The 55356-nt window shown below is 66.7% G+C and carries 58 protein-coding genes and 1 tRNA gene (1 of these 59 only partly in view); 20 read left to right on the forward strand and 39 right to left on the reverse strand.

The features are described 5' to 3' along the window. Positions 1–58: 58 nt before the first annotated feature. Positions 59–135: transfer RNA gene (locus tag VGV58_RS11635), tRNA-Met, on the forward strand. 131 nt (positions 136–266) lie between these two features. Here the strand turns inward: VGV58_RS11635 and VGV58_RS11640 are convergent. Further along, positions 267–674, reverse strand: a complete 408-nt coding sequence (locus tag VGV58_RS11640) for a helix-turn-helix domain-containing protein (protein ID WP_326874179.1) — start codon at positions 672–674, stop codon at positions 267–269. Between the two features lie 205 nt (positions 675–879). On the opposite strand from VGV58_RS11640, the gene VGV58_RS11645 reads away from it, so the two are divergent. Next, positions 880–1683, forward strand: a complete 804-nt coding sequence (locus VGV58_RS11645; RefSeq protein WP_326874180.1) for a DUF72 domain-containing protein — start codon at positions 880–882, stop codon at positions 1681–1683. Positions 1684–1686: 3 nt separating this feature from the next. Here VGV58_RS11645 and VGV58_RS11650 read toward each other — a convergent pair whose 3' ends face one another. The 7 genes from VGV58_RS11650 to htpX form a co-directional block, all read right to left on the reverse strand. Next, positions 1687–2169, reverse strand: coding sequence for a YbaK/EbsC family protein (locus VGV58_RS11650; RefSeq protein WP_326874181.1), 483 nt, complete (start codon positions 2167–2169; stop codon positions 1687–1689). Beyond that, positions 2166–2444, reverse strand: coding sequence for a hypothetical protein (locus tag VGV58_RS11655; RefSeq protein WP_326874182.1), 279 nt, complete (start codon positions 2442–2444; stop codon positions 2166–2168). Before VGV58_RS11655 ends, VGV58_RS11650 begins: the two co-directional genes overlap by 4 nt. A 1-nt stretch (position 2445) precedes the next feature. After that, entirely contained in the window at positions 2446–3624 is a 1179-nt protein-coding gene (locus VGV58_RS11660) for a low temperature requirement protein A (RefSeq protein ID WP_326874183.1), read from the reverse strand. Between the two features lie 75 nt (positions 3625–3699). Further along, positions 3700–5292 (reverse strand): bifunctional phosphoribosylaminoimidazolecarboxamide formyltransferase/IMP cyclohydrolase, encoded by a 1593-nt coding sequence (gene purH, locus VGV58_RS11665; protein ID WP_326874184.1) that lies wholly within the window; start codon positions 5290–5292, stop codon positions 3700–3702. A 114-nt stretch (positions 5293–5406) separates the two neighbouring features. Beyond that, entirely contained in the window at positions 5407–7149 is a 1743-nt protein-coding gene (locus tag VGV58_RS11670) for a heparinase II/III family protein (RefSeq protein ID WP_326874185.1), read from the reverse strand. Positions 7150–7207: 58 nt separating this feature from the next. Beyond that, positions 7208–8542 (reverse strand): RsmB/NOP family class I SAM-dependent RNA methyltransferase, encoded by a 1335-nt coding sequence (locus tag VGV58_RS11675; RefSeq protein ID WP_326874186.1) that lies wholly within the window; start codon positions 8540–8542, stop codon positions 7208–7210. 1 nt (position 8543) lies between these two features. Continuing rightward, complete coding sequence (gene htpX / locus VGV58_RS11680) at positions 8544–9467, reverse strand: zinc metalloprotease HtpX (RefSeq protein ID WP_326874187.1); 924 nt, start codon at positions 9465–9467, stop codon at positions 8544–8546. A gap of 109 nt (positions 9468–9576) precedes the next feature. Here htpX and VGV58_RS11685 point away from each other — a divergent pair, with 109 nt between their 5' ends. After that, positions 9577–9798: a DUF1674 domain-containing protein gene (locus VGV58_RS11685; protein ID WP_326874188.1), complete on the forward strand. Its 222-nt coding sequence runs from the start codon at positions 9577–9579 to the stop codon at positions 9796–9798. Positions 9799–9845: 47 nt separating this feature from the next. On the opposite strand, the gene VGV58_RS11690 is transcribed toward VGV58_RS11685, so the two are convergent. Further along, entirely contained in the window at positions 9846–11360 is a 1515-nt protein-coding gene (locus VGV58_RS11690) for a methyl-accepting chemotaxis protein (RefSeq protein WP_326874189.1), read from the reverse strand. A gap of 242 nt (positions 11361–11602) precedes the next feature. Here VGV58_RS11690 and VGV58_RS11695 point away from each other — a divergent pair, with 242 nt between their 5' ends. Beyond that, on the forward strand, positions 11603–12904 hold the full coding sequence (locus VGV58_RS11695) for a class I SAM-dependent methyltransferase (protein WP_326874190.1): 1302 nt from the start codon (positions 11603–11605) through the stop codon (positions 12902–12904). Between the two features lie 6 nt (positions 12905–12910). On the opposite strand, the gene VGV58_RS11700 is transcribed toward VGV58_RS11695, so the two are convergent. The 7 genes from VGV58_RS11700 to VGV58_RS11730 all read right to left on the reverse strand — a co-directional run bounded on the left by VGV58_RS11700 (position 12911) and on the right by VGV58_RS11730 (position 16765). After that, a complete protein-coding gene (locus VGV58_RS11700) occupies positions 12911–13114 on the reverse strand; it encodes a hypothetical protein (protein ID WP_326874191.1) in 204 nt (67 codons plus the stop codon). Positions 13115–13121: 7 nt separating this feature from the next. Then, complete coding sequence (locus VGV58_RS11705) at positions 13122–13253, reverse strand: hypothetical protein (RefSeq protein WP_326874192.1); 132 nt, start codon at positions 13251–13253, stop codon at positions 13122–13124. A gap of 128 nt (positions 13254–13381) precedes the next feature. Further along, entirely contained in the window at positions 13382–13699 is a 318-nt protein-coding gene (locus tag VGV58_RS11710; RefSeq protein ID WP_152015020.1) for a DUF2853 family protein, read from the reverse strand. Between the two features lie 173 nt (positions 13700–13872). Beyond that, positions 13873–14397, reverse strand: coding sequence for a L,D-transpeptidase (locus tag VGV58_RS11715; protein WP_326874193.1), 525 nt, complete (start codon positions 14395–14397; stop codon positions 13873–13875). Positions 14398–14770: 373 nt separating this feature from the next. Then, a complete protein-coding gene (locus tag VGV58_RS11720) occupies positions 14771–15217 on the reverse strand; it encodes an NfeD family protein (RefSeq protein ID WP_326874194.1) in 447 nt (148 codons plus the stop codon). Positions 15218–15219: 2 nt separating this feature from the next. Next, positions 15220–16197, reverse strand: a complete 978-nt coding sequence (locus tag VGV58_RS11725; RefSeq protein WP_326874195.1) for an SPFH domain-containing protein — start codon at positions 16195–16197, stop codon at positions 15220–15222. Position 16198: 1 nt separating this feature from the next. Beyond that, positions 16199–16765: a MarR family winged helix-turn-helix transcriptional regulator gene (locus tag VGV58_RS11730; RefSeq protein ID WP_414643949.1), complete on the reverse strand. Its 567-nt coding sequence runs from the start codon at positions 16763–16765 to the stop codon at positions 16199–16201. 45 nt (positions 16766–16810) lie between these two features. On the opposite strand from VGV58_RS11730, the gene VGV58_RS11735 reads away from it, so the two are divergent. Then, a complete protein-coding gene (locus tag VGV58_RS11735) occupies positions 16811–17710 on the forward strand; it encodes an alpha/beta fold hydrolase (RefSeq protein WP_326874197.1) in 900 nt (299 codons plus the stop codon). A 164-nt stretch (positions 17711–17874) separates the two neighbouring features. Here VGV58_RS11735 and hemH read toward each other — a convergent pair whose 3' ends face one another. Continuing rightward, entirely contained in the window at positions 17875–18912 is a 1038-nt protein-coding gene (gene hemH / locus VGV58_RS11740; RefSeq protein WP_326874198.1) for a ferrochelatase, read from the reverse strand. 153 nt (positions 18913–19065) lie between these two features. On the opposite strand from hemH, the gene VGV58_RS11745 reads away from it, so the two are divergent. Next, on the forward strand, positions 19066–20586 hold the full coding sequence (locus tag VGV58_RS11745) for a bifunctional metallophosphatase/5'-nucleotidase (protein ID WP_326874199.1): 1521 nt from the start codon (positions 19066–19068) through the stop codon (positions 20584–20586). Between the two features lie 78 nt (positions 20587–20664). Here the strand turns inward: VGV58_RS11745 and VGV58_RS11750 are convergent, their stop codons facing one another. Together VGV58_RS11750 and VGV58_RS11755 are read right to left on the reverse strand one after the other, a co-directional pair. Further along, the gene (locus VGV58_RS11750) at positions 20665–21471 is read right to left on the reverse strand and encodes a YggS family pyridoxal phosphate-dependent enzyme (RefSeq protein ID WP_326874200.1); all 807 of its coding nucleotides are present in this window, start codon (positions 21469–21471) and stop codon (positions 20665–20667) included. A 145-nt stretch (positions 21472–21616) separates the two neighbouring features. Continuing rightward, positions 21617–21874, reverse strand: coding sequence for an ABC transporter substrate-binding protein (locus VGV58_RS11755; RefSeq protein ID WP_326874906.1), 258 nt, complete (start codon positions 21872–21874; stop codon positions 21617–21619). Positions 21875–22090: 216 nt separating this feature from the next. On the opposite strand from VGV58_RS11755, the gene VGV58_RS11760 reads away from it, so the two are divergent. From VGV58_RS11760 to VGV58_RS11770, 3 genes are read left to right on the forward strand one after another with little or no spacing between them, the layout of a single operon-like run. Next, positions 22091–22597 carry a hypothetical protein gene (locus VGV58_RS11760; RefSeq protein ID WP_326874201.1) on the forward strand — a complete coding sequence of 169 codons (507 nt, stop codon included), beginning with the start codon at positions 22091–22093 and terminating at the stop codon, positions 22595–22597. 14 nt (positions 22598–22611) lie between these two features. Beyond that, on the forward strand, positions 22612–23250 hold the full coding sequence (locus VGV58_RS11765; protein WP_326874202.1) for a L,D-transpeptidase: 639 nt from the start codon (positions 22612–22614) through the stop codon (positions 23248–23250). 44 nt (positions 23251–23294) lie between these two features. Beyond that, positions 23295–24320, forward strand: a complete 1026-nt coding sequence (locus VGV58_RS11770) for an amino acid ABC transporter substrate-binding protein (RefSeq protein ID WP_326874203.1) — start codon at positions 23295–23297, stop codon at positions 24318–24320. 32 nt (positions 24321–24352) lie between these two features. On the opposite strand, the gene VGV58_RS11775 is transcribed toward VGV58_RS11770, so the two are convergent. From VGV58_RS11775 to VGV58_RS11785, 3 genes are read right to left on the reverse strand one after another with little or no spacing between them, the layout of a single operon-like run. After that, positions 24353–25048, reverse strand: coding sequence for an urease accessory protein UreF (locus tag VGV58_RS11775; RefSeq protein ID WP_326874204.1), 696 nt, complete (start codon positions 25046–25048; stop codon positions 24353–24355). Positions 25049–25051: 3 nt separating this feature from the next. After that, complete coding sequence (gene ureG / locus VGV58_RS11780; protein WP_326874205.1) at positions 25052–25702, reverse strand: urease accessory protein UreG; 651 nt, start codon at positions 25700–25702, stop codon at positions 25052–25054. A gap of 59 nt (positions 25703–25761) precedes the next feature. Then, complete coding sequence (locus VGV58_RS11785; protein ID WP_326874206.1) at positions 25762–26340, reverse strand: urease accessory protein UreE; 579 nt, start codon at positions 26338–26340, stop codon at positions 25762–25764. Between the two features lie 267 nt (positions 26341–26607). Here VGV58_RS11785 and VGV58_RS11790 point away from each other — a divergent pair, with 267 nt between their 5' ends. The 5 genes from VGV58_RS11790 (at position 26608) to VGV58_RS11810 (ending at position 30750) form a co-directional block, all read left to right on the forward strand. After that, entirely contained in the window at positions 26608–27513 is a 906-nt protein-coding gene (locus VGV58_RS11790) for an urease accessory protein UreD (RefSeq protein WP_326874207.1), read from the forward strand. A 30-nt stretch (positions 27514–27543) separates the two neighbouring features. Next, positions 27544–27846, forward strand: a complete 303-nt coding sequence (gene ureA, locus VGV58_RS11795; RefSeq protein WP_326874208.1) for an urease subunit gamma — start codon at positions 27544–27546, stop codon at positions 27844–27846. A 9-nt stretch (positions 27847–27855) separates the two neighbouring features. Continuing rightward, a complete protein-coding gene (locus VGV58_RS11800; protein ID WP_326874209.1) occupies positions 27856–28167 on the forward strand; it encodes an urease subunit beta in 312 nt (103 codons plus the stop codon). Position 28168: 1 nt separating this feature from the next. Further along, positions 28169–29872, forward strand: coding sequence for an urease subunit alpha (gene ureC, locus VGV58_RS11805; RefSeq protein WP_326874210.1), 1704 nt, complete (start codon positions 28169–28171; stop codon positions 29870–29872). Positions 29873–30168: 296 nt separating this feature from the next. Next, positions 30169–30750 (forward strand): TetR/AcrR family transcriptional regulator, encoded by a 582-nt coding sequence (locus tag VGV58_RS11810; protein WP_326874211.1) that lies wholly within the window; start codon positions 30169–30171, stop codon positions 30748–30750. Positions 30751–30798: 48 nt separating this feature from the next. Here the strand turns inward: VGV58_RS11810 and VGV58_RS11815 are convergent, their stop codons facing one another. The 3 genes from VGV58_RS11815 to VGV58_RS11825 all read right to left on the reverse strand — a co-directional run bounded on the left by VGV58_RS11815 (position 30799) and on the right by VGV58_RS11825 (position 33948). Continuing rightward, complete coding sequence (locus VGV58_RS11815; RefSeq protein WP_326874212.1) at positions 30799–31950, reverse strand: MFS transporter; 1152 nt, start codon at positions 31948–31950, stop codon at positions 30799–30801. Positions 31951–32107: 157 nt separating this feature from the next. After that, the gene (locus VGV58_RS11820; protein ID WP_326874214.1) at positions 32108–33136 is read right to left on the reverse strand and encodes a Gfo/Idh/MocA family protein; all 1029 of its coding nucleotides are present in this window, start codon (positions 33134–33136) and stop codon (positions 32108–32110) included. A gap of 5 nt (positions 33137–33141) precedes the next feature. After that, a complete protein-coding gene (locus VGV58_RS11825) occupies positions 33142–33948 on the reverse strand; it encodes an HpcH/HpaI aldolase family protein (RefSeq protein WP_326874215.1) in 807 nt (268 codons plus the stop codon). A gap of 110 nt (positions 33949–34058) precedes the next feature. Here VGV58_RS11825 and VGV58_RS11830 point away from each other — a divergent pair, with 110 nt between their 5' ends. Continuing rightward, positions 34059–35192 carry a mandelate racemase/muconate lactonizing enzyme family protein gene (locus tag VGV58_RS11830; protein WP_326874216.1) on the forward strand — a complete coding sequence of 378 codons (1134 nt, stop codon included), beginning with the start codon at positions 34059–34061 and terminating at the stop codon, positions 35190–35192. Positions 35193–35206: 14 nt separating this feature from the next. Here the strand turns inward: VGV58_RS11830 and VGV58_RS11835 are convergent, their stop codons facing one another. Next, positions 35207–36268 (reverse strand): LacI family DNA-binding transcriptional regulator, encoded by a 1062-nt coding sequence (locus VGV58_RS11835; RefSeq protein ID WP_326874217.1) that lies wholly within the window; start codon positions 36266–36268, stop codon positions 35207–35209. After that, on the reverse strand, positions 36268–37992 hold the full coding sequence (gene araD, locus VGV58_RS11840) for an L-arabinonate dehydratase (RefSeq protein WP_326874218.1): 1725 nt from the start codon (positions 37990–37992) through the stop codon (positions 36268–36270). Before araD ends, VGV58_RS11835 begins: the two co-directional genes overlap by 1 nt. A gap of 205 nt (positions 37993–38197) precedes the next feature. On the opposite strand from araD, the gene VGV58_RS11845 reads away from it, so the two are divergent. From VGV58_RS11845 to VGV58_RS11860, 4 genes are read left to right on the forward strand one after another with little or no spacing between them, the layout of a single operon-like run. Continuing rightward, positions 38198–39448 (forward strand): ABC transporter substrate-binding protein, encoded by a 1251-nt coding sequence (locus tag VGV58_RS11845; RefSeq protein WP_326874219.1) that lies wholly within the window; start codon positions 38198–38200, stop codon positions 39446–39448. Between the two features lie 25 nt (positions 39449–39473). Beyond that, on the forward strand, positions 39474–40406 hold the full coding sequence (locus VGV58_RS11850) for a carbohydrate ABC transporter permease (RefSeq protein WP_326874220.1): 933 nt from the start codon (positions 39474–39476) through the stop codon (positions 40404–40406). Then, the gene (locus VGV58_RS11855) at positions 40403–41218 is read left to right on the forward strand and encodes a carbohydrate ABC transporter permease (protein WP_326874221.1); all 816 of its coding nucleotides are present in this window, start codon (positions 40403–40405) and stop codon (positions 41216–41218) included. The genes VGV58_RS11850 and VGV58_RS11855 overlap by 4 nt, the downstream gene beginning before the upstream one ends. A gap of 3 nt (positions 41219–41221) precedes the next feature. Continuing rightward, the gene (locus VGV58_RS11860) at positions 41222–41629 is read left to right on the forward strand and encodes a carboxypeptidase-like regulatory domain-containing protein (RefSeq protein ID WP_326874222.1); all 408 of its coding nucleotides are present in this window, start codon (positions 41222–41224) and stop codon (positions 41627–41629) included. A gap of 1 nt (position 41630) precedes the next feature. On the opposite strand, the gene VGV58_RS11865 is transcribed toward VGV58_RS11860, so the two are convergent. The 8 genes from VGV58_RS11865 to VGV58_RS11900 all read right to left on the reverse strand — a co-directional run bounded on the left by VGV58_RS11865 (position 41631) and on the right by VGV58_RS11900 (position 50514). Beyond that, positions 41631–42506 (reverse strand): SMP-30/gluconolactonase/LRE family protein, encoded by an 876-nt coding sequence (locus VGV58_RS11865; protein ID WP_326874223.1) that lies wholly within the window; start codon positions 42504–42506, stop codon positions 41631–41633. A gap of 4 nt (positions 42507–42510) precedes the next feature. Further along, a complete protein-coding gene (locus tag VGV58_RS11870; protein WP_326874224.1) occupies positions 42511–43182 on the reverse strand; it encodes an SDR family oxidoreductase in 672 nt (223 codons plus the stop codon). A gap of 9 nt (positions 43183–43191) precedes the next feature. Then, on the reverse strand, positions 43192–44382 hold the full coding sequence (locus VGV58_RS11875) for a Gfo/Idh/MocA family protein (protein ID WP_326874225.1): 1191 nt from the start codon (positions 44380–44382) through the stop codon (positions 43192–43194). Continuing rightward, positions 44379–45434: a sugar phosphate isomerase/epimerase family protein gene (locus VGV58_RS11880; protein WP_326874226.1), complete on the reverse strand. Its 1056-nt coding sequence runs from the start codon at positions 45432–45434 to the stop codon at positions 44379–44381. Before VGV58_RS11880 ends, VGV58_RS11875 begins: the two co-directional genes overlap by 4 nt. A 263-nt stretch (positions 45435–45697) precedes the next feature. Next, positions 45698–47317 (reverse strand): GMC family oxidoreductase, encoded by a 1620-nt coding sequence (locus tag VGV58_RS11885; protein ID WP_465247884.1) that lies wholly within the window; start codon positions 47315–47317, stop codon positions 45698–45700. A 240-nt stretch (positions 47318–47557) separates the two neighbouring features. Further along, the gene (hpaD, locus tag VGV58_RS11890; RefSeq protein WP_326874228.1) at positions 47558–48538 is read right to left on the reverse strand and encodes a 3,4-dihydroxyphenylacetate 2,3-dioxygenase; all 981 of its coding nucleotides are present in this window, start codon (positions 48536–48538) and stop codon (positions 47558–47560) included. Positions 48539–48583: 45 nt separating this feature from the next. Beyond that, entirely contained in the window at positions 48584–50122 is a 1539-nt protein-coding gene (gene hpaE / locus VGV58_RS11895; RefSeq protein WP_326874229.1) for a 5-carboxymethyl-2-hydroxymuconate semialdehyde dehydrogenase, read from the reverse strand. Next, positions 50119–50514 carry a 5-carboxymethyl-2-hydroxymuconate isomerase gene (locus VGV58_RS11900; RefSeq protein WP_326874230.1) on the reverse strand — a complete coding sequence of 132 codons (396 nt, stop codon included), beginning with the start codon at positions 50512–50514 and terminating at the stop codon, positions 50119–50121. The genes hpaE and VGV58_RS11900 overlap by 4 nt, the downstream gene beginning before the upstream one ends. A gap of 124 nt (positions 50515–50638) precedes the next feature. Between VGV58_RS11900 and hpaR the strand changes: the two genes are divergently transcribed. Continuing rightward, positions 50639–51151 carry a homoprotocatechuate degradation operon regulator HpaR gene (gene hpaR, locus VGV58_RS11905; protein ID WP_414643950.1) on the forward strand — a complete coding sequence of 171 codons (513 nt, stop codon included), beginning with the start codon at positions 50639–50641 and terminating at the stop codon, positions 51149–51151. 628 nt (positions 51152–51779) lie between these two features. Here hpaR and VGV58_RS11910 read toward each other — a convergent pair. The 4 genes in view from VGV58_RS11910 to VGV58_RS11925 are tightly spaced (at most 2 nt apart) and all read right to left on the reverse strand, a layout consistent with a single transcriptional unit that may run on beyond the window. Next, a complete protein-coding gene (locus tag VGV58_RS11910) occupies positions 51780–53480 on the reverse strand; it encodes an ABC transporter ATP-binding protein (RefSeq protein ID WP_326874231.1) in 1701 nt (566 codons plus the stop codon). After that, on the reverse strand, positions 53477–54322 hold the full coding sequence (locus VGV58_RS11915) for an ABC transporter permease (protein WP_326874232.1): 846 nt from the start codon (positions 54320–54322) through the stop codon (positions 53477–53479). The genes VGV58_RS11910 and VGV58_RS11915 overlap by 4 nt, the downstream gene beginning before the upstream one ends. Beyond that, positions 54319–55350 carry an ABC transporter permease gene (locus tag VGV58_RS11920; RefSeq protein ID WP_326874233.1) on the reverse strand — a complete coding sequence of 344 codons (1032 nt, stop codon included), beginning with the start codon at positions 55348–55350 and terminating at the stop codon, positions 54319–54321. The genes VGV58_RS11915 and VGV58_RS11920 overlap by 4 nt, the downstream gene beginning before the upstream one ends. A gap of 2 nt (positions 55351–55352) precedes the next feature. Further along, positions 55353–55356, reverse strand: partial view of an ABC transporter substrate-binding protein gene (locus VGV58_RS11925; protein WP_326874234.1) — the 3' end only. 1622 nt of this gene lie beyond the right edge of the window; only the last 4 of its 1626 coding nucleotides appear in the window; its start codon lies beyond the right edge, outside the window — the gene reads right to left on this strand; its stop codon occupies positions 55353–55355.

Genomic DNA, 55356 nt, shown 5'->3' on the forward strand with positions numbered 1-55356 from the left:
CGCGCGGCGCCAGGTGCCCAAAAGCACCCAGCGCCGCGTTGCCGTTTAAAAATCTTACCGCGGGGTGGAGCAGCCCGGTAGCTCGTCAGGCTCATAACCTGAAGGTCGTCAGTTCAAATCTGGCCCCCGCAACCAAAATACTTCAAAATACAAAAACCCCGCAGAGAGCAATCTCCGCGGGGTTTTTTGACGCTCGACCCGAGCTCAGACGCCGAAAGCCTCGGCTGGCTCTTGCGGTCCAAGGAGAGTGTAACTCTCCAGGCGATCTACGTTTCCCGATCGTCGAGTTCCGCAAAAAACTCGGTGAGACAGGCTAGAGCACTCAGCGTGCCCTGATCCCTGATCTTCTCCGTCGCCTTGTTCACTCTCGATCGCGAAGCCGCTGCCGGCTCGATTCGATAGAGCTTCTGCTCGACATCTGCGAGGCCAGCCGACGTCACCAATGCAGCCATTCCCTTACCAAGCTCCCGCGGCGAGGTGCCGAGGAAGCTCGAGAACTGCATCAGGAACTGCGAACTGGCGTGGCTCAAGCCGCGCTCGTAGCTGAGATATTGCTCCTCGCTGACATGGAGGGCGCGCGCCACCTCGGCCCGCTTCAACCGTGACACAAGCCGGAGACGCCGCATTCGATCGCCAACGATACGCTTGAATTCGGCCCGCCAGTCGCGATCCATCGACGCCCCTCGATCCTGCTCCTTCAGCGTGCATCTCCGTATGTTGTGCAGTCAATAGCTGCAGTCTCCCGGCCACGACGAGCGCGCGCAGGGTTGGCATTGAACTTACGTTCTCAGGGCAAGCATCATGCTGCCGCCTATCGACAGTGGCTGCAGCGTACTACTCTGCCAGCCAGTTTGATTGATAGGGTAGAGGGTAGGAACCATGGCCACCAGAACAGCCGGACAGATCCATATCGGCATTGGCGGCTGGGTGTTCGAGCCCTGGCGTGGGACCTTCTACCCGGACAAGCTCTCGCAGAAGCGCGAACTCGAATATGCCTCAAGCAAGCTGACCTCGATCGAGATCAACGGCACCTATTACGGCTCGCAGAAGCCGGAGAGCTTTGCCAAATGGCGGGCGGAGACGCCCGATGGCTTCGTTTTTGCGTTAAAAGGCTCGCGGTTCTGCACCAATCGCCGCGTGCTGGCTGAAGCGGGCCCCTCGGTAGAGAAGTTCGTGACCTCCGGCCTCAGCGAGCTCAAGGAGAAGCTCGGCCCGATCAACTGGCAGTTCATGGCGACCAAGGCCTTCGACCCCGTCGATTTCGAGGCGTTCTTGAAGCTGCTGCCGAAGGAGGTCGACGGCATCAGGCTGCGTCATGCCGTGGAGGTGCGTCATCCCAGCTTCCGCTCGCCCGATTTTGTCGCGCTGCTGCGCGAATATGGTGTCGCGGCGATCACCTCGGGCGATTCCGACTTCCCGCAGATCGCCGACGTCACCGCGCCCTTCGTCTACGCCCGGATCATGGGGACCAAGGAAGCGGAGGGGCAGGGCTATCCGGCGAAACAGCTCGACACCTGGGCCGGGCGCGCCAAGGACTGGGCCAAGGGCGGTGCGCCTGAGGATCTGGAGCTGGTCGCGCCCGCCGCGGAGACGGCGCCGCGCGACGTCTTCCTCTATGTCATCAGCGGCGACAAGGTCCGCAATCCCGCCGCGGCGATGGCGCTGATCGAGCGGGTCGGCTGAGGTCTACTGCGCGGCCTGCGTCGCCGGCTCCTGGCAGACATCGACCCATTGCGCACCGGTCAACGCCGCCATCCGCTCCGGGCTGATGCGCACGGCAGTCTGGGTCGAGCCGGCGGCCGGTACGACCTCGTCGAAGACCTTCAGCGAGATGTCGCAATAGACCGGCAGCGGGCTTGGCAACCCGAACGGGCAGACGCCGCCGACCGGGTGGCCGGTGATGGCGACGACTTCGTCAAGATCGAGCATACGGGGCTTGGCGCCGAAGGCGGCTTTGGTCTTCCTGTTGTCGAGGCGGGCATCACCGCGCGTCACCAGCAGCACGACGCGTTCGCCGAGGCGGAACGACAGGGTCTTGGCGATGCGCGCCGGCTCGACGCCGAAGGCTTCCGCGGCAAGCGTCACCGTAGCGCTGCTGCCCTCGGTTTCGAGGATGGCGATATCGGGGGCGTGCTGCGCGAAGAAGGCGCGGACGGATTCAAGGCTCACGAGGCAGTCCTTCCAAAGCGCCACCAGATCAGCGAAGCCACCAAGGCCGGCACGCCGAAGACGACGAGCAGGATCGGGGCCTCCTGCAGGAAGCTGTAGCCGGCCCTGGTGATGCCGACGATCAGATTGATCACTGAGGCAACGAACCAGAGCGGGATGAACAGCTTCATCGCATAGACGATCGGGTGGCGCCCGCCCGTGTTCAGGCGCGGCGCGATCAGCAGCAGGATGCCGAGCAGGGCAAAGCCCGCGGCGATGACCTTGACGGTGTGCATGTCACGGTTCCTTGGGACGCAGGGACAAGGTTTCCCAGGCCGCGACGATGATCAGGATCGCGGTTGCGCTCATGCTGAAGCCGAGCGGCGGCAAGCTGCCGGCCAGCGGTATGAGCAAGGCGAGCAGGCCGAGCCCGGCCAGGTGAGACAGCGGATACCAGCCGGCGGTGACCTTCTTGAAGCACAGGTTGCCGAGGAGGTAGAGCGCCGGCCCGGCGATGATCGCGATCGCCGCTTTCGTCTCGGTATGCCCGCTGGGATGGGCGAGCACGAACTCGTCTCCGACCGCGACCAGGATGATGCCGGCGACGAGGAGCAGATGGATATAGGTATAGGCGATGCGGGCGAGCCGGCCGGGATCGTCGGATCTCGCGATCTGCTCGCTGGCGCGCTCGGCGCCGATGTTGAAATAGATCCACCACATCGCCACCGAGCTCAGGAAGCTGTTGGCGAAGGCGAGCACGATGACCGGAGTCATCGCCAGCTTGGCGAAAGTCGCGCCGGTGACGAGCACGGACTCGCCGAGCGCGATGATGACGAACAGGGCGCAGCGCTCGGAGAAATGGCCGCCCTCGATGGTCCAGTCGGCGGTGGTCGAGCGGCCGAGGCCGGGAACGTAGAAACCGAGCGAGGGCGAGACATATTCGAGGCCGAGGGCCAGCGCCCAGAAGGCGAAGCGGCTATTGCCCTCGGCGAGGCCGCCGGCGATCCAGAAGATGCCGGAGAGGACGAGCCAGGCGGTGATCCGCTGGAAGTTGCGATAGTTCGCGGGGCTGTGCGGCTTCAGGCTCAGCATGGTGAAGAGCGAGCGGCCGATCTGCATCGCCGCATAGGCACCGGCGAAGATCAGGCCCTTCTCGCCGAAGGCTTCGGGCAGCGAGGTCGAGAGCAGGAGCCCGGCGAACATCAGCGCGAACAGCATCAGCCGCACGGCGATATGGTCGGGATCGAGCCAGTTGGTCACCCAGCTCGTATAGATCCAGACCCACCAGACCGCGCCGAGCAGCAGCGCCGCTTGAGCGAGCCCGAGCGCCGAGAAATGCTCGAGCAGCGTGTGCGAAATCTGGGTGATCGCGAAGACGAAGACCAGATCGAAGAAGAGCTCGACGAAGCTGACCTTGTTATGCGTGTGCTCCGCGCGTGGGCGCAGCACATGTCGTCTGGCTCTAGTGCCGCTCATCCCGCCTCCGCGCGTTCTGTCTCTGCGAAATCCTAGAGCAAGATTGGAGGAGGCGGGAAGGTGGCTTTGCCGGCCTCAGTGCCGGAAATGGCGATGGCCGGTGAAGACCATGGCGAGGCCGGCCTCGTCGGCCGCCTTGATCACCTCGTCGTCGCGCATCGAGCCGCCGGGCTGGATCACGGCGGTGGCGCCGGCTTCGGCTGCGGCAAGCAGGCCGTCCGCGAAGGGGAAGAAGGCGTCGGAGGCGACGACTGCACCCTTGGCGAGGCTCTCGCTCACGCCGGCGGCCTTGGCCGCTTCGCCGGCCTTCCAGGCGGCGATGCGCGAGGAATCGACGCGGCTCATCTGTCCGGCGCCGACGCCGACCGTGGCGAGGCCCTTGGCATAGACGATGGCGTTCGACTTGACGTGCTTGGCGACGCGGAAGGCGAAGCGCAGATCGGCGAGCTCGGCTTCGCTCGGCTGGCGCTTGGTGACGACCTTGAGCTCCATGTCGTCGACCACGGCATTGTCGCGTGCCTGCGCCAGGAAGCCGCCGGCGACGGTGCGCAAGCTGAGGCCTGCCTTGCGGACATCCGGCAGGCCGCCGGTCAGCAGCAGGCGCAGGTTCTTCTTGGCAGCGACGAGCGCGATCGCCTCTTCGTCGGCGTCGGGAGCGATGATGACCTCGGTGAAGATCTCGACGATCTTCTTCGCCGCTTCCGCATCGAGCTTGCGGTTCAGCGCGACGATGCCGCCGAAGGCCGAGACGGGGTCGCAGGCGAGCGCCCGCTCATAGGCCTCGAGCAGCGAAGCGCCCTCGGCGACGCCGCAGGGATTGGCGTGCTTGACGATGACGCAGGCGGCGGTGCGGGCCGGATCGAACTCGGCGACGCATTCGAAGGCGGCGTCGGTGTCGTTGATGTTGTTATAGGAGAGCTGCTTGCCCTGGACCTGGCGGGCGGTGGCGACGCCGGGGCGCTGCTCCGGCGTGCGGTAGAAGGCGGCCCATTGGTGCGGGTTCTCGCCATAGCGCATGGTTTCGGCGAGGTTGCCGCCCAGCGCGCGGAAGGCCGGCGAGGTGTCGCCGAGTTCGCCAGCGAACCAGTTCGAGATCGCAGCATCATAGGCGGCGGTGCGCGAATAGGCCTTCTGCGCCAGCTTGCGGCGGAGCGTCAGCGTGGTCGCACCCTTGTGCGTCTCGAGATCGGCCAGCACAGCGGCATAGTCGGAGGCCTCGACCACCACGGCGACGTCGTTGTGGTTCTTGGCGGCGGCGCGGATCATGGCAGGGCCGCCGATATCGATGTTCTCGATGCAGTCGTCATAGGGCTTGCCGGCGGCGACTGTTGCCTCGAACGGATAGAGGTTGACGACGAGCAGGTCGATCGGCGCGATGCCGTGGCCGAGCATCGAGGCCTGATGTTCCGGATGCGAGCGGATGGCGAGCAGGCCGCCATGGACCTTGGGATGCAGCGTCTTGACGCGGCCGTCCATCATCTCGGGGAAACCGGTGAGGTCGGAGACGTCGGTGACGGCAAGACCGGCCTCGGCGATCGCCTTGGCGGTGCCGCCAGTCGAGACCAGGGCGATGCCCAGGCGGGAGAGGGCGCGGGCGAAGTCGATCAGCCCGGTCTTGTCGGAAACGGAAAGCAGCGCGCGTTCGACGCGGCGGAGTTCGTTCGGCATGGGAAGATCAGGTCCGGGTTGATGAGCGCGAGGCGCGGAATACTCGCGCGCGCCCTATCACGCCCGGGCTTTGCTGCAAAGCACAAGACGCCGCAACCTAGGCCTGCGGAGAGATCAGAGCGGCAGGTCGGGCTCTGCCTCGGCCTGTTCCTGCCGGGCCTCCTCGGCCCTGGTTTTGCGCTGCGCCGGCGTCCCGAGGCGGGCGAAGCGCCAGATGACCTGCGGCGTCGCCACAGCGTCGAACTCGACGACGAGCTGCGTCGTCTTGTGGCGTCCGTCTGCGGCGGCGAAGAAGATGCTTTCTTCCAGCGTGACCCTGAGGCCCGATGCCTCGAAGGCCCAGATCTCGCCCGAGGGCAGTGCCAGCAGCGCGCCGTCGCCGTCGCGGATCAGGCTCGGCTTGACGTTGGGGTGCAGATGGAAGCGCGCGGCTGCCGGCAGGCTTGCCAGCGCAGCCGGCGGGCTCAAGCCATCCTCGCCGACGAGCTCGCTGCCATTGCGGGCGAGCAGCAGGCGGCGGGTATGGATGGTGCCGAAAGCACGCCGGTAGCCGTCATGGCTGCCGACCCATTCGTGGCCGTCCTCGCCGTCCTGGCGGGCGACGCGGACATCGGCCGGGCCTGCGGTGACCCGCCGCTCGCCGAGCACCAGGCCGAAGACGGCGCTGGAGCGGTCGTTCAGCGTCACGGTCGAATGGGCGGCGGTGGCGCGAGCAGCGAGTTTGAGCTCGGGCGTGCCGAAGCGGCTGGCGCCACAGTTCACCACGATGCGCTGCGACCCCGTCGACAATTCGAAGGAGAGGCAGCCGGCATGGGCCTCGATCGAGTTGGCGCCGCGCGGCGGTGGGCCGGCCTCGACCACGACGATACTGGTGCCGGCGCTGAGGCGGTCATAACCGGAATAGGCGGCATGTTCGATCGGCCGGGCGCGGACATCGTCATAGGCGGCGAGCGTCGCCATCAGATCGGGCGGCGTCGCGTTCATGCCGTTGAACAGTGCGAGCGCGCCGTCGCCATGCCGGAACAGCTTGAGATGCGGCATCATCCGGTCGATCGCCATGATGACGGCGCGGGGCGGTTCGAGCCCGCGCGCGGTGAAGGTCTCGCGCAGCGGCAGGAGGTCGAGCAGGAGGTCGATGAGGATGCGGGGATTGCGGCTGAGATGGCCGCCATCCGGCAGGATCTGCTGTTCCAGCTCGTCAGAGAGCGCGATCTCATAGCGACGCAGCCGCCGTTCCTGGCCGTCGAGGCAGATGGCGGCGAAACAGATCGCGATCAGGCATTGCAATCGCGCCGCGCCCTCGACCGCGCCGGCCAGCGCGAGCTGCAGCCGCTCAGTCGTCTGCGCGACATGGCGGATGAAGCGCTCGTAGAAGGCATGATCGGCGCCTTCGAGCAGCAGCGGCGAATGCGACAGGAACGACATCAGCCGACGGGCGATCACTGCCGGGCGGCGGGCGATCTCGTCGCGATCATGTCGGCGGGCGATGAACTCATCGACGAGGGCGCGTGCGTTGGCGCGGGCGATCGCGGTGTCGGCGGCCCGCAGATGGCGCAGCCAGATAAAGCCGTTCAGCGCCTCGGACCAGGCCTCGCTCGGCGGCGCGACCAGGAAAGGCGATTCGCCGTGGCAGTTCACGGTGCGGCCGGAGAGTGCGAAGTACCCGGCATAGATGTCGCTCGCCGTGGTCGGGTCGGCGGTGCGCAGGTCGTGCGGGGCGAAGAGCAGGCGGCTGGCGCGCAGGCGACCGAAGGGCCAGAGCGCGCGCTTGGCGCCGGCGACCTGGCCGCGCGTGCGTCGCGCCGCCCTGCCGATGGCTGCCCGTGCCAGGCCTCCGCGCTCCGACCAGCCGTTCAATGAATCCCGCTGCCTCGCCGTCCCACCGCCTCCCTGCGAAGGCGAATCCCCGATCGAGTCATGATCTTATCAGGCGACAAGCGTAAAATCCCGCCCATCCTGAGAGACGCGGCGTCTCGCCGGCGAGCTGGTGCGGCAACGTGCGCAATTCGCCCTGCGCCGTCAGCGCCTCAGCCTGGCCACCGATCTCCTCAGGCTTGATCGGATCGCGCGCGAAGCCGGGGTTTCGCGCCAGGAAGGCCTCGATCTGCGCCTCGCCTTCCTCGCGTTCCAGGGAACAGGTGCAGTAGATCAGGCGCCCGCCCGGCCTGGTCAGCTGCGCCGCCTGGTCGAGCAGGCGGGCCTGCAAGGCGGCGAGCTTGGCGACATCCTCAGGCTGCTTGGTCCAGGCGACATCGGGATGGCGGCGGATCGTACCGGTTGCGCTGCAGGGCGCGTCGAGCAGGACGGCGTCGAAAGGCTCGGCCTCGAAGGTCGCGACATCGGCAGTGACGACTTCTGCGCTCAGCCCGAGCCGGCCGAGATTGGCCTTGAGCCGGCGCAGGCGCGGGCCGGAGCGATCGACGGCAACGACTTTTGCACCCGATTGCGCGAGCTGCACGGTCTTGCCACCGGGCGCGGCGCAGAGATCGGCGACCCGCTCACCGGGCCTGACGTTCAGGAGCTGGGCAGGAAGGGCCGCGGCGGCGTCCTGCACCCACCATTCTCCCTCGGCAAAGCCCGGCAGGCCGGTGACCGTCTCGCGCCCGCGCAAGCGCACCGAGCCGGTCGGCAGGATGATGCCGTCGAGCTTGGCAGCCCAGCCGGCCGGATCGGATTTGACGGTCAGGTCGAGCGGCGGCTCCTCGGCATGGGCGGCTGCGATCGTGGCGGCGGTGTCGGCGCCATAGGTCTGCGTCCAGCTCTCGCGCAGCCAGTCGGGCGTATCTGTCAACGGTTCGAGATCGGCGAGGATCGCCTCGCGCTCGCGCGCCAGCCGCCGCAGCACGGCGTTGGCGAGCGAGGTGTAACGCGCGGAGCGGGCGTCCTCGTGCATTTGGCGGATGGCGAGATCGACGGCGGCGTGATCGGGCACGTCGAGGAAGAGCAATTGCGCGGCGGCGGCGACCATGATCGGCTCGAACGGGCCGGATTTGCGCGGGCTGCCGCGCTCGAGCCGGGCGTCGATCACCTGGCGGATCGTGCCGAGGCGGCGGAAGGAGACGGTTGCGATCGCGCGCGCCAGCCCGGCATCGGCCGGCTCCAGCCCCGCCGTCGCAGCCATCCGTTCGAAGGTCTCGTCGAGCGCGGTGCCGGCGCGCAGCACCTCGTCGATCAGCGTTGCCGCGAGGCGGCGCGCGGCAAGACCGGGGGCATCGTCAGCCGGCGCGCGGTTTTCGTGAGGAGCCGCCATCTCAGCCCCAGGGCCCGGGTTCGCGCCCGCCGGCGAAGGGGCTCTGGCTCGCGCCGCTCATGAATCCGCCGCGGCTCGCAGTGACGCCCATGGCGCGCGCCTGCTCCATCAGCGCGGCGATGCGGTTGCCGGTGTCGGGGTGGGTCGAGAACAGTGAATCCATGCCGCGGCCTGAAAGCGGGTTGATGATGAACATGTGCGCCGTAGCAGGCTTCGCCTCGGCCGTCTCGTTCGGGATGTGGGAAACGCCGCCGGCGATCTTGGCGAGCGCGTCGGCGAGCGCCACCGGATTGCCGCAGATTTCGCCACCGATCCGGTCGGCCTCGTATTCGCGCGAGCGCGAGATCGCCATCTGGACGATGGTCGCCGCCAGCGGGGCGAGGATCATCAGGGCGATCTGGACGACGGCGTTGGGGCGGTTGTCGCGCGAACCGCCGAAGAACATGCCGAAGGAGGCGAGCGTCGAGATCGCGCCGGCCATGGTGGCGCTGATCGTCATGGTCAGCGTGTCGTGATTCTTGATGTGGGCGAGTTCGTGCGCCATCACGCCGGCGAGCTCGTCATAGCTCAACGTGCGGATGATGCCGGTCGTCGCGGCGACGGCGGCGTTTTGCGGATTGCGGCCGGTGGCGAAGGCGTTCGGCTGATCTTCCTGGATGATGTAGACGCGCGGCATCGGCATGTTAGCGCGCTGGGCGAGGCCCTGGACCATGCCGTAGAGCTCGGGCGCGGTCGCAGCATCGACCTGCTGGGCGTTGTAGGCGGCGAGCGCCAGCTTGTCCGAGTTCCAGTAGCTGAACAGGTTGGTCGCGACCGCGATGCCGAGCGCGATCAGCATGCCGCCGGCGCCGGCAAGCAGATAGCCGACCACGCCGAACAGCGCGGTGAGCGCCGCCATCAGCATGCCGGTACGGACATAGTTCATGCGTGGACCCCTTGCGACCTCGGTGCTCCGGCGCGGAAAGGCTCGCCGGAACGTGGTTTCGTCCCTATGTGGTGGGGATGATGCCGATCCTGCAAGAGAATGGCCGATCATGAGCGCGCAGACGAAGACGGATCAAGCCGCGGCAGCCGAGCCGGCGAAGGCGTTGTCGCCAGCGGCGCAGCGTGCGCTGGCTGAAGCTGAGGCGCGCCGTGCGGCGATCGACGCCAGGGCTGCCGAGCTCAGGCAGCAGAAGGAAGTCGATGGCCGTGGTGGACTCGAGCCGGTGCGCTATGACGATTGGGAAGTGAAGGGCATCGCCAGCGATTTCTGAGCTGGCGGACACGCGGCGCCCGAAGGCGCCGCGGAATGGAGTTCTGCTCAGGCCGCCCTGCTGCGCCGCGCAGGCACTGCCGCGTCCTGCCCTTCCGTGGTGCGGAAGGTGCTGACGAGGCGATTGAGACGCTCGATCTGATCGAGCAGGGAACGCGCCGAAGCCGCGCTTTCCTCGGCCAAAGCGGCGTTGCTCTGGGTCATCTCGTCCATATGGCTGACGGTGCGCGCCATCTCGTCGATGCCGTTGGCCTGCTCGCCGGCGGCGGCGGCGATCTCGTTGACGGTAGACGAGACCTGCATCGAGGCCTCGACGATCTTCTCCAGCGTCTCGCCGGCTTGCCGGACCAGGCGGACGCCCTCGACGACCTCGGTGTCGGAAGAGCCGATCAGGCCGGTGATGTCCTTGGCGGCCTCGGCCGAGCGCTGCGCGAGGGCCCGCACCTCGGCGGCGACGACCGCGAAACCCCGCCCGGCATCGCCGGCCCGCGCGGCTTCGACGGCCGCGTTCAGGGCCAGCAGATTGGTCTGGAAGGCGATGCCGTCGATCACGCTGGTGATCTCCGAGATCTTCTTGGAGGCGCCCTCGATGCGGGCCATCGCCTCGATCGCGTCCTTGACGATCTCGCCGCCGGTACGGGCGACGGCCGAGGCGTTGTCGGCCAGCGTCACCGACTGGCGCGAGGACTGCGCCGAGCTCTTGACCGAGGCGGTGAGCTCTTCGGTGGTCGCCGCGGTTTGTTGCAGGGCCGAGGCCTGTTGCTCGGTGCGCGAGGACAGGTCGTTGGCGCCGCTGTTGATCTCTTGCGAGGAGGCGGCGATGGCGGAAGAGCTGGTCTTGATGCTGGCAACCATCTCGCCGAGCTTGGCCATGGCGTCGTTGAAATGATCGCGGAGGCTGGCGTATTCGGCCGGCATGTCGTCGGCCATGCGATGGGTCAGGTCGCCGCGGGCGAGCGCCGCCATGCCGTTGCCGATATAGCCGATCGCCTTGTCGCGTTCCTTCGCCTTGGCTTCCTCGACGGCCCGGGCCTCGGCCTCGATCTTCAACCGGGCGGCCTCGGAGGCTTCGAGATAGACCGAGATCGCATAGTCCATGTCGAGCAGGGCAGCCTTGACGATGGCGCCGATCTCGGCCCCGCGTTCGGCTGCGCCGGGGAGCTTGCCGCCGAAACGGGCCTTGGGCCAGCGTTCCTCCAGCACCTTGGCGAGCAGGTTTTCGAGCAGCAGGGCGTAGCCGCCGATATACCAGCGCGGCTCCAGCCCGATGCGGGCATGGATCTGGCCGACGGTGGTGACGGCGCGGACATAATCCTGGTCGAACTGGCCCTTGGCGATCCGGTTCCAGTGCGAGATCTGGCGGTTCTTGGCGCCCTCCATATGAGCAGCATTGCCGAAGAAGGCCTTGGTCTCGGGGAAGGCGGAGACCTGGCTGTAGAAGGCGTCGAGGGCGCCGGGCAGGGCGCCGAGGATACTCTTTTCCATTCCGGCGATGCGCCCGCGCGCCTCGCGATCGAGCTGCATGAAGTCTAGCCGTCTGTCGAGCTGATCCTCTGACGACATGATGTGGTTCCCCAACCGTGATGCGCGGCGCCCCTTGGCCACCTTGGAATGAAAGCAGAGTATGGTTAAGAAACGGACAATGGTTGCTTAGTCGAGATACTGCACGTTGTGCGAGCGGGCCGGCGGAAACCCTTGCCGCCAATTGCGATGTTCCTGCCTTGGCTCAGGTCGCGACGGCCCGAATTCCGATCCGCTGCAAACCGCGCTAAGAGGACCCTCATGATGGTTGGAACGGACAAGGCATGAGCAGCGACGGCAAGGGGATCGAGGCGCTGCGGCGGCTCCTGACGGAAGCCCATCGAAAGCTCGGGCTCAAGCTCGGCTTCTCGCTCTGGGACGGCTCGCGCGTGCCGGCCGACTGGCCAGCGGGCGGGCTGATGATCGCGATCCGCGATGCCGGCGTCGTCGCTGCGCTGTTGCGCAAGCCCAAGCTCGATACGCTGCTGCACCTTTACATCGCCGACCGGATCGCGATCGAGAACGGCTCGATCTTCGATCTCGCCGCGGCGCGGCCCGACGGCAAGATCGGACGGCTGGCGCGCGGCATCTCCAAGGCGGCCGCGTTCGACGTGGTCAGGCATTTCATCTTCGCGCCGGGACAGGCGCAAGCGGCGGTGACCCATCGGCGCGGCGACGAGATCGCCCGAGACGGCGATCCGGCGACGAACAAGGCCAATGTCGCCTACCATTACGATGTCTCGAACGCGTTCTACCGGCTCTTCCTCGACGAGGAGATGGTCTATACCTGCGCCTACTTTACCGAAGACCATGGCGATATCGGCCGCGCCCAGCGCGACAAGCTCGACATGATCTGCCGCAAGCTGCGGCTGAAGCCCGGTGACAAGCTGCTCGACATCGGCTGCGGCTGGGGCGCCCTCATCTGCCATGCCGCGCAGCATTACGGCGTCGAGGCGCATGGCGTGACCCTGGCCGAGGAGCAATTGAAGTTCGCGCAGGAGAAGGTCGACCGGCTTGGGCTCTCAGGCAAGGTCACGCTGCATCTCAAGGACTTCACCCAGATGGAAGGGGAGTTCGACAAGATCTCCTCGATCGGCATGTTCGAGCAGGTCGGTATCCGCAACCATCCGACCTATTTCCAGGCGGTGAACCGGCTGCTCAAGCCGCGCGGCCTCTATCTCCACCATACGATCTCGCGGCGCGCCAAGAAGACCGAGAAGGCCTTCAACAAGATGCCGGCCGAGTATCGCGCCCTGGTGCGCTACATCTTCCCGGGCGGCGAACTCGATCATTTGGGCATGTCGATCGCCAATCTCGAGCGTCACGGCTTCGAGGTCCACGATGTCGAGGGCTGGCGCGAGCACTACCAGCGCACGACGCGGCTGTGGTGGGAGAAGCTGAACGCCAACAAGGCGCAGGCCGAGGCCGAGATCGGCCCGGAGCGGACGCGGATGTGGCTGATCTATCTCGCCGGCTGCTCGCTCGCTTTCGAGCGCGGCGGGGCGCTGGTCAACCAGACGCTGGTCTCGAAGCGGCGCAAGGGCCCGTCCGGCTTGCCGCTGACCCGCGCCGATCTATATCGCTGAGCGCGGTTACGACAGGCGAAGTGCGAGGGGGCGAGCGCTGAGGGTCACGGCGCCGGCGCCAGCTTCGGCGCGGGCATAGTGCAGGGCATCGTCCCGGCTGCGGAAATACCCGCCGCCGCGCCCATGCGTCTCGACCGCGATCCAGTGGCCCTCGCGGTCACGCCCGATCTTGAAATGCGGGCGGGCGGCTGAGGCGGCGGCGGTCGGCATGACCGCCTCAAAAGAAACCGATCGTGGCGCCGAAGGCGAGGCCGGCACCGAAGACGATCATCGAGGCGAAGCAGGCTTCGGCGACGGTGAAGAGGGTCTGGGCGTGGCCGGAGAGGGCGGAACGGGACAGCGTGAACATCATGATCCCCAAAGGATGGAGCGTTGATGTCCCGGTCTTGCGGTGCTCTGCGCAGTTTTCGCGATAGGCTCTGAAAATGCGAATGGCGCCCGAAAGGGGCGCCATCAGGTTGGGCCAGGCTGTCAGACCTATTTCTTCACGAAGGCGTCGAGCTTGCCGTAATGTTCGGCCAGCAGATAGTAGAAGGTCAGGCGCGACTTGGTCTTGTCGGCCTTCATGTGATCGCAGGTCGCCTTGATGGAGGCATCGAGGTCGGCGCTCTTCAGGCCGAGCTTCTTCTTCAGGAAATTCTCGCGGACGCGGTCGAGCTCGGCAGGGTCGGAGCAGGCGACATAGCGCGTGTCGGGCTTGCTCATCACCAATGCGTAGGACTTGCTCATGCCGGCAAAGGCGGCCTCGTTGACGGGCTTCTTGGCAAACTTCTTGACGTCGGCGAGATGATCCATCGGGTACCCCTCTGAAGACATATCGGTTCGAAGGCGCGCTGGACTCAGCGTTACGCCTTTGAAAACGATATCCGGCTTTTTCTCGACAAGCGAGAGGCGCCGACGCGAAAACTCCTGCGATTCCTCGGGAAGAACCGGGGAATCCGCGAGGATGCGCCGGGACAAGTCAGCGTTCAGGGCATTACGACGACCGGGGTTCCCATCCGGACCCTGGCATAGAGATCGATGACATCGTTGTTGTGCATCCGGAAGCAGCCATAGGAGGCGGCGGTGCCTACCGAGCGTGGGTTGTTGGTGCCGTGGATGGCGTATTGGCCACCGGGGCCGAGACCGATGACGCGCGCACCCATCGGGTTGTTCGGAGCGCCGCCCGGGATCACGTCGGGCAGGCGCGGATTGTCGCGCTTGACCTCGGCCGGCGGGCTCCAGGCCGGGTCGACCTGGAGTTCCTCGACATATTTGACACCGCGCCACTGCTTGCCGGCCTTGCCGACGGCGATGGTGTAGCGCAACGCCTGGCCGGGCGCGGCGATGTAGTAGAGCTTGCGCTCGGCGGTGCGGATCAGGATCGTGCCGGGCTGGTAGCGATAATCGGGGAAATCGACGACCTCGCGCGCCTGGGCGGGACGCACCGCCAGCAGCATCAGCAGCGAAAGCGCCGCGACGATGAAATCGATCGGTCCGTGCCGGCCCGCCATGGCCTTCTCCCTATGCAGCTGAATGCTTCGGGAGCGGATTTGGACGGGCTGCCGGTGAATCGGGGGTTCAGCAGCATGGTGAACCCTCGATTCAGCATGAATCCGGGCTTAATCGGCTCGGCGTCTCAGGCGATGGCGTTGCTCAGCGCAATCGTCGCCAGCAGCAGCGAGAGCAGGGCGGCGAGCGCGAGGTCGATCGGACCGTGCGAAATGCTCATGACGGGATCCTCCGTGCGGCCTGCGATCCGAGATCCGGCGGCGCTGTGCCCGTCATGACGGAACCGGCGGGTACGGTCCATGAACGACGATGGCCGGCGTGAACGGCCGATTAAGCGCGTCTGCGGCGTTTGCGGAAAATACGCGGGAGCCGAAATCAGGCCTTCTCGACCACCAGCGTCGCGCCGTCGACGCGCACGACCCGAATCTCGGCCCCGGCGAGCAGTTCGGGGCCGGTGACGCGCCAGGAGGAATCGCCGATGCGGATGCGGCCCTCGCCGCCGGTCATCGTCGCCTCCAGCCTGAAGACCTTGCCGATCAGCTGGCGGCCGCGATCGTTCAGGCCGCTGGCGGTGTCAGGTTCGTCACTGTGGTGGCGCGTGACGATACGACCGATGACGACGGAGGCGACGGCGAGGCCGGCGAAGACCAGCCAGGCGCCTTGCCAGGCGAGGCCGGTCAGCCCGACCACGGCGCCGGTCAACAGCGCGGCGAGCCCGAGCCAGAGCAGGAAGACGCCGGGCGCCAGCATCTCGCCACCGACCAGGACGAGCCCGAGCACGATCCAGCCCCAGCCGCCGAAGGAGGCAAACCAGTCGAGCATGCTCAGCCCTCCGTGCGGCCTGCCGCCGGGACGGAGCCGGAGCGCCGGTTTGCCGCCGCATCCTCGCCGAACACGGCCTTGGTCAGCTGGGCAATGCCGCCGACGGTACCGGCGAGCGCCGCCGCTTCGACAGGGACGATCACCACCTTGCTGTTATGGGCGCTCGCCATCGCCTTCAGCGCCTCGGTATAGCGTTCGGCGATCAGGAAGTTGGCGGCCTGGATGTCGCCGCGGCTGATCGCCTCGCTGACCATGGCGGTCGCGGCTGCCTCGGCCTGGGCCGAGCGCTCGCGCGCCTCGGCGTCACGGAAGGCCGCTTCCTTGCGGCCCTCGGCGGCGAGGATCTGCGATTGTTTCTGCCCTTCCGCCTTGAGGATCTCGGCCTGGCGCTGGCCTTCGGCCTCGAGCACGGCGGCGCGCTTCTCGCGCTCGGCCTTCATCTGCCGGTTCATCGCGCCGGCGATGTCGGCCGGCGGCAGGATGTCCCGGATCTCGATGCGGGTGACCTTGACGCCCCAGGGCGAGGCGGCGGCGTCCATCACCCGCAGCAGCCGCTCATTGATCTCGTCGCGATGCGAGAGCAGCTGGTCGAGATCCATCGAGCCGACCACGGTGCGGATATTGGTCATCGTCAGGACCATCAGCGCCTGGCCGAGATGGGAGACCTCGTAGCAGGCCTTGGCGGCGTCGAGCACCTGGTAGAAGGCGGCGGCGTCGATGCGCACGCCGGCATTGTCCTTGGTGATGGCTTCCTGCGAGGGAATGTCGAGCACCTGCTCCATCACATTCACCTTGTGGCCGATGCGCTCGATATAGGGGATGATCAGCCCGAGGCCCGCCCCCAGCGTGCGCGAATAGCGGCCGAAGCGCTCGACCGTATAGTTGAAGCCCTGCGGGATGGTGCGGACCCCGAGCGCGATCGTCAGGATGACCAGCGCGACCAGTGCGACGACGACAATGTCGAAGCCAGTGGGATTCATCTCAGCTCTCCGGCTCAATCGGGGAATTTCGTTCAAACGTGCCTTTGCGAGCGTCTGATGACGGCTCGCGGGGCGGCTTGCCTTCGAGATAGCCGACGACCCGCCACATCATCGTGCCGACGGCATTGCATTCCTCGTCGCTGAGCACGCCCATCATCGCCTCGATCCGGGCGGCGTGGATCGCCAGCGCCTTGCGGGTCAGGACCTCGCCATCTCCGGTCAGCCAGAGCCGGCGCACGCGCTTGTCGGCCTCGTCGCTGCGGCGCTCGATCAGGCCGCGGCGCTCGAGCTCGGGCAGCAGCATGCTCATGGCGCTGCGGCCGACCAGCAGCTTCTCGGCGAGCTGCTGCTGGGTCAGGCCGGGCGTACGGAAGACGTTGGCGAGCACATCGTAATGCGCGAGCTGGATGCCGAGCGGCGCCAGCGCCTCGGAGAAGACCTTCTTCCAGAGCTGATGCATGCGCGCGACCGCGAGCCAGTTCTTGAAGCGCGGCAGATCCCAGGGCAGCCGCGCGGTGCTCCCGCTCTCAACTCCGGTTGCGGAAATTGGCTCTTGCATTTTGTTCATTGCTGAACATAATTGTTCAAGGCTGAACGAACAAGGTTTCCGATCATGCCCGGCACAGCGCTTCGCGTCATTCGTCCTCTCGTCCGCATCGGCAGTTTCATCGCTCCGCATACGGCCGGGCGTGCCGCCTTCAAGCTCTTCTGTACCCCGCCCCGCCCACCGGGGCCACAGAGCCGGACCGGCAAGGCGATCATCGCCGCCCGCGCCCGGCTCGCGCCGGCGATCAGGCAGGCGGTATCCTACCCGTGCGGAACGGTCAGCACCTATCTGTTCGAACCGGAGCCCCGCTTGCAAGATGGCGACGGTCCGGCGCCGACGGTGATCCTGTTGCATGGCTGGAACAGCGAGGCGGCGTTCATGACCGCTTTCGTGCAGCCATTGCTGGCGCAGGGCTTCCGCGTCGTTGCCTTCGACATGCCGGCGCATGGCACGTCGACCGGGGCCGAGCTGAACATCCCGCTGGGCGTCGCCGCGCTTGCCGCCGTGGCGCGCGTCTTTTCGCCGGTGCATGCGATCGTGGCGCATTCCTTCGGCGGGGCGATCGCATTGGCGGCGCTGGCCCGCAGCGTGCCGGGGCAGCCGCGGGTCAAGTCGAACCGGCTCGCGCTCGTCGCGGCGCCATCCTCGGTCACCATGATCACTCGCAATTTCGGTGCGACGATCGGGCTGGGGCGCCGCGGCCAGGCGGCGCTGGAGCGCCGCATCCACAGCGTCGCCGGCAACCCGGTCGAGGCCTTCGAGGGCCGCGATCAGCTCGACGCCATCGGCCTGCCGACCCTGGTGATCCATGACCGGCAGGATCGGGAGCTGGAGTTCCATCATGCGCAGGCGCTGGCAGCAGCGGGACCGTTCGTGGCGCTGCAGGAGACGAGCGGGCTCGGCCACCGGCGGATCTTGCAGGCGAAGCAGGTGGTGGAGAGCGTGACGCGCTTCGTGGTGGGGTAGCAGCCTCCTTCTCCCCTCGGGGGAGAAGGTCCGGCAGGGGATGAGGGCGGTGCGACTGGGTGAGGCGAGGACAGGCTGCGCCTGTCCTTCCCTCATCCGTCAGCGCTTCGCGCTGCCACCTTCTCCCCCAAGGGGAGAAGGGTTCGCGTCGCAGTTCGCACGCATCACACCCAGCCCATCAGCTCCCGGCGGACCACGGCCTCGATCACCTGCATGCCCTCTTCGGAATCGTTGAGGCAGGGCAGGTAGGCGAACTCCTTGCCGCCATTGTGCATGAAGATCTCGCGGTTCTCGACGTCGAGCTCCTCGAGTGTCTCGAGGCAGTCGGCGGAGAAGCCGGGCGCGACGATGGCGAGCGACTTCGTTCCGCCCTGCGCCAGCGCCTTCACGGTCTCGTCGGTATAGGGCTGCAGCCACTCGTCCGGCCCGAAGCGCGACTGGAAGGTCAGGCGGAAACGCTCCTCGCTGAGGCCGAGCTTCTCGCCCAGCAGCCGGGCGGTGACGGCGCACTGGCAGTAATAGGGATCGCCCTTGAGCAGGTATTCCTTCGGCATGCCGTGCAGCGAGCAGAGGATCACCTCGGGCTCGAAGCTGAGCTTGCTGAGCGAGTCCCGGATGGAGGTGGCGAGCGCGTCGATATAGGTCGGGTCGGCGTAATAGGGATGGGCGACCCGCACGGTCGGCTGCCAGCGCATCTCCATCAGGGCGCGGAAAGCCTGGTCGCAGGCGGTCGCCGAGGTCGGTGCGGCATATTGCGGATAGAGCGGCACCAGGAGGATGCGGTCGCAGCCCCGGTCGAGCAGGGCCTTCAGGCGGCTCTTCACATCCGGCAGGCCGTAGCGCATCGCCCAGTCGACGGTGATGCGGCCATCGGTATCCCCCGCCAGTCGTTCGGCGAGTTTCTCCGTCTGCGCGCGCGTGATCGTCTTGAGCGGCCCCTCGTTGCGCTCATTGTTCCAGATCGAGGCGTAGTCCCTGCCTTTGCGGCCCGGGCGCGTCGACAGGATGATCAGGTTGAGGATCGGCCACCATTTCCAGCGGGGCTCCTCGATGACGCGGCGGTCGGAGAGGAATTCCTTGAGGTAGGCCCGCATCGGCTTGTAGCTGGTGCCCTCGGGCGTGCCGAGGTTCATCAAGAGCACGCCGATGCGGCCGCTTTTGATGGTGGCGTGGTCAGGCGGCAAACTCGGCTTGAGGCTCATCACATCCGCTTTCGTTCGGCTGTGATTTAGACGAGTTACGGTTTTCGTCCAGCCGGACCATGCGGGGTGCGACACTGCGGAAGCAGCCCTCTCGCAAGCCGGCTAGGCTCTTGCTAGTCTTTGTCGAAATCAAAACCGCAGGGGTTCGCGCCGATGACCAAGATGACCCGCCGCCACGCGTTCCGCGTTCTCGGCGCTCCCGCAGCCCTTGCCGCCACCGCGCCGATCGCGAAGGCGCAGACGCCGCCAGCGAGCTTCACGCTGCTGCTCGTCAACGACATCTACAAGATGAGCGACGACAAGGGCAAAGGCGGCTTTGCCCGGGCGGCCGGCATCGCGAAGGCCGAGCGGGCGCGCGGCGTGCCCGTCCTGTTCTGCCATGCCGGCGACTGCTACTCGCCCTCGCTGATGTCGGGCTTCGACCAGGGGGCCCATATCGTCGCGATGCAGAACAAGATGGGCATCGACGTCTTCGTGCCCGGCAATCACGAATTCGATTTCGGCAAGGAGAACTATCTCAAGCTCGCCGCGGCCCAGACCTATCCGACCTTCGCGGCCAATCTGCGCGATGCCGCCGGCAACCCGCTGCCGGGACACAAGGACTCGCAGATCTTCGAGCTCGGCGGCATCAAGGTCGGCGTGATCGGCACGACCTTCGATCCGACGCCGCAGCTTTCCAATCCCGGCGACCTGAAATTTTCCTCGACCATGGAGGCGCTGCGGCGCGAGGCCCGCAAGCTGAAAAGCGAGGGCGCCGACATCCTCGTCGCGGTGGTGCATGCCGACCGGGCGATGGACTACGAGATCGTGCGCTCGCGCGTGGTCGATATCCTGCTCACCGGCCACGACCACGACCTTGCCATCGCCTATGACGGCAAGGTGGTGATGGTCGAGTCGAACGAGGAGGGCAATTACGTTACCGCGATCGACATCGCCGCCAAGGCGAGTGGCGAAGGCGCCAATCGCAAGGTCGAGTGGACGCCGACCTTCCGCGTCAACGACAGCCGCGCCGCGACGCCCGATCCCGAGGTCGCCGCCATCGTCAAGGGCTACGAGACCGAACTGTCGAAGGAGCTCGACATCGAGATCGGGACGCTGGCCGCTCCGCTCGATTCCCGCACCGGCGTGATCCGCACGCAGGAGACGGCCATCGGCAACCTGATCGCCGACGCGATCAGGGCGGCGACCGGCGCACAGCTCGCCATCACCAATGCCGGCGGCATCCGGGCCAACAAGCAGTATCCGGCCGGCCACAAGCTGACGCGGCGCGACGTGCTGAGCGAATTGCCGTTCGGCAATGCGACGTCGATGGTCGAGATCACCGGCAAGGATGTGAAGGACGCGATCGAGAACGGTTTGCGCGATGCCCCGCAAGGCTCCGGCCGCTTCCCGGTGGTGTCGGGCCTCACCTTCGAGGCCGACCTCAAGCAACCGCAGGGCTCGCGCGTCACCTCCGTCAAGGTCGACGGCAAGGAGATCGATCCGGCCGGCAAATACACCGTCGCGACCAACAACTTCATGCTGACGGGCGGCGACGGTTACACTGCGCTCGGCCGCGGCAAGACGCTGATCGGCCTGACGGACGGCAAGCTGATGGCGAACGAGGTGATGGTCTATATCCGCCGCCTCGGCACGGTCGACGCCAAGGTCGAGGGCCGGGCGGTGCTGAAATAGCCGGCGCTGTCTGATCGCCCCGACAGGAACCCGCGCGGCCCTGCCGGCCGCGGTGCAGCGGAATCAATGCGATAGTCGTCAGCCGGGCTTGACGAAGCCCGGCCAGTAATGCCCGTCGGGGGTGGGGCGTTTGCCGAAGATCGCCTGGCCGACCCGGACCACGCTCGCCCCTTCTTCGATCGCCTCCTCGAAATCGCCGGTCATGCCCATGGACAGGCCGGTCAATCCCGGATGGCGCGAAGCGGCTTCGTCACGCAGGCGGCGCAGCAGGGCAAAGCAGGGGCGCACCCGCGCCATGTCGGAGCTGAACAGAGCGAGCGTCATCAGGCCGCGCGGTTGCAGCCGCGGGAACTCGCCAATGCGGTCGACGAAGGGCAGCAGCGCATCCGGATGCAGGCCGAACTTGCTGTCCTCGTTCGAGGTGTTGACCTGCACGTAGACGTCGAGCGTGCGGCCCTCGCGCTCCAGCTGCCGGTCGAGCATTTCGGCGAGCTTCAGGCTGTCGAGCGCATGGAACTCCCGGGCGAAGCGGGTGAGGTACTTGACCTTGTTGCTCTGGAGATGGCCGACGATGCTCCAGTCGATGGCTAGGTCGCCCAGCGCCTCGCGCTTGCCCATCGCCTCCTGGATCTTGTTTTCGCCGAAGGCGGTGATGCCCGCCGCGAAGGCGCGGCGCAGGACCTGTGCCGGCACCGTCTTGGTGATCGGCAGCAGTCGCACCGAGGCGCGGTCCCGCCCGGCGCGTGCGCAGGCTCGGGCGATGCGCTCCTCCACGGCGGCCAGATTCGTGCGGAACGTGCCGACCGGATCAGGGCCGAAGCGCTCGATATCTGCGGCGGAGAGCGATGTGTCGGCGGGTGGCTGGTCGATATCTGCAACGGTCAACGTTCGCATCTCCGTCGGCGCCCGTCGCGGCAGCCTGAAACTGGCGTGGGCTGACCGTCATCACTACGGACGGCTGGTCCGGACGGAACGTCCAGTTAAACGCTATCACGATGGACCAGTTGACGATGCGTGGAGCGTGCCAACTTCACGGGGAACCGCCACTGTCATCCGCGCCCGCCTCGGTATTGCCGGAGGCGAGCAGCTGGATGGTCTCGGCCGTGCCGCCCTTCGGCGAGAGCGTCACCTCGACGCCGAAATCCCTGAACAAGCCGAGCTCCCTGGCGACGAAGAACGGCGCGCAGTCGGCGAAGGGCGAATAGAGGAGCTCGACCTTGGGCAGCTTCTGCGCCCGGGCGGCCGAGGCGAATGCGGGAGCGAGCGCGGCTGGCGCCTGGGAGCCGATTGTCGCGGTTCATTCGGTTGCTGGTCGTGGACGGGTTGATCGCGGCAGCCTTTGCGGTTCTCATGCGATTTCCCGGTTCGCTTTCGGGAAGGCTGGATGATCGGTGTCGTATTTGCCGGGAGTCCCGACAATCCAGGGTCCGCAGTCGTCCGGAACGGGCGAGCATGACGGAGCCGACGGCGGCGCTGCATGATTATCATGCTGCAAGGAGGAACGATGACGATCGAACTCGGACGTGCTCAAGACACAAGGTGGCGATCCGCGGGCGCCGTGGCGTGCGGCATCGCGTTACCGCTCCTGCTGGCTGGCTGCGGTGGCGGCGAGGGGCTGTCGTCGTCCTCGGGTCGTGCTGCGAGCGCGCCGGCCCCGGCCGGGATATCGCGCAATGCCCTGATCGGGCGCTGGGGCGTCGCATCCTTCCATACGGAAAAGGACCGCAAGCGCACGGAAGCCGAGGCGCGGGCGCAGTGCAAGCAGCCCTATGTCATCGCGCAGGGCCCGGGCGACGGCGTGATGATGCACGCCGCTGACGATCCCAAGCTCTATGAGCTCAGGCTGAAGGCCGGAGCCGGCGGCAAGACCTATCTCGGCTTCGAGGCGCCGGCCGGTGATCCGCAGGACCGTGAACTGTTGTCGGTGAAGCCGAAGGAAATCGTGGCGCGCTTCGTCGATCCCGATGTGCATGCCCGCTACGGCACCTTCATCTACAGCCGCTGCGGTTGAACGGAGGCGATCAGATGAACCAGATCATTCGCGCCGCCCTGCACGGCCTGATCGTCTCCGGACTAGGGCTGGCGCCTGTTCTCGCGCTGCCGGGCGTCGCGGCGGCGCAACCGCGCCCGCCGGCGGCTCTCCACGAGACCATGGACGTCGGCGACGAGCCGGGCCGCGTCTCGACCGAGGAGGTCAGCATCACCGAGGGTCCCTATGCCCGCCAGATGGTGCTGTACCGCTCGAGCGAGGCGCCCGGCACCGTGGTGATCCATTCGGCCGAGCGCTTCCTCTATGTGGTGCAGGGCAATGGCCGGGCCCTACGCTATGGCATCGGCGTCGGCCGCGAGGGCTTCACCTGGTCCGGCCAGGTCCAGGTCAGCCGCAAGGCGGAGTGGCCGGACTGGCGCCCACCGCCGGAGATGCTGCAGCGCCAGCCCTATCTGCCGCGTTTCATGGCCGGCGGCCCGGGTAACCCGATGGGTGCGCGCGCGCTCTATCTCGGCTCGACTGTCTTTCGCATCCACGGCACCAACCAGCCGGAGACGATCGGCCAGGCGATCTCGTCGGGCTGCTTCCGGCTCGCCAATGGCGATATCGCCGACCTCTACGACCGCGTGCCGCTCGGTACCAAGGTCGTCATCCGCCACAAGGCGACGCTATGACCGGCCCCGCTGCCTCAGCCGACCTGCAGAAGGAACAGACAGACATGTCGAAGGTCTCCTGGATTGCCCGCAGCGGTCTCGGCCTCGCCGTCCTTGTCGGCTTCGCACTTCCCGCCGCCGCCGGCACGCTCGACACCGTGAAGCAGCGCGGCACGCTGCAATGCGGCGTCAGCGAAGGGGTGGTCGGCTTCTCGGAGAAGGATGCCCAGGGTGCCTGGCGCGGCTTCGATGTCGATTTCTGCCGCGCGGTCGCGGCGGTTGTGCTCGGCGATGCCGGCAAGGTCGTCTTCACCCCGCTGTCGGCGAGCCAGCGTTTCGACGCGCTGAAGGGCGGCACGGTCGATCTCTTGGCGCGCAATTCGACCTGGACGCTCGGGCGCGAGGCCGAGCTTGGGTTGGCGTTCGCGGGGATCACCTATCATGACGGCCAGGGCTTCCTGGCGAAGCGCGCGCTCAAGGTCGATTCAGCCCTTTCGCTCGACAAGGCGAAGATCTGCGTCGAGGCCGGCACGACCACGCAGCTCAACCTCGCCGATTTCTTCAAGGCCAACTCGATGAGCTATGAGGAGAAGGTCCATCCGAGCGCGGCCGAGGCCTTCGCCGCTTTCGAGGGCGGGCAATGCGATGTGCTGACCCGCGACCAGTCGGCGCTGCATGGCGAACGGCTCAGGCTTGCCAAGCCGGCCGAAGCGATCGTTCTGCCGGACGTGATCTCGAAGGAACCGCTCGGGCCGGTGGTGCGCAGCGACGACTTCCCCTGGTTCACGGTGGTGAAATGGGTGAATTTCGCGCTGGTCAATGCCGAGGAACTCGGCGTCTCCGCGGCGAATCTCGACGATGCCCTCAAGTCGCAGAAGCCGGACGTGCGCCGCTTCACCGGCGCCGAGGGCGGCTTCGGCAAGGCGCTCGGCCTCCAGGCCGACTGGGCGGTCCGTGCCGTCAAGGCGGGCGGGAACTATGCCGAGATCTATGAACGCAATCTCGGCACCGGCTCGAAGCTCGGCATCCCGCGCGGGCTCAACCAGCTCTGGAACATGGGCGGCGTGCTCTACGCGCCGCCACTGCGATAGGCGCCGGCCGCCTGGCTTGCCCGGGCCGGGCTTCAGGACTGGAACAGGCGGCTGTACTGCGTTTCATGCCAGGCGCTCGCCATCGCCAAAGCGGGGGCAAGGTTGCCGATCTCGTCGTCGCGAAGCGAGCGGGCCCGGGCCGCGGCTTCGCCGATCGCGGTGGCGGCCTCGATGAGCAGGCGCTGGCCGGCCGTATGCCCGAGCGGCACCAGCTTGATCGCCGCGGTCACCTGCCCCTCGACATAGACCCACAGGAACCCCTTGAGGGCTGCTTCCGGGGCGATGCGCCAATGCCGGCCGGCCAGGGCGAAGGCGGCGGCATAGGTCAGAGCGTCGCCGGCATGATGCCGGGCGGCGGGGACGTCGAGATCGGCAAGCAGCCGCAGCAGCGCTTCGCCCTGCCGCTTGTCCTCGCGCTGGAATTCCCGGCTTTCGCGCCCGGCCGCGAGCCAGGCATTGGCCATCAGGAAGCGTTCCTGGTCGCCTTCCTCCAGCGCCATCGCCATGCGCCAGAACAGGGCGCCGTCCAGTTGTGCGACATTGGCCCTGAGCGTGCCGAGGATCCAGTCGCGCGCGCTCGCTTCGTTGGAGATCCAGCCGGCGTGGACGGCCGCTTCCAGCCCGCGCGAATAGGAGAAGCCGCCGACCGGCAGGCCCTGGCTCACCAGGCGCAGCAGATGCAGCGGGAGCGAATCCCGGTCGCCGTTGGAGACTGGGGCGCCGTCCATCTCTCAGGCCTCGGCCGTGCTGGCCTCGCTGGCGTGCTGCGTCCGCAAGCCGCCATGCGCGACGATGAAATCGACGATCGTGTCGAGGCCCTTGCCGCGCGAGAGATCGGTGAAGCCGAAGGGGCGCTTTCCACGCATCCGGGCCGCATCGTCACGCATCACGTCGAGATCGGCGTTCACATAAGGGGCGAGGTCGCTCTTGTTGATGACGAGGAAGTCGGAGCGGGTGATGCCCGGCCCGCCCTTGCGGGGGATGTCCTCGCCCTGGCACACGGAGATGACATAGAGCGTGAGGTCGGCGAGGTCGGGCGAGAAGGTGGCCGCCAGGTTGTCGCCGCCGGATTCGATGAAGACGATGTCGAGGTCGGGAATCCGCCGGTTGATCTCGGCGATGGCCTGCAGGTTGATCGAGGCGTCCTCCCTGATCGCCGTATGCGGGCAGCCGCCGGTCTCGACGCCGACGATGCGCTCCTCGGGCAGCGCCTGCCGGCGCACCAGGACCATGGCGTCTTCCTTGGTGTAGATGTCGTTGGTGACGACGGCGATCGAGTAGTCCTCCCGCATCGCCTTGCACAATTTCTCCGTAAGCATCGTCTTGCCCGAGCCGACGGGGCCGCCGATGCCGACGCGGAGGGGGCCGTTCTTCGAGATCATGAGCGCAGAGCCTCGAGCGATGGACGTGGCTGACAGCCTACGAGCTTCCCGTGCCGGTTTCAGCGATGATGGTGATCGAGCTTCCCGTCGCCGTGGGAATGGCCATGATGGTGGGAATGGCCGTGGTCGTGATGGTGGTGCCCGTGATCATGCGAGTGGTCATGCCCATGTCCATGGTCATGCGCGTGGCTGTGGCCATGGCCGGAATAGGCGCCGCGCACCGGGTCAAACGGCGCGACGACGTCCTCGACCTTGGCGCCGAGCCCTTCGAGCATGGTCTTGATGACGTGGTCGCGCAGGATCAGGATGCGGTCTGTCGCGATGGCCGCGGCGAGATGGCGGTTGCCGATATGCCAGGCGAGCTCGGCAAGATGCAGCGGATCCCGGGCCCGGATCGCATAGAGCGGCTCGTCGGCGGCGGCGATCTCGACCAGGCCGCCGCCCTCGATCGCCAAGGCGTCGCCGCCAGCCAGCACGACCGTTTCGGGCAGGTCGACCAGAACCTGGCCGCCATCGCTGGTTTCGATCATGCGCCGGCGCAGATGCCGCGCGTCGTGCTCGAGGACCGCGCGGCCGAGCACGGGCTCATGCGGCGCGGCCACATCAACCGCACGCCGGACGGCTATCGCTTTCAACATGCTGAACCCCGTTTCGGACACCCTGCCTGCCTTTGGCGAACCGGCCAAGCCTGCCCGCTCTCGCAAGGAACAGGCCTGGACGCTATTCGAAGGTCGGACGATGCGCCAGTATCCGGCTAGGGAACATCTTCGCCCGGAGATTTGGCGAAGCTCGACTCAGGTTTGGTTTCGTTGATTGCTGAAATAATAGGCGAATGTCGCTAATATAGGCTCAAATTTGCTCTCGATTGAAGCATGAGGTGGCTTACGCCGACTGAAGCGCGGTTCATGAACGCAGCTGTGCCTACTCGCCCCTCCGAACCGGCCCACTCGACCGTGGCTTGCCCGACTCGCGCCCGGTATGCGGCGCAGCCGAGCTCGTGGCCTGCCGAGCTCGAGCTATGGTTCGCGCACAGCGCCGGCAAGACCCGGCTTGTCCGCCGCCGTCATCTCGGTCCGCTCGTGGTGCAGCGGCCGTTCCATCCGGAGAAGGACGGAACCTGCCATGTCTACCTTTTGCACCCGCCGGGCGGGGTCGCGGGCGGCGACCGGCTCGATCTGCGCTTCCATCTCGACGCCGGAGCGCGCGCGCTGCTGACGACGCCCGGCGCGACGAAATTCTATCGCAGTGAACACAGCGCCGGCACGCAATCGGCCGATATCGCGGTCGGGGCCGGCGCTGTCTGCGAATACCTGCCGCAGGAAACCATCGTCTTCGACGGGGCCGATGCGCGGATCGAGACCAAGGTGTCGCTCGCGCCTGACGCCACCTATGTCGGCTGGGACTTTCTGTGCCTCGGGCGCCCGGCGGCCGGAGAACGTTTCGAGACGGGGAGGCTGAGCCAGCGCATCGAGATCGTGCGGAATGGCAGGCCGATCTGGTTCGAGCGCCTGGAACTGCGGGGCGGCTCGCCCCTGTTGGAGGCCGCTTTTTCCCTGGCCAGCCAGCCGAGCTGGGGAACGATGATCTATGCCGGCACCGTCACCGAGGATGCGGCGGAGCAGGTGCGGGCCGCGATCGGCGCGGCGGGGAATGGTGTCTTCTGCGTCAGCCAGCTCGAGGAGGCCGTGGTCTGCCGCTATCTCGGGCCACGGGTCGGCGACGGCAAGGCGTTGTTCGTGCGGGCATGGAACGTGCTTCGGAGCCTGGGTCAGGGCAAGGTGGCCGATATTCCGCGCATCTGGGCCACCTGAAACGATCGATTGCGAGGATGGGGGAAAGCGATGGAGCTGCTTCCGCGCGAGAAGGACAAGCTACTGCTCTTTACCGCGGCGCTGCTGGCGGAACGGCGCAAGGCGCGAGGCGTCAAGCTGAACTATCCGGAGACCGTCGCCTATCTCTCGGCCGCCATCCTGGAGGGCGCGCGCGACGGGCGCACCGTGGCGGAGCTGATGTCCTATGGCGCGACGCTGCTGACGCGCGAGGACGTCATGGACGGCGTCCCGGAGATGATCCACGACGTGCAGGTCGAAGCCACCTTTCCGGACGGAACCAAGCTGGTCACCGTCCACAACCCGATTCCGTGAGGCGGCGCGATGATCCCGGGCGAATTCTTCATCGAGGACGGCACGATCGAGCTCAATGCCGGCCGCGAGCGGCGGTCGATCGAGGTCGCCAATTCCGGCGACCGGCCGATCCAGGTCGGCTCGCACTATCATTTCTACGAGACCAATGCGGCGCTGCAGTTCGAGCGCGAAACGGCGAGGGGCTTCCGGCTCGACATTCCGGCCGGCACGGCCATCCGCTTCGAGCCGGGACAATCGCGCACGATCGCGCTGGTCGCACTGGACGGCGACAGGGTGGTCTACGGCTTCAACGCCAGGGTCATGGGCAGACTGGAGGCCTGAGATGGTGCGCATCACCCGCGAGAACTATGCCTCGCTCTACGGTCCGACCAAGGGCGACCGCATCCGCCTCGCCGATACCGAGCTCGTGATCGAGATCGAGGAGGACCGCACCGTCTATGGCGAGGAGGTCACCTTCGGCGGCGGCAAGGTCATTCGTGACGGCATGGGCCAGGGCCAGCGCAACGCCGCCGAGGTCGTCGACCTTGTCATCACCAATGCGGTGATCCTCGACCACTGGGGCATCGTGAAGGCCGATGTCGGCATCAAGGGCGGGCGCATCGCGGCGATCGGCAAGGCCGGGAATCCCGACATCCAGCCCGGCGTCGACATCGTCATCGGTCCCGGCACCGACGTCATTGCCGGCGAGGGCAAGATCCTGACCGCTGGCGGCATCGACAGCCATATCCATTTCATCTGCCCGCAGCAGGCCGATGAAGCGCTCGCCAGCGGCACCACGACGCTGGTCGGCGGCGGCACCGGCCCCTCCGTCGGCACGCTCGCCACCACCGTCACGCCCGGCCCCTGGTACATTCATCGCATGCTCGAGGCGATCGAGGCCTTGCCGGTCAATGTCGGGCTGCTCGGCAAGGGCAATGCCAGCCTGCCCGAGCCGCTGCGCGAGCAGGTCCGGGCCGGCGTCATCGGCCTCAAGCTGCATGAGGACTGGGGCACGACTCCGGCGGCGATCGACAACTGCCTTTCCGTCGCCGACGAGATGGACGTCCAGGTCGCGCTGCACTCGGACACGCTGAACGAGAGCGGCTTCGTCGCCGACACCTTCGCGGCGATGAAGGGCCGCGCCATCCACTCCTTCCATACGGAAGGCGCGGGAGGCGGCCATGCGCCGGACATCATCACCGCCGCCGGCCAGGAGAATATCCTGCCGTCCTCGACCAATCCGACCCGGCCCTACACGGTCAACACCATCGACGAGCATCTCGACATGCTGATGGTGTGCCACCACCTCAGCCCGCAGATCCCCGAGGACGTCGCCTTCGCCGAATCGCGCATCCGCAAGGAGACGATCGCGGCGGAGGACATCCTGCACGATCTCGGCGCCTTCTCGATGATGTCCTCGGATTCGCAGGCGATGGGCCGCATCGGCGAGACGACGCTGCGTTGCTGGCAGACGGCGCACAAGATGAAGGTCCAGCGCGGGCCCCTGCCGGAGGACAGCGCGCGCAACGACAATTTCCGCTGCAAGCGCTATGTCGCCAAGTATACGATCAACCCGGCGATCACCCATGGCTTCGCCCATGAGATCGGCTCGGTCGAAGTCGGCAAGCGCGCCGATCTCGTGCTTTGGAAGCCGGCCTTCTTCGGGGTCAAGCCGTCGCTCGTGCTGATCGGCGGCATGATCGCCACCGCTCCGATGGGCGATCCGAACGCCTCGATCTCGACGCCGCAGCCGGTCCATTACCGGCCGATGTACGGCGTGCTCGGGCGCGCCCGCGGCAGGACCGGGGTCACCTTCGTCTCGCAGGCTGCGCTCGACGACGGGATCGGCGACCGGCTCGGCCTGCAGAAGCAGCTGGTGGCGGTGAAGGGCACGCGCGGCGTCAGCAAGAAGGACATGATCCACAACACGCTGACGCCCAAGATCGAGGTCGATCCGCAGAATTATCAGGTGCGCATCGACGGCGAGCTGATCACCTGCGAGCCCGCGACCTCCCTGCCGATGACACAGCGCTACTTCCTGTTCTGAGGGGGACAAGCCGGCACGGATCTGCGCCGTGGGAGAAGTCCGATCGGCTTGCGACAGTGCCGGGACGATCCCTTGAAGGACGACATGAAAATCGGCGCCGGCGGCGCGGGTGCCTGAAACGAACGTTTGATGGGTCGCCTTGATCCGTGCTGCGAGGGGCGATAGTGACGGAAGCCCATGTTCCGTTACGGAATGGGCATCCGGCCGGAATGCGGCCGCGCGAGAGCCGAAGGCGCGCGAGGCAAGGCATGAGAGCACGCAGCGCGAGAAGGTCGGCCGGGACCGCGACAGCGGAGGTGACGAAGCCAAGCCCGATGCGCGGCGAGATCCTCGCCGCCGCCGCCGAGATCATCGTGCGCAAAGGCTACGATGCGTGCACCATGCGGGCGGTGGCGGCGCTGGTCGATATGAAGGCCGGCAGCCTCTACTATCACTTCAAGTCGAAGGATGAGATCGTCGAGGAGATCCTCAATCAGGGCATCGAAACGCTCCATGCCCGCGTGACGGAGGCGATGCGGGCCTTGCCGAAGGAGGCTCCATTCGCAGACCGGCTCTCTGCGGCTGTCGGGGTGCACATTGCGGGACTGGTCGGCAAGGACCAGACATACATGCATGTCTACGAGTATCTGCCGCCGGTCATCAAGCGGCGCAGCCGCAAGATGCGAGAGACCTATGCCCAGCTCTGGCACGATCTGTTCGCCGGCGGCGTCGCCAGCGGCGAGGTCGATGCCGGCATCGATCTGCAGCTGATGGTGCCGTATTTCCTCGGTGGGCTGAACCGCGTGCCGGAATGGCTGCGCGCCAGCGGCGCCAGCGGCAACCAGGTCGCGGCACTCGCCATCACGACCCTGCTCGACGGAATCAGGGCCGGGCGGTAGCGGCTGCGATCAGGCGTAACCGTCCCCTGCCGTCGGGTCGCGTCTTGCTCAGCCTGTCGAACGCCGGCGCGAGGCGATGGCAACGACGATCACGACGGCGACCATCAGCGAGCTCACCACGATCAGGGCCGTCGCCAGCGAGACGGCAGTCATCACCGCGCTCGCGAGGATGATCCCGGTGGCATTCGCGGTGCGCAGCAATGCGAAGACTTCGGGGCGCTTTTCCGGGGGCGCGAGCGAATCGAGGGCGAGCGAATAATGGGTTCCCAGCGGAGCAAGCACCGCTCCGACCAGAACGGCGCCAAGGACCGTGGCAGCCATCGAGATCTGGGCAGCAGCGAGCATCGCCCCGGCCGTCATGATCATCAGCTGGATCAGGACCGCGCGGCGGCTTCCCATGCGGTTGCGGACACTGACCCAGATGCCGCCGGCCACCGAGGCGATGCAGAGCGGGACGGTGAACAGGATGGCCAAAGCGGGGGCGTAGCCGAAATGCAGCGCCAGGGCGACGGCGCCGATCTCCAGAGCCGCCACGGTCGAGCTGCCTGCCGCCGCGCAGGCCAGCCAGAGCAGGATCGCCGGGCTGATGACCGAGGTGTCGGCCCGATGGACCTCTTCGGACGGCGTCGAGATGACCGTGGGGACGAGCAGGGCCGGAATTGCGCCGAGGGCTGCGATGACCAGGACGGCGAGCACGGGGGATAGGGTGCCCAGGCCGGACGCCGCCACGGGAGCCAGGACGAACGTCACCTCGTTGAGCGTGGCTGCGATGCCGAGCGCCCTCGGCAGCTTCGTTGGCGGCGTGAGCTGGTTGAGGATCGTCCGAAGATATCCGAACGCCGCGCCGTTCACCGCCCCCGCCAGCGCCGAGAATACGACCAGCCAGATGAAGGGCGCCGAATAATGCGCCAGCAAGGCGACGGTGCCGAGCGCCACCGTGCGGAACAGGACCAGCAGCCGCAGGAAGATCGCGGGCGGCAGGCCTCGCCCTGCCCGGGTGATCGGGATCGCGCCGGCGACCTGCGCCAGCGTCATTGCGAGGATCATTCCCGCCCCGCCGCTGGTGTCTCCCGTGAGCGCCAGGGCGATCAGCGCAAACGCGACCGGCCCGGCTGCTTGCGGGACGGTCAGGGTGGCGGAGGAGATGAACCAGCGAATCAGCGGCACGGGGCTTGCTGTCGTGGTCGTGGCAGTCGTCATGGGCCGGCCCCAGCGAAAAGGGCCGGGCCGTTCCCGGACATTGAAATCCCCTGGGGGGAGCGAGGACGTTACCTCGGGAGCCTGGTTAGCAAGCCCTGCGAGGCTGTCAATCCGACGGCTCGGGTAGCGGTGCGGCCGTGCCACCGTCGCGATGCTGCTATTCGGGCGCGATCCAGTAGTCGGCGAGCGAGACCGGCCTCACCGCTTGCCCGGCTTCCTGGATGGCGAGGCAGAGGGCCACGGCGTTGCGCGCTTCGACGAGGCTGAGCGATGGCTCACCCTGGCCGGCGAAGGAGGCGAGGGCGACAGCAAGGTTCTGTTCAAGCTCGAACAGCTCGCCGGAGAAGGCGATCGGGCGTTCGCCGGCGTCGCTCTCGCAGGCGGCCTGGACCCAGAGCGAGAAGCTCGGATGCTCGGCGCGATCGAAGGCGCCGCTCCAGCTCGTGCGGATCGCGCCTGCGCTGCCGGCGATCTCGAGCAGGGAATGGTGCTGGAAGCCGGCGAGGCACTGCGTCACCAGAGCGCTCGAGCTGTCCGGCCAGTCGAGCAAGGCCGAGAGCGTCTGCGGCATCGCCGAGCCGTCGCTGGCGCGCGCGGTGACCCGATCGGGCAGGCCGTTCTCCCTTGCGTACCACATCACGAGATCGACGAAGTGGACCAGCTCTTCCAGGCTGTAGGAGCCGACGCGCGCTTCATCCTGCCGCCAGCCGCCCGAGCCCGGCCGGAAAGGGCGGCGGAAGAGCGAGAGATGCTGGTGGGTGACCCGCCCGATCTCGTCGGCAGCGATGATCTCGCGCACCTGCCGCCATTGCTGCGAGACCCGCAATTCGTGATTGACCGCGACCTTGCGGCCGCTCTCCCGCGCCGCGGCAAGCACCGCGTCGCATTCGGCCAAGGTGACGCCGAGGGGCTTTTCCAGGATCACGTGCTTGCCCGCCCTCAAGGCAGCGACGGCGTAGCGCGCATGCAGGTGGTTCGGCACGGCGATCGCGACGACGTCGAGCGGCAGCGCGATCAGATCCTCGACGCTGCGGACGAGCACGGCATCGGGATGGGCTGAGGCGGCAGCCTGCGCCGTCGCGTCGCCATGACAGAAGATCGCCGCGAGCTCTGTGCCCTGCAATTGCGCGTAGACCCGCGCATGCAGGCGCCCCCAGGCGCCGAAACCGGCGAGTCCGACACGCATCGCGCTCACGCCTTGCTGGTCGTGACGCCGTCGGCGACGCCATGGAAGCGCGCCGCGGCCGCGTCGGCATTGCGCAGGAGCAGCGAGAAGTCGTTGGCGACCGAGACGAAATCGAAGCCGGAGCGGATATGGCGCTCGGCGATCTCGTCATTGGGGGCGAGCGCGCCGACCGCCTTGCCGAAAGGCCGGCAGCGCCTGAGCCCATCCTCGATCGCAGCGGTGACGTCGGGATGGGCGGCCTGGCCGGGCATGCCCATGCTGGCGGCAAGATCGCCCGGCCCGAAGAAGACGGCGTCGACGCCATCAACGGCCGCGATCTCCTCGCAGCGGTCGAGCGCCTCCTTGGTCTCGATCTGGACGATCAGGAACAGCGACTGGCTCGCCTGCGCCGCATAGTCCTTGAAGCGGGTATAGCGGCTGGCCCGGTGCATCGCGGCGATGCCGCGGATGCCGTGCGGGGGATAGCGCAGCGACTGGACGGCGCGGGCGGCCTCCTCCGACGTCTGCACGAAGGGCAGCATCAGCGTGGCGATGCCGGCGTCGAGATGCTGCTTGATCAGCAGCGGATCGTTCCAGAGCAGCCGCACGATCGGGATGGTCGGCGTCGCGGCGATAGCCCGGCAATGCGCCATCGCATCGTGCAGCGAGACAGGTGCGTGCTCGCCATCGACCAGCAACCAGTCATAGCCGGACCAGCCGAGCGCTTCCGTCGCATCGACGCTGTTCAGCATCGACCAGATGCCGACGAGTGGACGACCCTGGCGCATCGCCTCGCGGAACGGATTGGGCCGGGTGGCGTGGATATCGGTCATGAGCGTCTCTCCCGGAGATGGCGAGGTCTGGTCGCCGTGCGCGAAAAAGCTGGCGCGGGGTGTTCGGGGCGGTCTAATCCGGCATGAGGACGAGCCGGAGTGCTGGAGACATGGCCTACCCGTCGGATGAGGTCGTCATCACCGCCGTCAGGGCAGTGGCGGTGCGCGCGCCGATCGAGACGCATGTGCGGACCTCCTTCGGCATCATGCGCGACCGGCCGGCCGTCTTCGTCGAGGTCGAGGACTCCGGCGGCCATCGCGGTCTCGGCGAGATCTGGTGCAATTTCCCCTCGGTCGGCGCCGAGCACCGGGCGCGGCTCGTGCTGGAGACGGCCGGGCCGCTGCTGCAGCAGCTCTCGCCGCTGCCGGTCGGCGAGGTCTTCGCGAGGCTGATGGATAGGCTGCACGTCCTCGCCATCCAATCGGGCGAATGGGGGCCGCTGCGCCAGGTCTGCGCCGGCCTGGACATCGCCTGCCATGACCTGACGGCACGGCGCGCGGGCCTGCCGCTCTATGGCTATCTCGACGGGCAGGCCTCGGGCTCGGTCGGCGCCTACGCCAGCGGCATCGGCCCGGAAGCGCCGGCGGAGGTGGCGGCGCGCGAGCTGGCGCGAGGGCATGAATGCTTCAAGCTGAAGGTCGGCTTCGGCATGGAGACCGATACGAAATCGCTCGACGCGATCCGCGGCGCGATCGGCGATCGCCGCCTGATGATCGATGCCAACCAGGGCTGGAACCTCGACCAGGCCGTCTTGCATGGCAGGCGTTTCGCCAACTACCGGCTGGACTGGCTGGAGGAGCCCTTGCGGGCCGATCGCCCGCTCGATGAGTGGCTCGGCCTGCACGAGGCGATGCCGATCGCGATCGCAGCCGGCGAGAACATGAACGCGCCTGCGGAATTCGAGGCTGCCATCGCCTCGGGGCTCTTCCGTTTCCTGCAGCCGGACGCAGCGAAATGGGGTGGGCTCAGTGGCTGCCTGACGGTGGCCCGGGCGGCGCGTGCGGCGGGCCTTGTGTACTGCCCGCATTATCTCGGCGGCGGCGTAGGCCTCCTGGCCTCGGCCCATCTGCTGGCAGCGGCGGGCGGCGAGGGCCTGCTGGAGATCGACACGAACCCGAACCCGTGGCGCGACAATCTCATTGCCGGCCTGATGCCGCTCTCTGGCGGCAGGGTGACGCTGAGCGAACGGCCCGGCATCGGCCTTTCCGGCGACCTGGACGAGATCGTCGCGCGCGCGGCGTAGGCGCATGGGAGGGGTCACGTGCTGCCCCGCCTCACCAGCTCGAAGCCGAGATCGTGAACGCCGCCGGTCGGCAGATGGCCGGCGATGCGCTCGCGCAGCACCTCCGCGATCTTGAGGCCGATCGCCCGCCGCGGCAGGCTGACCGTGCTGAGGCCGGGCTCGCAGGCAGCGGCGAAGTCGACATCGCCGACGCCGCAGATCTTCAGCCGGTCCGGCACGGACCAACCCAGGCGCTGCGCCTCGAACAGCGCGCCGAGCGCCACGACATCGTTCGTGCACAGCACGGCGTCGACATCGGGATGGCCGGCCATCAGCTCGGCGAAGGCCTTGGCGCCCCTGACGGAGGTCGGCAGGCCGGGAAGCTGCACTTCAGCCGGCGGCTCATAGCCGATGCTCTGCGCGGTCTCGAAGAAGCCGGCGCGTCTGGCATCGGCGCGATAATCGCGCTGGTGCATGGCGCCGACGAAACCGAGGCGCCTGGCGCCGCGCTCCTTGAAATGCCGGGCGACCGCGACGCCGATATCGCGCTGGGAGAAGCCGACGGCGGTGTCGATCGGGTTGTCGGTGAGCTCCCACATCTCGACGATCGGCACGTCGGTATCGAGCAAAGCGCGCATCGCGCCGCGACTGTGCCGGCAACCGGTGATGACCAGCGCGGCGGGTGACCAGGCCAGCATCGAGGCGATCAGTCGCTCCTCGCTCTCCATCTCGTAATGGCTGTTGCCGATCAGGAGCTGGTAGCCGGCGCCGGCCAGTCCTTCCTCGATCGCTTCGAGTGTCACCGAGAAGAAGGCGTTGATCATCGAGGGGATGATCACGCCGATGGTCTTGCTGCGGGCGCTGGCGAGCGCGCCGGCCATCAGGTTCGGCCGATAGGAGAGATGCTCGACCGCCGCGGCGATCTTGCCGCGAACTTCCGGCGAGACGAGCTCGGGCTGGCGCAGCGCGCGCGAGACGGTGGCGGTCGAGACGCCGGCGATGCGCGCGACATCGGCCATGCGCGGGCGCGCCGTGCCGGAGCGCCCGCGCAAAGCGGGCGCCGGCTTCGTCCTCTCGGCTTCCTTGCTGCCATTCATCAGAAGATGCCCGGTTCGGCCGTCGGCGGGCCATGTTCGAGGAAATCGAAATCGCAGCCCTTGTCGGCCTGGGTTACCGTGCGCTGGAACAGCATGCCGTAGCCGCGGCCATAGAGCGGCGGCGGCTCCTTCCAGGCGGCCCTGCGCCGGGCGAGCTCGGCCTCGTCGACCAGCATGTCCAGGCGCCGGTTCGGCACGTCGAGGACGATCTCGTCGCCGGTCTGGACCAGAGCGAGAGGGCCGCCGACATGCGATTCCGGTGCGACATGCAGCACGCAGGTGCCGTAATGGGTGCCGCTCATGCGCGCATCGGAGATGCGGACCATGTCGCGCACGCCCTTGGCGAGCAGCTTCTTCGGCAGGGCCAGCGCCCCCCATTCCGGCATGCCGGGCGCGCCGACCGGGCCGGCGCCGCGCAGGATGAGCACGCTGGTCTCATCGACATCGAGGTCGGGGTCCTCGACGCCCTTGGCGAGGGCGACGGGGCCGTCGAAGACGACCGCCTTGCCGCGATGGACCAGCAGTTCGGGCGTCGCGGCGGACGGCTTGATGACGGCGCCGTCAGGGGCGAGGTTGCCGCGCAGCACGGCGATGGCGGGCATCGCGCCGACCGGGTTCGAGAGCGGCCGGATGACATCCTCGTCGACGACCCGTGCCCGCTCCAGCGCTTCGCCCAGCGTCTGGCCGAGGACATTGCGGGCGCTGAGGTCGAGCCGGTCCGTCAGCCGCGACATCAGCCCGCCTAGGCCGCCGGCGAAGTAGAAATCCTCCATCAGGAAATTCCCGGCCGGGAAGACATTAGCAAGGATCGGCGTCTCCCGAGCGATCGCGTCGAAGTCGTCGAGCGAGATCGTGAGGCCGGCGCGCCGCGCCATGGCGATGAGGTGGATCGCCGCATTGGTCGAGCCCGAGAGGGCGACATCGACATGCAGCGCGTTGCGGACCGAGCCCTGCGTCAGGATCTGCGAGGGCTTCAGGTCCTCCCAGACCATCTCGACGATCCGCTCGCCACAGGCCGAGGCCATGCGGGTATGGGCGGAATCCATGGCGGGGATGCTGGAGGCGAAAGGCAGCGTCAGCCCGAGCGCATCGGTGATCGCGGTCATCGTCGAAGCCGTGCCCATGGTGTTGCAGGTGCCGGGCGATCGGGTCGAGATGCCTTCGATCTCGACCAGCTCGGTCTCGCTGAGCTTTCCGGCCCGGTACTCGTTCCAGTATTTCATGGTGTGCGTGCCGGCGCCGACGCGCGTGCCACGCCAGCTGCTGTTGAGCATCGGCCCGGCCGGGCAGAAGATCGCCGGCAGATCCATGCTGAGCGCGCCCATCAGCAGCCCGGGCGTGGTCTTGTCGCAGCCGCCGAGCAGGACGGCGCCGTCGATCGGGTGCTGGCGCAGCAGTTCCTCCGCCTCCATGGCGAGGAGGTTGCGGTAGAGCATGGTGGTCGGCTTGACCATGACCTCGCCGAGCGACAGCGCCGGCAGTTCGACCGGCTGGCCGCCGGCGCGGATGATCCCGCGCTTCACCGCCTCGGCCCGCTCGCGCAGATGGGCGTGGCAGGGCGAGAGATCGCTCCAGGTGTTCAGGATCGCGATCACCGGCCGGCCCATGAACTCCTCGCGGCGCAGGCCCATCTGCTGCATGCGCTGGCGATGGGCGAAGGCGCGCATGCCTTCAGCCGAATACCAGCGCGCACTGCGCAATTCTTCAGGGCGGCGGGACGGCAACGGCGGCAACTCCTTGGCAGGATTTCGCGTTAGATGACATCGCTTTCATAACCCTGTCAATCGAAGGAAATACACCAGAAGTTGCCTGAAAAAAGGAAATTTATGCTGACATCAACCCGCCTTGACCGAGTAAATGTAACCGCTATCATCGCTATCGAAGCTTGCCCGGAGAGGCGAGGCGCCAATTCATTTCAGGGAGGGCGGCATGGACCGCAGAACACTGATCAAGACCGGCCTGGCAGCGGCTGGAACGGTTGCGATGCCGGCCTATCTGCGAGCGCAGTCGAACCGCAAGCTCAGCATCCTGACCTGGAACATCGCCGACCAGGAGGCGCTGTTCAAAGAGGAGTTCGCCGACTTCAAGGCGCAGAATCCGGGCGTCGAGATCGAGTGGCTCGACAAGAAGGGGCCGGAGCTGCCGGCCTTCTACCAGACGCAGCTCGTCGCCGGCACGGCTCCCGACATCATCGACCTGCAGGGGATGATCTGGGTGGAGTGGGCGGCGAATGGCGCCCTGCTCGACTTGACGCCCTATATGCAGAAGGAGCCGGATGTCGCCAAGCTCTACAATCAGGATTACCTGGCGAGCTTCGTCTACGACAAGAAGAACTATGTGATTCCCTTCTACATCGCCAAGACACTGCTGTTCTACAACAAGACGATGTTCAAGGAGGCCGGCCTGGCGGACGCGCCCAAGTCGTTCGACGAGATCGTCAACTTCAGCCAGGCGATGGCGAAGGGCGAGAAGACCGGCTTCCTGACGCTGAATTTCGACTGGCTCTACTGGCCGTTGATGCAGATGAATGGCGTCGAGCTGCTGAAGCCGGACATGAAGACGCCGGCCTTCAACACGCCCAAGACGATCGAGGTGCTGGAGAAGCTGGCCAAGGCGACCGCCTCGGGCGGGATCAACAAGATCGCCTGGACCGGGCGCTGGGTCGAGCCAAACGGCGCCTTCGCCTCCGGCAATGTCGGCATGCTGCAGGCCCATTCGGCCTCGTATTTCTTCGTCAAGGGCCAGGCGCCCTGGGTCAATCCCGACACGCTCGGCGCGGCGCAGAACCCCGGCAACTGGTCGACGCCGACTAATCACGGCTTCGCCATCTCGAAATCATCGAAGAATCCGGATCTCGCCTGGGCTCTGGTCAAGCATATGACCGGCAACAAATGGGCGACCGAGTTCTCCCTGCGCCGTCGCATCCTCACCGGCAACCTCGCCGCCGACAAGGTCGGGCTGGAGAAGGTCAAGGCCGAGGATCCGCTGGCCCATGCCGTGCTGCTGACGCAGCTCGAGCACACCGACAAGATGTGCGGCAACTGGCCCCTGCCGAACGATGCGCAGGTCAAGGACGCCTTCTGGGCCGAGATCCAGAACGCCGTGCTCGGTCGCAAGGACGCCAAGACGGCGCTGGCCGACGCCGAACGCGCCGTGACGCGCGTCATGCGCCGGTCCTGAGCGGGGAGCGGCGCCGGTTATGGCAATGGCTATGTCCGCCGCGCCCGAACGGCGGCGTACCTCGTTCCTGCGCAAGGCGACGACGCGCCAGGCCATCCTGGTCTGGTGCTTCCTCCTGCCGTCGCTGCTGATCTTCCTGCTCTATCGCATCCTGCCGCTGGCCTGGAACATCCTGCTCTCGTTCCAGGCCTGGTCGCCACTGAAGCCGGCGGTCTTCATCGGCCTCGAGAACTACGAGGAGATGCTGACCGACGAGGTGTTCTGGCAATCGCTCTGGAACACCGTCTTCATCATCCTGTCGGCGCCGGTCGGCATCGCGATGGCGCTCGGCCTGGCGTTGCTGGTCAATTCCAACATCAGCGGCCGCAATGTCTACCGCACGCTGATCTTCCTGTCCTATCCGCTGATGACGGTCGCGGTCGCGATCATCTGGCGCTGGATGTATGACGAGCGCGTCGGCCTGCTGAACTATGTGGCCCGGCTGCTGCACCTCACCGATACGCCGATCCCGTTCCTGAACTCGTTCTTCTGGGCGCTGCCCTCGGTCGTCGCAGCCAATATCTGGCAAATGCTCGGCTTCTACATGATCATCCTGCTCACGGGCTTGCAGAACATCCCGAGCTCGCTGTTCGAGGCAGCCGAGATCGACGGCGCCACTGCCGGCGACCGCTTCTGGCGCATCATCCTGCCGCTGCTGCGGCCCTCGATCTTCCTGTGCTTCGTCATCGGCATGCTGAACTCGGTGACCAGCTTCGACCTGGTCTATGTCATGACCGGCGGCGGCCCCGGCCGGGCCACCGAGATTCTCGTCACCTACATCTACAAGCTCGGCTTCGTGCAGACGCGCTTCGACTATGCGGCTGCGGTGACGGTCGTGTTCTTCGTCTTCCTGATCACGATCGCCTGGGCGGCGAACCGGCTCTCCGGCGGCAACGCCGGCGCGAGGGACATGGAATGATGCGCCGCTCCCCGACCTGGCCGATCCACCTCGCCTTGATGGCGGTGTGCTTCGTGATGCTGGTGCCGTTCTACTGGGTGATGAAGACCTCCGTCTCGGGCGAGAACATCTTCACCTATCCGCCCAACATCGTCCCGCAGAACCCGAACATCTTCTATTATGTCGATGTCTGGTATGCGATCCCGTTCGCCCGCTACTTTCTGAACAGCGTCATCGTCTCGGCCATCACGATCGCGGCCAACATCGTCTTCAACGCGATGGCAGGCTATGCGCTGACCCGCGAGTTCCGGGGCAAGGGCTTCATCCTGATCCTGTTCCTGTCCTGCATGATGGTCCCGTTCCAGGCGACGATCATCCCGGCCTATCTGATCACCGGCCAGCTCGGGCTGCTGAATTCCTATGTCGGCCTGGCCCTGCCGCAGTTCTCGACGATCATCTGCATCTTCGTGTTCAAGGCGAGCTTCGATGCGATCCCGGGCTCGCTGATCGACGCGGCCAAGGTCGACGGCCTGCCGGAATGGCGCATCGTCTGGACGATCATGCTGCCGCTGGCCAAGTCCGCCATGGCAACGAACGTGATCCTCTCCTTCATCTGGTCCTGGAACAACTTCCTCTGGCCGCTGATCATGACGCGGACGCCGGAGATGCAGACGCTGCCGCTCGGGCTGGCGCGCTTCCTGTCCTATCAGGAGGATACCACCGGGGCGCTCTACGCCTTCTGCATCATGGTGCTCGCGCCCGGCATCCTGCTCTTCCTGCTGGCGCAGAAGGAGTTCATCCAGGGGCTCACCTCCGGCGCGACGAAGGGCTAGGCGATGGAAGCTTATTCCGGCAGCCCGCGACGTGGTTGGAAGAAGTGGCTGCTCAACCGCTTCGTGCTGGTCCCGGCCGCGATCCTCGCGGTTGCGGGCGCCTGGGATCTCTACGCCTCGACGCATGATGACGGGCTCGTCACCGGGCAGGTGCTGGACGCGCAGGGCAAGCCGGTCGAAGGCGCCGACGTTACGCTCTGGGTCTTCAGCTTCACCACCTTCGCCGAGAATCGCAGCGTCAAGACAGGCGCTGACGGCAGCTTCCGCATCACCGGCAACCCCTCTCACCATATTCAGCTCAGCGCGGTGAAGCCCGGCATCGGCTCGTCCCAGCGCATCCCGATCCGGCTCTATTTCCGCTCGCAGAACACGACGTTGACAGCGCCGCTCGTCCTCTCCGGCAAGGGCTGACTCACCCCGCAAACATCGGCTCCGGCAGGCCCTTCACGCCGAGGCCATGGATGGCGAACAGGTTCCCGGCCTGCGGCGTGCGCGCCCGCTCCTCCTCGCTCAGCATCGAGGCGGCGCTGGTGACGTAGAGCACGTCGAGCCCATCGCCGCCGAAGGTGCACATGGTCGGATGCTTGACCGGCATGTCGATCAGCCGGTCGAAGCGCCCCTTCGGATCGACCCGGGCGATCTTGCCGCCATGCACCAGCGCGCACCAGTAGAAGCCCTCGGCATCGACCGTCGCGCCGTCGCAGCGTCCTTCGATCTCGCGGGTCGAGAAGAAGACGCGGCGATTGGAGATGGCGCCGGAATCGATGTCGAAGTCGTAGGCGAAGACGGTCTCGGCCCGCGAATCCGCAAAGTACATGGTGCGGTCATCGGGCGAGAAGGCGATGCCGTTGGAGACGATGAAGCCTCGGTCCATGCGGTGAGCGCTGAGGTCGGGATCGAGGCGATAAAGCGCGCCGCTCGGGTCCTTCAGCGCGCCGTCGCGCGAGCCGCACCAGAACCGGCCGCGCCTGTCGCATTTGCCGTCGTTGAGGACGTTGGCGGGTTTCTCCGGTTCGGGATCGACCAGCGGCGTCACCGCGCCGGTTGCGAGATCGACCGTGGCGAAACCAGTCTGCAGCGAGGCGATCAGCCCGCCGCCACGCTTTATCGCGAAGGAGCCGACGATCGCCGGCATCGGCCAGGTGGCCAATCCCTCCGCCGGATGCCAGCGATGGATCGCCGGCCTGAGCGCATCGACGAAATAGAGCGCGCCTTCGCCGCCATGCCAGCACGGGCCTTCCCCAAGGGCGAAAGGGCCGGGCAGGACGGTCTCGATCTGCGGCTTCATCGCGTCACCAAGGCAAGGGCTGATCGTGATAGGTCTGGAAGATGCCGGTGTGGTGCCGACCAGCGCGGTGGATCACGCCGCGCATGCCGGCGACGCTTTCCTCGACCGGCACGCGTCCGCCGGGCTCCGTTGCGGCCCAGCCCGGATGCAGGGCGATGACGCTGATATGGCGCGGCGCGAGATCGACCGCGAGACCCTTGACCAGCATGTTCAGGCCCGCCTTGCTCGAGCGATAGGCATAGGAGCCGCCGCTCTGGTTCAGCGCGATCGAGCCCATGCGGCTGGAGACGAAGGCCATGATCTTCAGTTCGCTCGCCGCGACGTTCTCGACCAGGGTCTCGACCAGCTTCATCGGGCCGATCAGGTTGGTTTCGAGGATGCGCCGCCAATTGGCGTAGTCGGTCTCGCCGAAGGGCGGATGCGGCCGGCCGATGCCGGCATTGTTGAGGAGGATGTCGACCGGGCGCCCGCCGAGCGAAGCGGCGAAGGCTGCGATGCCGGCATGGTCGGTCATGTCGAGCTTTTGGACCTCGACATCCCCGGCGATGGCGCGGGTCTCGTGCGCGGTCTCAGGCGAGAGGCAGGTCGCATAGACCTTGTGGCCCTCGGCCGCGTACTGCCGGGCGAATTCGACGCCGAGGCCGGTGTCGCAGCCGGTGATGACGATCGTTGCCATGGGATTCCGCTAGAGGCTGGAGGCGAGGGGAGTGGAGGCGCCGCCGGCGGCGGAGCTTTCGAGACAGGCCATGACGAAGGCGAGGCCGGCGACGCCATCCTCGATCGAGGGCGTCAGCCTTGCCATGTCCGTGGCGGGGGCGAGGCCGCGCCGCGCCAGGATGAGATCGGCGAAGCCGGAATAGAGATTGGCGATCGCCTCGATCAGCCCCTCGGGATGGCCGGGGCGCGACAGCCGGGTCGCATCCCGCGCCGCCGCCGAGAGATCGGGCCGGCCGGCGCCGGTCACCACGATGTCGCCATTGAGCCGGCCCAGCACCAGTTCGTTGGGGGCGCCATGGCTCCAGGCGAGATGACCGGTCTCGCCGAAGACCCGGATGACGAACAGGTTGGAGGCCCCCGCGGCAGCGTTGCTGACCTCGATCCGGCCGCGGGCGCCGCCCGTTTGACGGAAGCGGATCTGCGCGATGTCGTGGACCTTGCGACCGGGCACCAGCGTGCCGACCTCGGCCGAAACCGACGCCATCGCCTCGCCGGTGACGAAGCCGACGAGATGGTGCGCGTGGGTGCCGATATCGCCGAGGACGAGCGAGGGGCCACTGATCTCGGGGTTGAGCCGCCAGCGCGCTGCGCCCTCGGGCGTCGCCTCTACCAATGTCGCATTACCACCGGCGAGGTAGTCGATTTGAACGAGCCGCACTGCCCCGATCTGCCCGCCGAGGATGCGCGCGCGCATCTCGCGCAGCATCGGGTAGCCGGAATAGGTGTGCGTCAGCGCGACCGCGACGCCACTCTTGCGCGCCAGCGCAGCGAGCTCGCGTGCTTCGACGAGATCGTTGCATAGGGGCTTCTCGACCATGACGTCGAGCCCGGCCGCGAAGGCCGCCTTGCAATAGGCGGTGTGGCTGTCGTTGGGGGTGATGATGGCGAGCGCCTCGACGCCGTCCGGGCGCGCCTTCTCCCGCGCCAGCAACTCGTCGAGCGAGCCGTAGCAACGCTCCTCGGCGAGGCCGATGGCGATGCCTTCGCGCCGCGAGCGCTCGGGCTTCGACGACATCATGCCGGCGACGAGGGTGAAGCGGCCATCGAGCGCCGCGGCCATGCGATGGGCCGGGCCGATCATCGAGGGCGGGGCGCCACCGAGAATGCCGAGGCGGATCGGCCGCCCAAGGGCGGCCAGCACGGGATTGCCTTCGCTCATGGTTTCAGCCCCAGAATGCGGTCGAGCTCGTCCGATGGCGCGGCGCGGCGCATCCTTGCGTCGAAATCGCGCTGCGTGGTCGGGATGATGTGGTCGGCGATGAAGCGCGCGCCTTCGCGGGCGCCGTCGAAGGCGTGCTTCAGGCAGCACTCCCATTCGAGCACGGCCCAGCCGTCATAGCCGTAGCGGGTCAGGCTGCTGAAGATGGCAGGGAAATCGATGTCGCCGTCGCCCGGGCTGCGGAAACGTCCCGGCCGGTCGATCCAGTCACCATAGCCGCCATAGACACCGCGATCCGGGCTCGGGCGGAATTCGGCGTCCTTGACGTGGAAGGCGGCGATCCGCGCGTGCCAGCGGTCGATGAAGCCGAGATAGTCGAGGTGCTGCAACCGAAGGTGGCTGGGATCGTAGAGCAGCCTGGCGCGAGGATGCTGGTCGACGCGGTCGAGGAAGGCGGCGAAGGTCGCGCCGTCGTGCAGGTCTTGGCCCGGATGGAGCTCGAAGCAGATATCGACGCCGAGGCTGTCGGCATAATCGAGCAGCGGGCGCCAGCGCGCCGCAAGCGCCGCAAAGCCGTGCTCGATCAGGCCGGCCGGGGCCGGCGGGTAGGGATAGAGGAACGGCCAGAGCAGGCCGCCCGAGAAGGTCGCGAGCTTGCCGGCACCGATGCGGGCCGCGAGCGTGATCGCGCGCCGCAATTCCTGCTCGGCGTAAAGCTGGCGGGCGGCGGTGTTACCGTGCAGTTCGACAGGCGCGAACGCGTCCATGACCCCGTCATAGGCCGGATGGACCGCCAGCAACTGGCCGGCGCGATGGGCCGCGATCTCGCTGATAGCCAAGCCGTGGCGTTCGACGCTCGCACGCCAGTTATCGATGTAATCGCTCTCTTCGAGGCGCTCGGTGTCGATGATCGCCCTGTCGTGGACCGGCACCTGCAGGGCCTTGAAACCCTCCTGCGCCGCGAAGCGGGAAATGCCGTCGATATCGGAAAAGAAGGGAGCCGGACCGAGATATTGGGCGATGAACAGGCCCGGGCCGCGAATAGTCTTCAACGGTGCCGCACCCCGATGCCTTGCTAGTGGTCAAGTGATGATAGCGCTTACACGAGAGAGAACAAGTGCGTTTGATCGATTGCCATGCCGGCACCATTCTGCCTCGCCGATGCGACGGAGTGCCGCCGTGGTGTTGCCTCGCGGGCAACACGCCAAGACGGGACGAGTTCTCGCGAGCAGACGGCTAGAGCATTCCCGGGGAGTACTGGCTCGCCTTCAAAGCTCTGTCCCGTTGTGCCCGCGGAATTGCTGACGCAAAACCGCTATGCGCTCTTGCCGGACTGGCCCGAAGTCATGAGCTGGGCCGCCTTCTCGGCGATCATCACGGCGGGTGCGTGGGTGTTGCCCGAGACGATTGTCGGCATGATCGAGGCGTCGACGACGCGCAAGGCCTCGAGGCCGTGCACGCGCAGCTCAGGATCGACCACTGCCATCGCATCGGTGCCCATCTTGGCCGTGCCGACCGGGTGGAAGATCGTCGTCGCGATGTCGCCCGCCGCCCGCGCCAGTTCGTCGGGCTCCTGAATGGCGATGCCGGGCTTGAGCTCTTCGGGCCTGAACGCCTGCATGCGCCGTGTCGCCATCAGGCGACGCGCCGCCGTGATCGAGGCGGCGGCGACCTCACGATCGCTGTCGGCCGAGAGATAATTCGGCGCAATACGCGGGTGCGCGAAGGGATCCGCCGAGGCGATCCGGACATGGCCGCGCGAATCCGGCCGGAGATTGCAGACCGAGACCGTGATCGCCGGGAAGGCGTCGAGGGGTTGGCCGAAACGCTCCAGCGACAAGGGCTGGACATGGAACTCGATGTTCGGCGTGGCGAAACGCTCGTCCGAGCGCATGAAAATGCCGAGCTGGCTCGGCGCCATCGCCATCGGTCCGGAACGGCGCAGCGCATATTCGAGCGCAATGCCCGCCTTGCCGAGCAGGCTCGCCTGCCGCTCGTTCAACGTCCTCGCGCCGGTGATTTTGAAGACGGTACGGATCTGGAGATGGTCCTGCAGGTTCTCGCCAACGCCAGCCAGCTCGTGCTGGACGGCGATGCCGTGCTGCGACAGCAGGGCGCTCGGCCCGACGCCGGAGAGCTGCAGCAATTGTGGCGAGCCGATCGCGCCGGCCGAGAGGATCAGCTCGCCGGCGGCGTCGACCTGGACGGGCTCGCCCTTGAGACGCAGCTCGAGCCCGCTCGCGCGCTTGCCGGAGAAGACGATGCGCTCGGCCTGCGCCTGCGTCAGCACCGTCAGATTGCTGCGATTGCGCACCGGGCTCAGGAAGGCGCGCACCGCGTTGAAGCGGAAGCCGGCCTTCTGGTTCACCTCGAAATAGGCCGAGCCGAAATTGTCGCCGGCATTGAAGTCGTCGATCTTCGGCACGCCGATCTCCTCGGCGGCCTCGCGCACGGCATCGAGGATCGGCCAGGACAGGCGCTGGCGCTCGACCCGCAATTCGCCTTCCTGGCCATGAAACGCACCGCCCAGGCTGTGATGCCGCTCGGATTTGCGGAACAGCGGCAGCACCTCGTCCCAGCCCCAGCCGGGATTGCCGAGCTGGCGCCAGCCGTCATAGTCGGCGGCCTGGCCGCGCATGTAGATCATGCCGTTGATCGACGAGCAGCCGCCCAGCACCTTGCCGCGGGGATAGGCGAGCGCGCGGCCGTTGAGGCCCTTTTCCTGCGCCGTGCTGTAACCCCAGTCGGTCCTGGGATTGCCCATGCAGTAGAGATAGCCGACCGGGATATGGATCCAGTGGTAATTGTCCGAGCCGCCGGCCTCGAGCAGCAGCACGCGCTTGCGCGGATCGGCGCTGAGGCGGTTGGCGAGCACGCAGCCTGCCGAACCCGCGCCGACGATGACATAGTCCCAGGAACCGAGATGGCGACGGATGCTCAAGCGACCTCCGATCGACAATGCTGCCATTGCGCTGCGATCGTCGTAGCAAGATCGTCATGGAGTCGGTAGCGCACATCGCTCAACCTCCCGTCTGGGCGAAAGCGCGCTGCGGACTTCAGAGGCCGGACTCTTCGGGCGGAGGGCCGACGATCTGCCGGTTCGCAGAGACCGGTGACGTAGCCACCAGCCCGCTTGCCGGCGACTGCGCCCTCGATCGCCGGGTTCTTTCGCTGCTCAGGCTGCGATGATCGGAGAGGCGGCATAGGCCGGCTGGCGCACCGGCGTGCCCTCGAAGACGGTCCCTTCCTCGAACCAGCTCTTCGGTGCGGGAGCGCCCCACAGCGTCTGGCGCTGCGGATCGCGCAGGTCCCAGCGGATCGGCTCGTGATCGGGATCGATCGTCTGATAGTCCGAGCAATAGATCTCGATGCGATGCCCGTCAGGGTCGCGGACATAGAGGAAGAAGGCGTTGGAGATGCCGTGGCGCCCCGGGCCACGCTCGATATTGCCGACATAGCCGGTGGTCGCCATCAGATCCAGCAGGTCGATGATGTTGAGCGGCGTCGGCACCCAGAAGGCGACATGGTGCAGGCGCGGGCCGACGCCATGGGTGAAGGCCATGTCGTGTACGCCGCCCTTGCGATGCATCCAGGCGGCCCAGAGCCGGGTGCAGTCCTCGTTCTCGGTGTATTCGGTGACCCGGAAGCCGATCTCGTTATAGAACGCCACGGAAGCGTCGACATCATCCGAGAAGCAGTTGAAATGGTCGATGCGCAGGGGCTTCACGCCCTTGTAGAGCGCGTATTTCTGGTGAACCGACGGCAGCTTGTCCATGCGGAAGTAGAATTCCAGCGGCACGCCGCGCGGGTCGGTGGTGCGCAGGGTCCGCCCCTGATAGGGTTCCTCGACGAACTCGGCCTTCAGGCCCTTGCCGCGGAAGAAGTGCTGGGCCTTGTCGAGGTCCTCCTCCGAGAAGACCTTGAAGCCAAGATGGCGGGCGCTGGGCTCGGCCCCCTTCTCCAGCACGATGCAGTGATGGCCGCGTTCCTCCATGGCCCGGAAGTAGAGCCGCTCCGGCGTCTCCTGCGTCAGCTGCAGGCCGAGCGTGTCGCCCCAGAAGGCCTTGGCGGCGGCGAGGTCACGCACCGTCAGCACGACATGGTTCAGGCGCACGACATGGAAGGGCGGATTGAGGACGCTGGACGGGACGGGCATGGTTCCTCCTCGATATCGTTCTTCTTGTTTCATTCGGCCGCGGCGTCAGATCCCCAGCCGCGGCACCTGGTGGGTATCGAAGGCCACGGCGACGTTCTTCGTCTCCATGTAGAAGTCGAAGGAATAGTCGCCGCCGTCGCGTCCGATGCCCGATGATTTCACCCCGCCGAACGGCGTCGGCAGATGGCGGACATTCTCCGAGTTGACCCAGATCATCCCGGCCTCGAGATCGCGCGAGACGCGATGGGCGCGGCCGACATCGCGGGTCCAGATATAGCCGGCCAGCCCGTACTGGACGTCGTTGGCGATGGCGATCGCCTCGGCCTCGTCTTCAAACGGGATCATGGTCAGCACCGGCCCGAAGATCTCTTCCTGCGCGATCCGCATGCCGTTGCCGGCGTCGAGATAGAGCGTCGGCTCGACATAGTTGCCGGCGCCGTCCAGAGCGCGGCCGCCGCCGCAGGCGACGCGGGCGCCCTCGTCCTTCGCCAGAGCGGGATAGGACAGCACCTTCTGCGCATGGCGCGGATGGATCAGCGGACCGATCTCGGTTGCCGGATCGAGCGGATGGCCGACGCGCAGGCGCTTCACCCGCTCGGCGACCTTGGCGGAGAAGGCGTCGTAGATCGAGCGCTGCACGAGAGCGCGCGACGATGAGGTGCAGCGCTCGCCATTGAGCGAGTAGATCATGAACAGCACCGCATCGAGGGCGCGGTCGAGATCGGCATCCTCGAACACGATCACCGGGTTCTTGCCGCCGAGCTCGAAATGGACGCGCTTCAGCGTCTCCGCGCCCTGGCGCATGATGTGTTGGCCGGTCGTGGTCTCGCCGACGAAGGCGACGGCCTTGATCGCCGGATGCTCGGTCAGCGCCTTGCCGGCGCTCTCGCCGAGGCCGTGCACGACATTGACCACGCCAGCCGGGAAACCGTGCTTGCGGATCGTCTCGTCCATGATCTCGCCGAGCAGCATGGCCGAGAGCGGCGACCATTCGGCCGGCTTGTGGACGACGGTGCAGCCGGCGGCGAGCGCCGGCGCGATCTTCCAGGTCGAGAGCATGAACGGCGTGTTCCAGGGCGTGATTACCCCGACGGGACCGATAGGCTGGCGCAGCGTGTAGTTGATATGGCCTTCGTCCGGCAGCGACAGGCCATTGCCGGCTTCCGGCGCACGGTCGGCATAGAAGCGGAAATTCTCGGCCCCGCGCAGCGCCGCCTTCGCCATGAAGCGGATCGCCTGGCCGCTGTCGCTGCTTTCGACCAGGGCGATCTCCTCGGCCCTTGCCTCGATCGCATCGGCGATCGCGTGCAGCACGGCCCGGCGCTTGGCGCCGGAAGCATTCTTCCAGGCCGGGAACGCCTTGCGCGCCGCAGCGGCGGCACGGTCGATCTCGGCCTTGTCGCCGGCGGCGACGACGGCCTGGCGCTCGTTCGTGGTCGGATCGAGTGTCTCGAAGGTCGCCCCCGAAGCCGAAAGGACGGCCTCGCCCGCGATCAGATGCGGCACGGTGCCATCCGTGAAACGCGCCATCGCCTGGCGCGCCTTGGCCAGATTGGCGGTCAGTTTGGTATCGGTCGCGGTCATGGCTTCGCCCTCGCTTTCAGGCGTTCGTGCAGGTTGTTGGTCTTTAGCGACGCGGTTCCGTCGATCTCGGAGACATCGAGGCTGAGCGCTAGGCCCCGGCGCTGGACGATTTCGGCGGTCTCGCGTTCGAGCACCGCCATCAGCGCCTCGGCGACGCGCAGGCGGGTTGCGGCATCGCGCCCCTCGCCGATCCGCACGCTGACGGCAATGAAGATATGATCGGGGTCGCCATCGGCGATCAGGTAGAGATCCCGCCGCTCCGCGCGGGTCCTGAGGCCGGCCAGAGGGAAGATGCCGGTCTCCAGCGCGGCGGCATGCAGCGCCTCGACCAGCCGCATCGGGCGGAGCTCTTCGTCCAGATTGGCGGAGTATTCGATGACGATATGGGGCAAGCCGCACCTCCCATTTCTCAAATTAGATAACATGTTAAATTTATGACTGCAAGCGCACGCTGCCGCGTTTGGTGCTGGTCGTCGAGCGCGCTAGGGTGCCGGCGACTCACGATGGATTTCTGGTTTGACCGACGACAAGACCACGGGCGCCAGCAGCCCGGCCGCGACCCGGCTCAGGCTGCGCCATTTCTCCAAGTCGCTGCCGATGTCGCTGCTGCGGGCGCGCGAATCGGTGATGCGGCATTTCCGTAAGTCGCTGCGCGAATTCGGCGTCACCGAGCAGCAATGGCGCGTGCTGCGCGCGCTCAGCACCAAGCCGCAGATGGAGGTGGCGGAGCTGGCGCGGGCGACCTTCCTGCTCGGTCCCAGCCTGTCGCGGATTCTCGTCGATCTCGACCAGCGCGGCCTGATCCTGCGCGAGCCCGATCCGGCCGACCTGCGCCGCTGGATGATCTCGCTCAGCGCCTCCGGCTCGGCTCTCATCGACAATGTCACGCCGGTGTCCGAAGCGATCTATCGCCAGATCAGCCAGCGCTTCGGCGAGGACAAGCTCGGCCAGCTGCAAGACCTGCTTGCCGAACTCGAGGACGCCATGGCCGGCATCGGCAACAACGGGCCGGGCGCGCCAGCCGATTGACGGCCTGGGCCGCCACGGCGTCCATCACCTGGCATATAGGCCTGGGGTTGTCCTCCGCGGGCGCGAAGGAGCCTGGCGCGGCGCCTTTGGGGCAACCGCGTAAAACTAACGAAAGTTATGATAGGAGCGCCTTGCAGGGCGAGGCGCCGCAAGACCACCTGCGCGGCCCTTCGATATCGGGCGGGCGACAGGTCATTCACAATGCGGAAGGAAACATCTTCCGTCTCAAGGGCTTGGTAGAACCCTCGAGAAAAATGGTGCCCAGGAGAGGACTCGAACCTGCTGGTCAGTCCTGAATTCCTTGAAAAACAAGAGAAATTCCGATTCGGCCAACCTCGTTGAGTGGGACCAATGAGTGGGCTCGAACGAAACGATCTTACGTGGTTTCCAGGGCCAATCAAGAGCGTTGCGAGCTCGTCGGTCTGCTCCGATGCACGCGGCTTGTTTCGCTTCGGCTCCTTCCGGTTCGAAAATGAACTGATGTCAAGCCCGAGTGTCCAACAGGACGCTTGAGGTTGCGCGGTTCGGGCGACGCGATGCTCGGCCCTGCCAATGCTGCTTACGGCGGACGTTGCTGTGTATGGGGCCATCTGCTGGCCAGACGCGCCGACAGGTCGCTTGTGTGTCGTCACATTGCCTGTCCGATCGCCAGCGGCAGCTTGTGGCGGAGATCGTTCGCCATGTCGGAAGACCGGCCGCCGAAACCGGGAATCGCCTCGATGAGGCTGCGTGTGTAGGCGGATCGTGGCGAGGCGAAAATCTCCTGCGCTTTCGCCTGCTCGACAACGGCGCCCGTCTTGAGGACGACGATGCGTTCGCACAGCATGCGGACCACGTTCAGATCGTGGCTGACGAACAGGAAGGCTAGGCCTTCCTCCTTGCGCAGGCGATCCAGCAGCTTGAGCACGATCGCCTGGACGGACACGTCGAGGGCTGCGGTCGGCTCGTCCAGGACGAGCAGTTTCGGACGGGTGACGATGGCGCGAGCGATCCCGACCCGGGCCTTCTGCCCGCCGGAGAGCTGATGGGGAAAGCGAGAGAGAAGTTCGCGCGGCAGGCCGACGCGTTCCGCGCACCCCTCGACCCGTCGGGCCACCAGGCCGCGATCGATGTCCTTTTCCAGCTTGCGGAGCGGATGGGCGATGCAGTCGAACGCCGTGTAGCGGGGGTTCAAGCTCTCGTGGGGGTCCTGGAAGACGATCTGGATCTGCTTCCGCAGCGGGTGCGCGTTGAAGCGCGCGGCGGAGACTTCGCCGATGTCCACGCCGTCGAAGGTCAGCCGCCCGGCGCTCTTGTCGATGAGACGAGTGACGATGCGGGAGATCGTGCTCTTCCCCGAACCGGATTCACCGACGAGGCCGATGCTCTCGCCCTGGTCCAGTCGAAAGGAGACGTCGTCGACCGCCCTGAAGCGATCATAATCCTTCGCCAGGCCGCTAACCTCGAGAAGCGGTTGCGACCCGCCGAAGCCGATGAAGGCGGGTGTCGTCACACCGGCGGGCGTTTCTTCGTCGACGACCAGGGTCTCGATCGTCGACGAGGCGGTGGGGGACGCCGCGACGAGTCGCCTTGTGTAGGGGTGGCTGGGGCGGAGGAAAACCTCCTCCACTGATGCGGATTCGACCACTTCGCCGCGCTGCATGACCGTGATCGCGTCGCAGTACTGGGCGGCCAGGCCCAGATCATGGGTGATCAGGATAACGCCCATGCCCCGCTTGGCCGCGATGTCCGCCAGAAGGTCCATGACCACCTTCTGCGTCGTGACGTCCAATCCGGTCGTGGCCTCGTCGGCGATCAGAAGCCTGGGTTCGCAGGCGATCCCGAGCGCGATCATCACCCGTTGGCACATCCCCCCGGACAATTCGTGGGGGTAGGACTTCAGGACGCGATCGACATCGGTCAGCATTACGTCCGTGAGCAGCGCCGCCACGCGCTCGTGCAGGCTCGATTTGTCGAGCCTGGTGTGAGCGGCCAATGCGTCCGTCAACTGCTGCCCGACCGTCCGGATCGGGTTCAACGCGCCGCGCGCGTTCTGGAACACCATGGAGATGGCGGCTCCCCGTAAGCGGCGCATGTCTCCGGCCGAGAGGGCGAGAAGATCGCGGCCGTCGAACTCGATCCGGCCGGCGCTGATCCTACCCGCCCGGTCCAGAAGCCGCGTGATCGCGTAGGCGGTGACCGATTTCCCCGACCCGCTTTCGCCGACGATGCCGAGCGTCGATCCGGGCTTCAGGGCCAGCGAGACGTTTTTGACGGCCTCCACCGTGCCGTTGCGAGTCGAAAACTCGACGCGGAGGTCGCTGACGCGGAGCAGATATTCGCTGTTCATGTACGCATCCGAGGGTCGAGAATGTCGCGCAGGCCATCCCCGAGAAGATTGAAGCAGAGGACGGTGAGCATCAGCGCCGCTCCGGGGAACGCCACGAGCCACCACTGCCCGGACAGGATGAAGCGGGCGCCCTCGGCCACCATGATGCCCCACTCCGGCGTGGGGGCCGTGACGCCGAGCCCCAGGAAGGACAGCCCGGCCGCGTTGAGGATGGCCCAGCCGAGATTCAGCGAGATCTGCACGGCCATCGCCGGCAGGATGTTCGGGATCAGCGAGAACAGCACGATGTCGAGATGGCTGTCTCCGCAAGCACGTGCAGCCTCCACCCATCCCGCGTTGCGGCGGACGTTCACCTCGGCCCGCGCGAAACGGATGTAGAATGGCAGGTTGATGAAGGCGGTCGCGATGATGATGTTCTCGATCCGGTTGCCCAAGACCGCGACCATGGCCATGGCCATCACGAAGAGCGGGAAGGCCATCAATACGTCCACGACGCTCCCGATGACGCGGTCTACGAGGCCGCCGGCATAGCCCGCGAGGCTGCCGATCACGACACCAGCGGCGAAGGAGATGGCAACGGCCGAAGCCGCGATCGCGAGATCGATCCGCGTCGCGGCGATGAGCCGGCTGAGGATGTCGCGACCGAGCTGGTCCGTGCCCGCCCAATGGGCGCTCGATGGCGGTTGCAGAGCGTTGGCGACGTTGGACGCGATCGGGTCGTGCGGTTGGATCCAGGGCCCGAACAAGGCAAGGAACACGAGGCAGGAGAAGCCGAAGGTGGCGATCGCGGTGACGGGGTTGCCGCGCAGGACCCAGGCGACGTGTCTGGCGGTGGCGCTCATCGGATCGAGACCCTCGGGTCGGCGAGCCCGTAGAGCGTGTCGATGAGCAGGTTGACCATCACGAAGATCGTGGCCATCAGCAGCACGAACCCTTGTACGGGCGCGAAATCGGAGGAAAGCAGGGCGTCGAGGGCGTAGGAGCCGACGCCCGGCCAGGCAAAGACCTTTTCGACGAGAACGTTGGCCCCCAGCATCGTCGAGAACACGACGCCGGTGATCGTGATGACCGGCAACAGCGCGTTGCGTAGGCCATAGGCGACGATCACTTTCCAATGCGAGAGGCCGAGCGCGCGAGCGGTCCGGATGAAGTCGCTGCCCAGCGCCGCGAGCATCGAAGCTCGGGTCATTCTGGCCAGCGGGGCGAGTACGAAGAGAGCCATCGTCGTGGCCGGCAGGACGAGCTGGGAAAGCGCCGACCGCCAACTCGCCAGATCCCCAACAAGGAGATAGTCGATGAGAAGGAGGCCCGTGATGCCGGGAGGCGGGGCATCGAAGACTCCGATTCGCCCCGTCGGATCCGGGGCCCAGCCCAGGACGACGTAGAACACGTAGATCAGCAGCAATCCGCAGACAAAGGTCGGAGCGCAGACGCCCAACGAGCAGATGAAGCGCACGGCGTGATCCAGTGCCGAGCCCGGTCTCAAGGCCGCGAGTATGCCCAATGGCAGCGCCAGCGAGAGCGCAAGGACCAGCGCGATGAAGGTCAGCTCCAACGATGCCGGCAGCCGCTCGACCAAGTCGACGACGACGGTTTGGCCGGTCGACATTGAGCTGCCGAGATGCCCCGTCGCGACGTCCCGCAGATAGTAGGCCAGCTGCACGAGCATCGGCTGGTCGAGGCCCATCGCCTTTCGCAGCCGCTCGACCTCCTCTGGCCCGGCATTCGGATCAGAAGAGAAGAACACGGCGGGATCGCCAGGCAGCACGCGCATGAGGAGAAAGGTGAACACCAGTACTCCGAACAGGGCGGGCAGCGAGGCAAGGAGTCGGTTGCCGACCCTTGCCGCGACATTGACAACGATCTTCATGATCAG

Source organism: Allobosea sp. (assembly GCF_035944895.1).
GTDB lineage: Bacteria > Pseudomonadota > Alphaproteobacteria > Rhizobiales > Beijerinckiaceae > Allobosea.

Bases quoted from the DNA above. Each gene is read 5' to 3' on its own strand.
- VGV58_RS11675 (WP_326874186.1), bottom strand. From the start codon at position 8,542: ATGGCGGCTCCTCACGAAAACCGCGCGCCGGCTGACGATGCCCCCGGT.
- VGV58_RS11700 (WP_326874191.1), bottom strand. From the start codon at position 13,114: ATGCCGACCGCCGCCGCCTCAGCCGCCCGCCCGCATTTCAAGATCGGG.
- VGV58_RS11875 (WP_326874225.1), bottom strand. From the start codon at position 44,382: ATGAGCGAAGGCAATCCCGTGCTGGCCGCCCTTGGGCGGCCGATCCGC.
- VGV58_RS11770 (WP_326874203.1), top strand. From the start codon at position 23,295: ATGTCGAAGGTCTCCTGGATTGCCCGCAGCGGTCTCGGCCTCGCCGTC.
- VGV58_RS11705 (WP_326874192.1), bottom strand. From the start codon at position 13,253: ATGTTCACGCTGTCCCGTTCCGCCCTCTCCGGCCACGCCCAGACCCTC.
- VGV58_RS11800 (WP_326874209.1), top strand. From the start codon at position 27,856: ATGATCCCGGGCGAATTCTTCATCGAGGACGGCACGATCGAGCTCAAT.
- VGV58_RS11790 (WP_326874207.1), top strand. From the start codon at position 26,608: ATGAACGCAGCTGTGCCTACTCGCCCCTCCGAACCGGCCCACTCGACC.
- hpaE (WP_326874229.1), bottom strand. From the start codon at position 50,122: ATGACCGCGACCGATACCAAACTGACCGCCAATCTGGCCAAGGCGCGC.
- ureG (WP_326874205.1), bottom strand. From the start codon at position 25,702: ATGATCTCGAAGAACGGCCCCCTCCGCGTCGGCATCGGCGGCCCCGTC.
- VGV58_RS11860 (WP_326874222.1), top strand. From the start codon at position 41,222: ATGGAAGCTTATTCCGGCAGCCCGCGACGTGGTTGGAAGAAGTGGCTG.
- htpX (WP_326874187.1), bottom strand. From the start codon at position 9,467: ATGAACTATGTCCGTACCGGCATGCTGATGGCGGCGCTCACCGCGCTG.
- VGV58_RS11655 (WP_326874182.1), bottom strand. From the start codon at position 2,444: ATGCACACCGTCAAGGTCATCGCCGCGGGCTTTGCCCTGCTCGGCATC.
- hemH (WP_326874198.1), bottom strand. From the start codon at position 18,912: ATGAGCCTCAAGCCGAGTTTGCCGCCTGACCACGCCACCATCAAAAGC.
- VGV58_RS11745 (WP_326874199.1), top strand. From the start codon at position 19,066: ATGACCAAGATGACCCGCCGCCACGCGTTCCGCGTTCTCGGCGCTCCC.
- VGV58_RS11775 (WP_326874204.1), bottom strand. From the start codon at position 25,048: ATGGACGGCGCCCCAGTCTCCAACGGCGACCGGGATTCGCTCCCGCTG.
- VGV58_RS11865 (WP_326874223.1), bottom strand. From the start codon at position 42,506: ATGAAGCCGCAGATCGAGACCGTCCTGCCCGGCCCTTTCGCCCTTGGG.
- VGV58_RS11715 (WP_326874193.1), bottom strand. From the start codon at position 14,397: ATGGCGGGCCGGCACGGACCGATCGATTTCATCGTCGCGGCGCTTTCG.
- VGV58_RS11845 (WP_326874219.1), top strand. From the start codon at position 38,198: ATGGACCGCAGAACACTGATCAAGACCGGCCTGGCAGCGGCTGGAACG.
- VGV58_RS11835 (WP_326874217.1), bottom strand. From the start codon at position 36,268: ATGAATGGCAGCAAGGAAGCCGAGAGGACGAAGCCGGCGCCCGCTTTG.
- VGV58_RS11640 (WP_326874179.1), bottom strand. From the start codon at position 674: ATGGATCGCGACTGGCGGGCCGAATTCAAGCGTATCGTTGGCGATCGA.
- VGV58_RS11820 (WP_326874214.1), bottom strand. From the start codon at position 33,136: ATGCGTGTCGGACTCGCCGGTTTCGGCGCCTGGGGGCGCCTGCATGCG.
- VGV58_RS11910 (WP_326874231.1), bottom strand. From the start codon at position 53,480: ATGAACAGCGAATATCTGCTCCGCGTCAGCGACCTCCGCGTCGAGTTT.
- hpaD (WP_326874228.1), bottom strand. From the start codon at position 48,538: ATGCCCGTCCCGTCCAGCGTCCTCAATCCGCCCTTCCATGTCGTGCGC.
- VGV58_RS11660 (WP_326874183.1), bottom strand. From the start codon at position 3,624: ATGAGCGGCACTAGAGCCAGACGACATGTGCTGCGCCCACGCGCGGAG.
- VGV58_RS11855 (WP_326874221.1), top strand. From the start codon at position 40,403: ATGATGCGCCGCTCCCCGACCTGGCCGATCCACCTCGCCTTGATGGCG.
- ureA (WP_326874208.1), top strand. From the start codon at position 27,544: ATGGAGCTGCTTCCGCGCGAGAAGGACAAGCTACTGCTCTTTACCGCG.
- VGV58_RS11695 (WP_326874190.1), top strand. From the start codon at position 11,603: ATGAGCAGCGACGGCAAGGGGATCGAGGCGCTGCGGCGGCTCCTGACG.
- VGV58_RS11685 (WP_326874188.1), top strand. From the start codon at position 9,577: ATGAGCGCGCAGACGAAGACGGATCAAGCCGCGGCAGCCGAGCCGGCG.
- VGV58_RS11725 (WP_326874195.1), bottom strand. From the start codon at position 16,197: ATGAATCCCACTGGCTTCGACATTGTCGTCGTCGCACTGGTCGCGCTG.
- VGV58_RS11730 (WP_414643949.1), bottom strand. From the start codon at position 16,765: ATGAACAAAATGCAAGAGCCAATTTCCGCAACCGGAGTTGAGAGCGGG.
- VGV58_RS11765 (WP_326874202.1), top strand. From the start codon at position 22,612: ATGAACCAGATCATTCGCGCCGCCCTGCACGGCCTGATCGTCTCCGGA.
- VGV58_RS11915 (WP_326874232.1), bottom strand. From the start codon at position 54,322: ATGAGCGCCACCGCCAGACACGTCGCCTGGGTCCTGCGCGGCAACCCC.
- ureC (WP_326874210.1), top strand. From the start codon at position 28,169: ATGGTGCGCATCACCCGCGAGAACTATGCCTCGCTCTACGGTCCGACC.
- VGV58_RS11760 (WP_326874201.1), top strand. From the start codon at position 22,091: ATGACGATCGAACTCGGACGTGCTCAAGACACAAGGTGGCGATCCGCG.
- VGV58_RS11645 (WP_326874180.1), top strand. From the start codon at position 880: ATGGCCACCAGAACAGCCGGACAGATCCATATCGGCATTGGCGGCTGG.
- VGV58_RS11720 (WP_326874194.1), bottom strand. From the start codon at position 15,217: ATGCTCGACTGGTTTGCCTCCTTCGGCGGCTGGGGCTGGATCGTGCTC.
- purH (WP_326874184.1), bottom strand. From the start codon at position 5,292: ATGCCGAACGAACTCCGCCGCGTCGAACGCGCGCTGCTTTCCGTTTCC.
- VGV58_RS11825 (WP_326874215.1), bottom strand. From the start codon at position 33,948: ATGACCGATATCCACGCCACCCGGCCCAATCCGTTCCGCGAGGCGATG.
- VGV58_RS11690 (WP_326874189.1), bottom strand. From the start codon at position 11,360: ATGTCGTCAGAGGATCAGCTCGACAGACGGCTAGACTTCATGCAGCTC.
- VGV58_RS11735 (WP_326874197.1), top strand. From the start codon at position 16,811: ATGCCCGGCACAGCGCTTCGCGTCATTCGTCCTCTCGTCCGCATCGGC.
- VGV58_RS11920 (WP_326874233.1), bottom strand. From the start codon at position 55,350: ATGAAGATCGTTGTCAATGTCGCGGCAAGGGTCGGCAACCGACTCCTT.
- VGV58_RS11815 (WP_326874212.1), bottom strand. From the start codon at position 31,950: ATGACGACTGCCACGACCACGACAGCAAGCCCCGTGCCGCTGATTCGC.
- VGV58_RS11830 (WP_326874216.1), top strand. From the start codon at position 34,059: ATGGCCTACCCGTCGGATGAGGTCGTCATCACCGCCGTCAGGGCAGTG.
- VGV58_RS11710 (WP_152015020.1), bottom strand. From the start codon at position 13,699: ATGGATCATCTCGCCGACGTCAAGAAGTTTGCCAAGAAGCCCGTCAAC.
- VGV58_RS11785 (WP_326874206.1), bottom strand. From the start codon at position 26,340: ATGTTGAAAGCGATAGCCGTCCGGCGTGCGGTTGATGTGGCCGCGCCG.
- VGV58_RS11870 (WP_326874224.1), bottom strand. From the start codon at position 43,182: ATGGCAACGATCGTCATCACCGGCTGCGACACCGGCCTCGGCGTCGAA.
- VGV58_RS11850 (WP_326874220.1), top strand. From the start codon at position 39,474: ATGGCTATGTCCGCCGCGCCCGAACGGCGGCGTACCTCGTTCCTGCGC.